The 56,609-nt window shown below is 65.6% G+C and carries 58 protein-coding genes and 1 tRNA gene (2 of these 59 cut by a window edge); 23 read left to right on the top strand and 36 right to left on the bottom strand.

Features of this window, described 5'->3' with window-relative positions:
• Positions 1-850, top strand: the final stretch of a protein-coding gene (locus tag VFZ97_15295; GenBank protein HEX6394800.1) for a M1 family aminopeptidase. It extends 1,709 nt beyond the left edge of the window; 850 of the gene's 2,559 nt are visible here — the last part of the coding sequence; its start codon lies off the left edge, out of view; its stop codon occupies positions 848-850.
• A gap of 117 nt (positions 851-967) precedes the next feature.
• Positions 968-2,227: a metallophosphoesterase gene (locus VFZ97_15290; protein HEX6394799.1), complete on the top strand. Its 1,260-nt coding sequence runs from the start codon at positions 968-970 to the stop codon at positions 2,225-2,227.
• 113 nt (positions 2,228-2,340) lie between these two features.
• Here the strand turns inward: VFZ97_15290 and xseB are convergent, their stop codons facing one another.
• Together xseB and xseA are read right to left on the bottom strand one after the other, a co-directional pair.
• Positions 2,341-2,607 carry an exodeoxyribonuclease VII small subunit gene (xseB, locus tag VFZ97_15285; GenBank protein ID HEX6394798.1) on the bottom strand — a complete coding sequence of 89 codons (267 nt, stop codon included), beginning with the start codon at positions 2,605-2,607 and terminating at the stop codon, positions 2,341-2,343.
• A complete protein-coding gene (gene xseA, locus VFZ97_15280) occupies positions 2,604-3,881 on the bottom strand; it encodes an exodeoxyribonuclease VII large subunit (GenBank protein ID HEX6394797.1) in 1,278 nt (425 codons plus the stop codon). The genes xseB and xseA overlap by 4 nt, the downstream gene beginning before the upstream one ends.
• Before the next feature lie 58 nt (positions 3,882-3,939).
• Between xseA and VFZ97_15275 the strand changes: the two genes are divergently transcribed.
• From VFZ97_15275 to VFZ97_15260, 4 genes are all read left to right on the top strand, one after another.
• Entirely contained in the window at positions 3,940-5,154 is a 1,215-nt protein-coding gene (locus VFZ97_15275; GenBank protein ID HEX6394796.1) for a DEAD/DEAH box helicase, read from the top strand.
• A 27-nt stretch (positions 5,155-5,181) separates the two neighbouring features.
• Entirely contained in the window at positions 5,182-6,249 is a 1,068-nt protein-coding gene (locus VFZ97_15270) for a hypothetical protein (protein ID HEX6394795.1), read from the top strand.
• Between the two features lie 232 nt (positions 6,250-6,481).
• Positions 6,482-7,780, top strand: coding sequence for a UDP-N-acetylglucosamine 1-carboxyvinyltransferase (gene murA / locus VFZ97_15265; protein HEX6394794.1), 1,299 nt, complete (start codon positions 6,482-6,484; stop codon positions 7,778-7,780).
• Between the two features lie 45 nt (positions 7,781-7,825).
• Positions 7,826-8,782 carry a MurR/RpiR family transcriptional regulator gene (locus VFZ97_15260; protein ID HEX6394793.1) on the top strand — a complete coding sequence of 319 codons (957 nt, stop codon included), beginning with the start codon at positions 7,826-7,828 and terminating at the stop codon, positions 8,780-8,782.
• Here the strand turns inward: VFZ97_15260 and VFZ97_15255 are convergent.
• Entirely contained in the window at positions 8,732-12,202 is a 3,471-nt protein-coding gene (locus VFZ97_15255; protein ID HEX6394792.1) for an NAD-glutamate dehydrogenase domain-containing protein, read from the bottom strand. The two genes, VFZ97_15260 and VFZ97_15255, sit on opposite strands and share 51 nt — an antisense overlap.
• Before the next feature lie 28 nt (positions 12,203-12,230).
• A complete protein-coding gene (locus VFZ97_15250; GenBank protein HEX6394791.1) occupies positions 12,231-12,641 on the bottom strand; it encodes a hypothetical protein in 411 nt (136 codons plus the stop codon).
• 170 nt (positions 12,642-12,811) lie between these two features.
• Here VFZ97_15250 and VFZ97_15245 point away from each other — a divergent pair, with 170 nt between their 5' ends.
• Positions 12,812-13,519: a crotonase/enoyl-CoA hydratase family protein gene (locus VFZ97_15245; GenBank protein HEX6394790.1), complete on the top strand. Its 708-nt coding sequence runs from the start codon at positions 12,812-12,814 to the stop codon at positions 13,517-13,519.
• 5 nt (positions 13,520-13,524) lie between these two features.
• Here VFZ97_15245 and VFZ97_15240 read toward each other — a convergent pair whose 3' ends face one another.
• From VFZ97_15240 to VFZ97_15230, 3 genes are read right to left on the bottom strand one after another with little or no spacing between them, the layout of a single operon-like run.
• Positions 13,525-13,980 (bottom strand): flavodoxin, encoded by a 456-nt coding sequence (locus VFZ97_15240; protein ID HEX6394789.1) that lies wholly within the window; start codon positions 13,978-13,980, stop codon positions 13,525-13,527.
• Positions 13,981-14,000: 20 nt separating this feature from the next.
• A complete protein-coding gene (locus VFZ97_15235) occupies positions 14,001-14,648 on the bottom strand; it encodes a hypothetical protein (protein ID HEX6394788.1) in 648 nt (215 codons plus the stop codon).
• Between the two features lie 30 nt (positions 14,649-14,678).
• Positions 14,679-15,392, bottom strand: a complete 714-nt coding sequence (locus VFZ97_15230) for a hypothetical protein (protein ID HEX6394787.1) — start codon at positions 15,390-15,392, stop codon at positions 14,679-14,681.
• Between the two features lie 142 nt (positions 15,393-15,534).
• On the opposite strand from VFZ97_15230, the gene VFZ97_15225 reads away from it, so the two are divergent.
• Both VFZ97_15225 and VFZ97_15220 read left to right on the top strand, forming a co-directional pair.
• Positions 15,535-16,500 (top strand): acyl-CoA desaturase, encoded by a 966-nt coding sequence (locus VFZ97_15225; GenBank protein ID HEX6394786.1) that lies wholly within the window; start codon positions 15,535-15,537, stop codon positions 16,498-16,500.
• A gap of 126 nt (positions 16,501-16,626) precedes the next feature.
• Positions 16,627-17,061: a universal stress protein gene (locus VFZ97_15220; protein HEX6394785.1), complete on the top strand. Its 435-nt coding sequence runs from the start codon at positions 16,627-16,629 to the stop codon at positions 17,059-17,061.
• Here the strand turns inward: VFZ97_15220 and VFZ97_15215 are convergent.
• The 6 genes from VFZ97_15215 to VFZ97_15190 all read right to left on the bottom strand — a co-directional run bounded on the left by VFZ97_15215 (position 17,048) and on the right by VFZ97_15190 (position 23,089).
• Entirely contained in the window at positions 17,048-18,325 is a 1,278-nt protein-coding gene (locus VFZ97_15215) for a cyclopropane-fatty-acyl-phospholipid synthase family protein (protein ID HEX6394784.1), read from the bottom strand. The two genes, VFZ97_15220 and VFZ97_15215, sit on opposite strands and share 14 nt — an antisense overlap.
• A 31-nt stretch (positions 18,326-18,356) precedes the next feature.
• Positions 18,357-19,763 carry an FAD-binding oxidoreductase gene (locus VFZ97_15210; GenBank protein HEX6394783.1) on the bottom strand — a complete coding sequence of 469 codons (1,407 nt, stop codon included), beginning with the start codon at positions 19,761-19,763 and terminating at the stop codon, positions 18,357-18,359.
• A 78-nt stretch (positions 19,764-19,841) separates the two neighbouring features.
• Positions 19,842-20,465 (bottom strand): DedA family protein, encoded by a 624-nt coding sequence (locus VFZ97_15205; GenBank protein ID HEX6394782.1) that lies wholly within the window; start codon positions 20,463-20,465, stop codon positions 19,842-19,844.
• Positions 20,466-20,470: 5 nt separating this feature from the next.
• Positions 20,471-21,610 (bottom strand): nitronate monooxygenase family protein, encoded by a 1,140-nt coding sequence (locus VFZ97_15200; GenBank protein HEX6394781.1) that lies wholly within the window; start codon positions 21,608-21,610, stop codon positions 20,471-20,473.
• Between the two features lie 52 nt (positions 21,611-21,662).
• Positions 21,663-22,757, bottom strand: a complete 1,095-nt coding sequence (locus tag VFZ97_15195; protein ID HEX6394780.1) for a class I SAM-dependent methyltransferase — start codon at positions 22,755-22,757, stop codon at positions 21,663-21,665.
• Between the two features lie 41 nt (positions 22,758-22,798).
• Positions 22,799-23,089 carry an MTH1187 family thiamine-binding protein gene (locus tag VFZ97_15190; GenBank protein ID HEX6394779.1) on the bottom strand — a complete coding sequence of 97 codons (291 nt, stop codon included), beginning with the start codon at positions 23,087-23,089 and terminating at the stop codon, positions 22,799-22,801.
• Here VFZ97_15190 and VFZ97_15185 point away from each other — a divergent pair.
• From VFZ97_15185 to VFZ97_15175, 3 genes are all read left to right on the top strand, one after another.
• Positions 23,088-23,651, top strand: coding sequence for a plasmid pRiA4b ORF-3 family protein (locus tag VFZ97_15185; protein ID HEX6394778.1), 564 nt, complete (start codon positions 23,088-23,090; stop codon positions 23,649-23,651). The two genes, VFZ97_15190 and VFZ97_15185, sit on opposite strands and share 2 nt — an antisense overlap.
• Positions 23,652-23,668: 17 nt before the next feature.
• Positions 23,669-23,992, top strand: a complete 324-nt coding sequence (locus VFZ97_15180; protein ID HEX6394777.1) for an antibiotic biosynthesis monooxygenase — start codon at positions 23,669-23,671, stop codon at positions 23,990-23,992.
• Between the two features lie 61 nt (positions 23,993-24,053).
• Complete coding sequence (locus VFZ97_15175; GenBank protein ID HEX6394776.1) at positions 24,054-25,187, top strand: amidohydrolase family protein; 1,134 nt, start codon at positions 24,054-24,056, stop codon at positions 25,185-25,187.
• Between the two features lie 20 nt (positions 25,188-25,207).
• On the opposite strand, the gene VFZ97_15170 is transcribed toward VFZ97_15175, so the two are convergent.
• Positions 25,208-26,083: a patatin-like phospholipase family protein gene (locus VFZ97_15170; GenBank protein HEX6394775.1), complete on the bottom strand. Its 876-nt coding sequence runs from the start codon at positions 26,081-26,083 to the stop codon at positions 25,208-25,210.
• A gap of 124 nt (positions 26,084-26,207) precedes the next feature.
• On the opposite strand from VFZ97_15170, the gene VFZ97_15165 reads away from it, so the two are divergent.
• Positions 26,208-27,608 (top strand): alkaline phosphatase family protein, encoded by a 1,401-nt coding sequence (locus tag VFZ97_15165; protein HEX6394774.1) that lies wholly within the window; start codon positions 26,208-26,210, stop codon positions 27,606-27,608.
• Positions 27,609-27,633: 25 nt separating this feature from the next.
• Here VFZ97_15165 and VFZ97_15160 read toward each other — a convergent pair whose 3' ends face one another.
• The 3 genes from VFZ97_15160 to VFZ97_15150 all read right to left on the bottom strand — a co-directional run bounded on the left by VFZ97_15160 (position 27,634) and on the right by VFZ97_15150 (position 30,250).
• Positions 27,634-28,287 (bottom strand): iron-containing redox enzyme family protein, encoded by a 654-nt coding sequence (locus VFZ97_15160; GenBank protein HEX6394773.1) that lies wholly within the window; start codon positions 28,285-28,287, stop codon positions 27,634-27,636.
• Between the two features lie 48 nt (positions 28,288-28,335).
• Positions 28,336-29,292 carry a hypothetical protein gene (locus tag VFZ97_15155; GenBank protein HEX6394772.1) on the bottom strand — a complete coding sequence of 319 codons (957 nt, stop codon included), beginning with the start codon at positions 29,290-29,292 and terminating at the stop codon, positions 28,336-28,338.
• 97 nt (positions 29,293-29,389) lie between these two features.
• Positions 29,390-30,250, bottom strand: a complete 861-nt coding sequence (locus VFZ97_15150; GenBank protein HEX6394771.1) for an alpha/beta hydrolase — start codon at positions 30,248-30,250, stop codon at positions 29,390-29,392.
• A gap of 104 nt (positions 30,251-30,354) precedes the next feature.
• Here VFZ97_15150 and VFZ97_15145 point away from each other — a divergent pair, with 104 nt between their 5' ends.
• Entirely contained in the window at positions 30,355-31,527 is a 1,173-nt protein-coding gene (locus VFZ97_15145; GenBank protein HEX6394770.1) for an amidohydrolase family protein, read from the top strand.
• A 17-nt stretch (positions 31,528-31,544) separates the two neighbouring features.
• Here VFZ97_15145 and VFZ97_15140 read toward each other — a convergent pair whose 3' ends face one another.
• The 13 genes from VFZ97_15140 to galU all read right to left on the bottom strand — a co-directional run bounded on the left by VFZ97_15140 (position 31,545) and on the right by galU (position 42,308).
• On the bottom strand, positions 31,545-32,915 hold the full coding sequence (locus tag VFZ97_15140; protein ID HEX6394769.1) for an alpha/beta hydrolase-fold protein: 1,371 nt from the start codon (positions 32,913-32,915) through the stop codon (positions 31,545-31,547).
• Between the two features lie 13 nt (positions 32,916-32,928).
• Positions 32,929-33,588, bottom strand: coding sequence for a YceH family protein (locus VFZ97_15135; GenBank protein HEX6394768.1), 660 nt, complete (start codon positions 33,586-33,588; stop codon positions 32,929-32,931).
• The gene (locus tag VFZ97_15130; protein ID HEX6394767.1) at positions 33,579-34,502 is read right to left on the bottom strand and encodes a metallophosphoesterase; all 924 of its coding nucleotides are present in this window, start codon (positions 34,500-34,502) and stop codon (positions 33,579-33,581) included. The genes VFZ97_15135 and VFZ97_15130 overlap by 10 nt, the downstream gene beginning before the upstream one ends.
• A 72-nt stretch (positions 34,503-34,574) precedes the next feature.
• The gene (locus VFZ97_15125; GenBank protein HEX6394766.1) at positions 34,575-35,099 is read right to left on the bottom strand and encodes a DUF488 domain-containing protein; all 525 of its coding nucleotides are present in this window, start codon (positions 35,097-35,099) and stop codon (positions 34,575-34,577) included.
• Between the two features lie 39 nt (positions 35,100-35,138).
• On the bottom strand, positions 35,139-35,525 hold the full coding sequence (locus VFZ97_15120) for a DUF4440 domain-containing protein (GenBank protein ID HEX6394765.1): 387 nt from the start codon (positions 35,523-35,525) through the stop codon (positions 35,139-35,141).
• 131 nt (positions 35,526-35,656) lie between these two features.
• The gene (locus VFZ97_15115) at positions 35,657-36,796 is read right to left on the bottom strand and encodes a DUF3089 domain-containing protein (protein ID HEX6394764.1); all 1,140 of its coding nucleotides are present in this window, start codon (positions 36,794-36,796) and stop codon (positions 35,657-35,659) included.
• 110 nt (positions 36,797-36,906) lie between these two features.
• Positions 36,907-36,978 (bottom strand) — tRNA-Ala (locus tag VFZ97_15110).
• Positions 36,979-37,015: 37 nt separating this feature from the next.
• Entirely contained in the window at positions 37,016-37,435 is a 420-nt protein-coding gene (locus VFZ97_15105) for a hypothetical protein (GenBank protein ID HEX6394763.1), read from the bottom strand.
• Between the two features lie 247 nt (positions 37,436-37,682).
• Positions 37,683-38,294, bottom strand: coding sequence for a hypothetical protein (locus VFZ97_15100; GenBank protein ID HEX6394762.1), 612 nt, complete (start codon positions 38,292-38,294; stop codon positions 37,683-37,685).
• A 257-nt stretch (positions 38,295-38,551) separates the two neighbouring features.
• Positions 38,552-39,145, bottom strand: coding sequence for a cyclic pyranopterin monophosphate synthase MoaC (gene moaC / locus VFZ97_15095; GenBank protein HEX6394761.1), 594 nt, complete (start codon positions 39,143-39,145; stop codon positions 38,552-38,554).
• A 53-nt stretch (positions 39,146-39,198) separates the two neighbouring features.
• Positions 39,199-40,194: a GTP 3',8-cyclase MoaA gene (gene moaA, locus VFZ97_15090; protein HEX6394760.1), complete on the bottom strand. Its 996-nt coding sequence runs from the start codon at positions 40,192-40,194 to the stop codon at positions 39,199-39,201.
• A gap of 9 nt (positions 40,195-40,203) precedes the next feature.
• The gene (gene glp / locus VFZ97_15085) at positions 40,204-41,421 is read right to left on the bottom strand and encodes a gephyrin-like molybdotransferase Glp (protein ID HEX6394759.1); all 1,218 of its coding nucleotides are present in this window, start codon (positions 41,419-41,421) and stop codon (positions 40,204-40,206) included.
• Positions 41,418-42,308, bottom strand: a complete 891-nt coding sequence (gene galU / locus VFZ97_15080) for a UTP--glucose-1-phosphate uridylyltransferase GalU (GenBank protein ID HEX6394758.1) — start codon at positions 42,306-42,308, stop codon at positions 41,418-41,420. Before galU ends, glp begins: the two co-directional genes overlap by 4 nt.
• A gap of 266 nt (positions 42,309-42,574) precedes the next feature.
• Between galU and VFZ97_15075 the strand changes: the two genes are divergently transcribed.
• The 3 genes from VFZ97_15075 to VFZ97_15065 all read left to right on the top strand — a co-directional run bounded on the left by VFZ97_15075 (position 42,575) and on the right by VFZ97_15065 (position 44,748).
• Positions 42,575-42,925 (top strand): FmdB family zinc ribbon protein, encoded by a 351-nt coding sequence (locus tag VFZ97_15075; protein ID HEX6394757.1) that lies wholly within the window; start codon positions 42,575-42,577, stop codon positions 42,923-42,925.
• Positions 42,926-42,940: 15 nt separating this feature from the next.
• The gene (locus VFZ97_15070) at positions 42,941-43,759 is read left to right on the top strand and encodes an S-methyl-5'-thioadenosine phosphorylase (GenBank protein ID HEX6394756.1); all 819 of its coding nucleotides are present in this window, start codon (positions 42,941-42,943) and stop codon (positions 43,757-43,759) included.
• 128 nt (positions 43,760-43,887) lie between these two features.
• The gene (locus tag VFZ97_15065; GenBank protein ID HEX6394755.1) at positions 43,888-44,748 is read left to right on the top strand and encodes a site-2 protease family protein; all 861 of its coding nucleotides are present in this window, start codon (positions 43,888-43,890) and stop codon (positions 44,746-44,748) included.
• 30 nt (positions 44,749-44,778) lie between these two features.
• Here VFZ97_15065 and VFZ97_15060 read toward each other — a convergent pair whose 3' ends face one another.
• Positions 44,779-45,792 (bottom strand): cytochrome D1 domain-containing protein, encoded by a 1,014-nt coding sequence (locus VFZ97_15060; GenBank protein ID HEX6394754.1) that lies wholly within the window; start codon positions 45,790-45,792, stop codon positions 44,779-44,781.
• A 19-nt stretch (positions 45,793-45,811) separates the two neighbouring features.
• Here VFZ97_15060 and VFZ97_15055 point away from each other — a divergent pair, with 19 nt between their 5' ends.
• Both VFZ97_15055 and VFZ97_15050 read left to right on the top strand, forming a co-directional pair.
• Positions 45,812-46,024 carry a hypothetical protein gene (locus tag VFZ97_15055; protein ID HEX6394753.1) on the top strand — a complete coding sequence of 71 codons (213 nt, stop codon included), beginning with the start codon at positions 45,812-45,814 and terminating at the stop codon, positions 46,022-46,024.
• A 208-nt stretch (positions 46,025-46,232) separates the two neighbouring features.
• Positions 46,233-47,057 (top strand): response regulator, encoded by an 825-nt coding sequence (locus VFZ97_15050; protein ID HEX6394752.1) that lies wholly within the window; start codon positions 46,233-46,235, stop codon positions 47,055-47,057.
• Between the two features lie 5 nt (positions 47,058-47,062).
• On the opposite strand, the gene msrA is transcribed toward VFZ97_15050, so the two are convergent.
• The 3 genes from msrA to VFZ97_15035 all read right to left on the bottom strand — a co-directional run bounded on the left by msrA (position 47,063) and on the right by VFZ97_15035 (position 50,675).
• Positions 47,063-47,584: a peptide-methionine (S)-S-oxide reductase MsrA gene (msrA, locus tag VFZ97_15045; GenBank protein HEX6394751.1), complete on the bottom strand. Its 522-nt coding sequence runs from the start codon at positions 47,582-47,584 to the stop codon at positions 47,063-47,065.
• Between the two features lie 284 nt (positions 47,585-47,868).
• Positions 47,869-49,212 (bottom strand): TldD/PmbA family protein, encoded by a 1,344-nt coding sequence (locus VFZ97_15040; GenBank protein ID HEX6394750.1) that lies wholly within the window; start codon positions 49,210-49,212, stop codon positions 47,869-47,871.
• Positions 49,209-50,675 (bottom strand): TldD/PmbA family protein, encoded by a 1,467-nt coding sequence (locus VFZ97_15035; GenBank protein ID HEX6394749.1) that lies wholly within the window; start codon positions 50,673-50,675, stop codon positions 49,209-49,211. The genes VFZ97_15040 and VFZ97_15035 overlap by 4 nt, the downstream gene beginning before the upstream one ends.
• Positions 50,676-50,713: 38 nt before the next feature.
• Here VFZ97_15035 and VFZ97_15030 point away from each other — a divergent pair, with 38 nt between their 5' ends.
• Complete coding sequence (locus VFZ97_15030; GenBank protein HEX6394748.1) at positions 50,714-51,091, top strand: hotdog domain-containing protein; 378 nt, start codon at positions 50,714-50,716, stop codon at positions 51,089-51,091.
• 142 nt (positions 51,092-51,233) lie between these two features.
• On the opposite strand, the gene VFZ97_15025 is transcribed toward VFZ97_15030, so the two are convergent.
• Positions 51,234-52,046 carry a L,D-transpeptidase family protein gene (locus tag VFZ97_15025; protein HEX6394747.1) on the bottom strand — a complete coding sequence of 271 codons (813 nt, stop codon included), beginning with the start codon at positions 52,044-52,046 and terminating at the stop codon, positions 51,234-51,236.
• Positions 52,047-52,192: 146 nt separating this feature from the next.
• Between VFZ97_15025 and VFZ97_15020 the strand changes: the two genes are divergently transcribed.
• The 3 genes from VFZ97_15020 to dxs all read left to right on the top strand — a co-directional run bounded on the left by VFZ97_15020 (position 52,193) and on the right by dxs (position 56,187).
• Positions 52,193-53,023 carry a phosphatase PAP2 family protein gene (locus VFZ97_15020; GenBank protein HEX6394746.1) on the top strand — a complete coding sequence of 277 codons (831 nt, stop codon included), beginning with the start codon at positions 52,193-52,195 and terminating at the stop codon, positions 53,021-53,023.
• Positions 53,020-54,105, top strand: coding sequence for a polyprenyl synthetase family protein (locus VFZ97_15015; protein ID HEX6394745.1), 1,086 nt, complete (start codon positions 53,020-53,022; stop codon positions 54,103-54,105). Before VFZ97_15020 ends, VFZ97_15015 begins: the two co-directional genes overlap by 4 nt.
• Positions 54,106-54,285: 180 nt before the next feature.
• Positions 54,286-56,187 carry a 1-deoxy-D-xylulose-5-phosphate synthase gene (gene dxs, locus VFZ97_15010; protein ID HEX6394744.1) on the top strand — a complete coding sequence of 634 codons (1,902 nt, stop codon included), beginning with the start codon at positions 54,286-54,288 and terminating at the stop codon, positions 56,185-56,187.
• A 73-nt stretch (positions 56,188-56,260) separates the two neighbouring features.
• Here dxs and VFZ97_15005 read toward each other — a convergent pair whose 3' ends face one another.
• Positions 56,261-56,609, bottom strand: the end of a protein-coding gene (locus VFZ97_15005; GenBank protein HEX6394743.1) for an SOS response-associated peptidase. The gene runs 356 nt beyond the window's last position; only the last 349 of its 705 coding nucleotides appear in the window; the start codon falls outside the window, past its right edge; the stop codon is at positions 56,261-56,263.

Below are 56,609 nucleotides of genomic sequence, written 5' to 3'. Positions count from 1 at the left end.
TGTCGCGGGCATCGCCGACACGCGTGAATGGGCGTCGGTCGCGCGATCAATGCGAGGCGACGACGACCCAGACGTCTGGGCAGCGATCGTGGGAGTTACCGGTCTGCTCAGCGAGATCGGCGGAGATGACGACAAGCAGGCCGTCCAGTCGTTCGTCCGCGAGCTCGCAGAACCCGTATGGCGTGAGCTCGGTTGGGACCCGGGATCGGACGAGACACCGCGGACCGCCACCGCCCGGGGCAGAGTTCTGTCGGCTCTCGGCCTTGTCGGCTCGGACCCGGAAGTGATCGCTGAGGCCACCAGCCGCTTCGACAGGCATCTGGAGGGCGTCGGTGCGCTCTCGCCAGACGTGGTGAGCGCCGCGTTGCGAATAGTCGTCGCCGAAGGCGGCGTGAGAGAGTGGGAGGCGGTCCTCAACCGTTATCGGGAGGTCGACAACCCGCAGGAGAAGCTGCGCTACCTGTATGCACTCGCGGAGACGCGGGATCCGGAGCTGGTTTCGCGAACATTGGACCTGACGCTCGGCACGGAGGTGCGGGCGCAGGACGGCCCGTTCCTCGTAGCGGGCGTGCTCGGCCGTCCCGACAGCGGCGCCCAAGCCTGGGCTTGGGTGGTCCGGCACTGGGACGAACTGACGGTTCGATTCCCGAACCCGTTGCTTCTTCGAGTGTTCGAGTCGCTTGCAGCGCAGGCCGATGCACAAGTTGCCGCGTCGGTCCACGAGTTCTGCTCGACCCATGAGCTTCCGATCGCCGGTCCCCGCCTCGACCAGATCCTCGAACGGCTAGACATCAACGTGGCAATGGCAGCGCGCATGCGGGGAACGTTGCGCGCCGCATTCGCTCCGTGACAGCAGCGTCAGCAGCGCAGAGACCGAAGAAGACGCCCTTGGTGGCGGATTCCACGCCGGGCGGGCGGTCCGTCGCTCCACCCACCCAGCGTGGTACCCGCCACCTTGCGTCTTGTTATGCCCCAGACCGAGCGCGGGTTAACCGGATTCGGGGGATTTTTGCCGCCCACTAGGCGGCCCCTGGAGGTCTTCGCAGTAGAGCACGACAGCATCCAGCTGACGTGGGCGCAGCTGCCGTCCGCTGAAATGTCGGTGGAACTCGACGGTCGGTCGTTCGAGGTAGGCACCCCTGCCCCACCCTGGTTTCGTCTTCAAGGCCGCCGTCGGCTGGGTTCCGGCCGCGCCGGCCCCGGCGCCCTGACCGTACGCGGGTTGTCGCCGGCCACCACCTACGAGGTGCTCCTTTCCGGCGACGGCTACCAGCGCCGGATGGTGGCAAGAGCGAGAACGATGGAGCCTCCGCCGGGGCGGTTGTTGTCACGGTTCGCGACGATCAGCGACTGTCATTTCGGCGAGCGGAGCTTCGCTCCCCTCAAGCTGCTGCACGACCCGCGACCCCGCCCGAGGGGACTCCTGCCTTACACGGTTCGATGCGCTTTGGCGGCGATCTCCGAATCGGAACGTTGGGGCTCGGAGATGATCGTCGCAAAAGGAGACCTGACCCAGAACGCGAAGCGACCCGAGATCGCCACCGCCGTCGAGGTTCTGGACGCGGCCAACGTGCCGGTCGCGATAGCCCTCGGCAATCACGACGTGCGCGGTCCGCTCGACCCAGTCTCCATCCTCAAGGAATCGGGGTTCGAGGCATCGGTCGACGCATCGTTCCGGGATCTCCCGGGTGTCCGGCTCGTTCTCGGCCACAGCCCGATTCCCGAGCGCCACTCGGGTCGCCTTCCCGAACAGCACGTTGCCGAGGTAGCTGCGCTGGCCGGCGCGGACCGAATCGAGGCACGTCCAGTGGTGGTAGTCATGCACCATCCGCTTCGCCGCTGGCCGGTAGAAACGCACTACCCGCCGTCGGTTCGCTGGAGGGACTCGCGCAAGTTCGAGTCAGCAGTGCTCGCGGCGAACCGGTCCGCGATCGTCTTGTCGGGGCACACCCACCGGAACCGCCTCTACCGGGCCGGCGGCCTCTGGATCGCCGAGGTCGGATCGACGAAGGATTATCCGGGCGTGTGGGGCGGCTACTCGGTCTACGAAGGCGGCATCAGGCAGGTCGTCAGGCGGATCGAGCGGCCTGACGCGATCGCGTGGAACGAGATGACCAGGCGAGCGCTCGGCGGGGTATGGGGCTGGTGGAGTCCGGGAAGGCTGGGAGACCGCTGCTGGACGCTCCACTGGCCGGACCGCGTCGTGCGGGCTGTGCCGGCGGTGTAACGGTTAGTGGGAGCGGGATCTCCCGTTCGTCTGTCGGTCTGGTCGTCTGTCGTGTGTCCCACAGAAACCAGTTGTCACGCAAAAAACCCCGCAACGTGAGGGCACCCCGGGGCTTAGCCCTCCGACTTGGACAGCCGTTCGATGCGTTGCTGAACCTGCGCCAGGCGCTCGGTCGCCAGCGCGTGCAGATGCTGGGCACGTTCGTACAGATCGGCTGCCGCCTCGATGCCGAGGTCACCGCCGGCGAGCGTCTCGGTCACCTGCTCCAGCTCCGCCATCAGATCTTCGAACTTGCGGTCGCCGTCGGGGCCGGCGCCGGGACCGCCGCCGGCACTGGCGTCGGAGTCTCCGTCGACACTTTGGCCCGTGGTGCCCGTCACTGCGCCGACTTCACCTGGGTGACGGAGGCGGACAAAGCACCCTCGGCAAGCTCGATCTCGATCCCGTCGCCGGGGGTCACGTCCGTCGCGAAGCGAAGCACTTCCCCGGTCGGACCGCTGACCACGGCGTAACCGCGCTCGAGCGTCCGCCGAGGCGAAAGCGCCTCGAGATGCCGGCCATCCGCCGCGAGGCGCCCCTTCGCCCGACCGATGATCTCGCCGAGGGGGCGGCGCCAGTCGACGCCTGCGAGACGTTGCCGGCACATCCGCAGTTGGCGGGAAGGGTGGCAGTCGCCGATCCGCTGGCCTCCACGCTCGAGGCGTAATTCGGCTCGTTCAATGGTCGCCCCCAAAGCTTGGCCGGGGTCGACCGAACCGGTCCGGCGTTGGGCCTCGCCAAAGCGGGCCGCAAGAGATGCGCCTGCGGAAACAAGGCAGCGATCAAACCGCGCGGCCAGCTCTTCCCGATGAGGCACGACCGCTGCCGCGGCAATCGACGGTGTCCCGCACCTCAGGTCGGCGACCTCATCGCAGAGCGGACGGTCACTCTCATGGCCGATCGCGGAGACCACCGGAACCGGGCAGGCGGCGACAGCTCTGCACACCTCTTCCGTGCTCCATGGGAGCAGTGAGGGTCCGTCGCCTCCGCCGCGGGCCAGGATCACCACGTCGACCCCCGGGACGTCCACGACCGACCGGAGTGCCTCCACGATCGACAACGACGCCCCCGGCCCCGACACCGTCGTCTCCTCGAAGACCACCGGGTAGCCAGGAAAACGAGCAGCCACCACCGACTCGATATCCCTTCTCACCGCGGCGTCGGCCCCGCAGACGACCCCGATCAAAGCCGGAAGGACCGGCACTGGACGCTGTCGAACTCCGAGGAGCCCCTCGGCCTCCAATCGCCGGCGTGTCTCGGCGATCAACTCGGCGACCGCCCCGGCTCCGACGGGCACCACCTCGTCGGCGAGGAGCTGCAACCGGCCCTGCTCGTTCGCCCATTGAAGCTTTCCGGTGACGCAAACGCGCTCGCCGTCGACCGCCCGGCTGCGCTTCGCCGCCGACGAGGGCAGCACCACTTCCATCTGCGCCGCCCGGTCCCGGAGCGTGAAGAAGGTCCAACCTCCTCGTGAAACGCGGGGCCGGTAGACCTCACCCTCGACCGCGATGCGGCCCACCCCGACAAGTGCCCGGGCGATCTCGCCAGCGAGCCGGACGAGCGTCACCCGCCTGGGAGCCTGCCTGTTTTCCTCGTCGAAGAGCTTCAACGTCACTGCACAACCAAGGCTACAGCGGCCGTTACGCCGCAACCCGCTACCATGGGTCACGAGAATGCATAAGGAGCAGGTTTCCAGCACGGAGCCCGCCGGTTCTTTCGCCTCACTCGGATTGGCGCCCGAATTGGTGGAAGCCCTTGCCCGGCAAGGCATCGTTGATCCATTTCCAATCCAGGCGCTGACCATTCGGGACGCGCTGTCCGGCCGCGACGTCTGCGGGAAGGCGAAGACCGGTTCGGGCAAGACGCTCGCCTTCGGGCTTCCGCTGTTGCAGAGAGTCGAGGCCGCCGCCGGCTCGGCTTCCGGTCCCAGGGCTCCCCTCGGACTGGTTCTCGTCCCGACCCGCGAGCTCGCCCGGCAGGTCGCCGATGTCCTCGAGCCGCTCGCCGCCGTAGCCGGTCTCGCTCTTACCGCTTGCTACGGAGGGACAGGGATGGACTCCCAGATCAAGTCCCTCGAGGAAGGCACCGACGTTCTCGTGGCCACGCCCGGCCGGTTGATCGATCTGCGCCAGCGTGGCGCGGCCGACCTCAGCCGTGTCGAGGTACTCGTCGTCGACGAGGCGGATCGAATGGCCGACATGGGGTTCATGCCCCAGGTCGAATGGCTTCTCCGTCATCTGGTGCGCCCCCATCAGACGATGCTGTTCTCCGCGACTCTCGACGGCGACGTTGAGCGCCTCGTGCGCCACGAGCTGACCGACCCGGTGTTCCACGAAGTGCAGTCGGCAAGACCGACCGTCACCGCGATGGTGCATCGCTTTGTTCTCGTCCACCAGATGGACAAGGTCCGGGTCGCTGCGGCGATCTGCGGTACCGCGGAGCGGGCGATTGTCTTCTGCCGGACCAAGCGCGGGGCGGACCGCTTGACCGACGATCTCAGGCGGGAGGGGGTCAACGCCCGGGCGATTCACGGCGATCTGCGACAGCAGGTTCGTGAGCGGGCTTTGCGGAGCTTCGCCGCCGGCCGGCTCCCGGTGCTCGTTGCGACCGACGTCGCGGCGCGCGGAATCGATGTCGACGGCATAGACGTGGTGGTGCATTTCGACCCGCCCGAAGATTCGAAGTCGTATTTGCACCGCTCGGGCCGTACGGCACGCGCAGGGAGGGACGGGCTGGTGGTCACGCTCGTTCTCTGGAACGAGCAGATGGAAATCGAGCGAGTCCAAAAGCGTCTCGGGCTCTCCTCGCCCATCGTCGAGATGTTCTCCAACGACCCGCGCCTTCGAAGCCTGCGCACCTGGGACCCGGCCGAGATCTCGGTCGCCTGACGACAACACCTTAAGACACCGGCCTCCATGCCTCTGCCGCTGCAGGTCTTTGTGTTTGCAGCAGGCGTGTTCCTTGTCGTTACGGCCATCCTGTCGGCGCTGCGCGCAACTATTCTGCCGAGGAGCGCGCAGAGTCGCATCGTCAATTCGTCGGTCCGGGTCACTCGTTTCGCGTTTCGGTTGCGCGCGAAGCGGTTGGAATCGTATGAGGCGCGGGACCGCGCCATGGCGATGCTCGGACCGACGTCATTGCTTGCCGTACTCGCTGTTTGGCTGATCCTCGTGATGTGGGGATTCACGCTGATGTTCTTCGCGATCACGGGAGGATCGTTCAAGTTCGCTGTGGAGCTGTCGGGGTCGTCCGTCTTCACTTTGGGAACTAGCACCGGCCCAGGGGTGTGGACCAAGCTGTTGACGTACACAGAGGCCGCCGTCGGGCTGCTCGTCCTGACGCTTCTGATCACTTACCTTCCGAGCATCTACGCCGCGTTCACCAGAAGGGAGAGCGGGGTGGCGCTTCTCCGGGTGCGACTGGGCGCGCCGCCGAGAGCCGCGACGATGCTGATCAGGTACCACCAGATCGAAGAGCCGCACTATCGCCTCAACCAGGTCTGGCAGGACTGGGAACGGTGGTTCGGGGATGTCGACGAATCGCACTCGACGTTCCCGATCCTTGTGTTCTTTCGCTCACCGCAACCTGACCGGTCGTGGATCACAGTCGCGGGCGCGCTTCTCGACGCGGCGGCGTTCTGGTTGTCAGCGGTGGGTGACCATCCACTCGACCCTGACGCGCAGCTGTGCATACGCGCGGGGTACATAGCGTTCCGTCACATCTCCGAAAACCTCGGGATCAGCTACGACCCGAACCCCGATCCCGACGATCCGATCTCGATTACCAGAGACGAGTGGGAAAAAGAGTTCGAGAGGATGGCGGACGCCGGCATGCCGATGATCGCCGATCGCGAGGCGGCATGGACGGCATGGAAGGGCTGGCGGGTCAACTACGATCGGGTTCTTCTGGAGTTGGCCCGGGTTGTGGAGGCTCCCCTTGCTCCGTGGATTTCGGACCGGAGTCCCGTCGTGTACGGAAAATAAGCCTGGTGGCGGCCACCGCGATCAGGATCGCGGCGAGGCCGAGGATGATGCCGTAGAAGTCCGCCGGGTCGTTGTGAGGTCCGGAAACGTTGCCGGTCGCGTTCGGCCCGCCGGTGATGGTCACAACCCCTCCGGGGAGGGTCGTCGCCGGTGCTGGTGTCGTACCGGTCGGGCCCATCCGCCAAGCATGTCATGACACGGCACGCGAGGTCTTAGCGGGTAGCCTTCATGCGTGTCAGACGCTTGGCTGATTGAACCGGCGGGTCCACTCAGGGGCGAAGTGGAGGTACGAGGGTCCAAGAATGCGGTGACCAAGCACATGGTCGCGGCGATTCTCGGAGAGAGGCCCAGCACCATAACCAATGTGCCCGAGGTCGGCGACGTCGAGATAACCGCGAACATCCTCACCGCGATCGGAGCGAACGTCGAGCGGAGCGGGGATTCGCTGACAGTCAGTCCCCCGAGCGACGTGATCCCGACCGTTCCCTTGTCTTTCAGCGGGCTCAACCGCATTCCGGTCCTTATGCTCGGACCGCTTCTTCACCTGACGGGCGAGGCATTTGTTCCTCGGGTCGGCGGTGACAGCATTGGCGCAAGACCGGTCGACTTTCACGTCGATGTTCTCCGCGCGCTCGGAGCGGAAGTCGAAGTGAACGACGTGGGCATCTCGGCGAGGTGCAACCGGCTGAAGGGCGCGATCATCGAACTTCCGTACCCCAGCGTCGGTGCAACCGAGTCGGCGCTTCTGTCGGCTTCGCTGGCCGAAGGAAAGACAGTGATCCGTGGCGCGGCCACGGAGCCCGAGGTGCTCGAACTGGCGCTTTTTCTTCAGAAGATGGGCGCTCTCATCGAGTTGAAACCCGACCGGGTCATCGTCATCGAAGGCGTGACGCGCTTGCACGGTGCCCGGACGCGATTGCTGGGTGATCGCAATGAGGCGTTCAGCTACCTGGTCGCAGGTCTCTTGACCGGCGGCGAGGTGCGCGTGGTCGGGTGTGGGCAGGACCGACTCGTCACCGCCATCACCACCCTGATGAGGATGGGAGCGCTCGTCGACGTCGACGACCACGGGATGGCCGCTTCGGCACCAGACGGCCTGCGCGCTGCCGCGGTGCAAACCGACGTCCACCCGGGTTTCATGACCGACTGGCAGACGCCGTTGATGGTCCTGTTCACTCAGGCGGAGGGAATGTCCGTGCTGCACGAGACGGTTTACGAAGACCGTTTCGTCTACGTCCCTGCATTGCAGAAGATGGGCGGAGAGATCCAGCTGTTCTCGAGTTGCCTCGGTGGTCCGGCGTGCCGTTTCTACGAGACCAGCAACATGCACTCCGCTCTGGTGCGCGGGGTCTCGAAGCTGCGGGGCGCAGAAGTCGAGATCCCTGACGTCCGGGCCGGCTTCTCGAGCGTGATCGCAGCCGCAGCAGCCGAAGGCTCCTCGTTGCTGAGAGGCGTCCATCACCTCGAGCGGGGATACCACCGTCCGGCGGATCAACTCCGATCCCTGGGCCTCGACCTTCAGACTCAGTAACGCGACCAGTCGCTCGTCCTAAGCTTCTTCGCACTCCTTATGGGCGTGGTCGAGCGCATCATGGCGCACGCTGAAAGGCTCACCTCGACGGAACGAAAGATCGCCGAGGTGCTGGCCGGCGAACCTCAGACTGTCGCGTTCGGCACCGTCGCACAGGTGGCCCGGGTCGCCGGGACCAGCGGACCGTCGGTGGTGAGGCTCGCGGTGAAGCTGGGTTACGAGGGTTTCGTCGACCTGCAGTCAGACGTCCAGTCGGAGCTGGCCAGCCAGCTCGGTCCCGCCCGCGACCGGATCCGCCAGAGGCCACCGACGGATCTGCTGGCAAGAGCACTTACCACCGAGCAGGACAATGTGCTCAGCACCCTCCACGGGTTGAGCGTCGAGACCGTAGATGCGGCAGCGTCGCGCCTGGCGGACCGCCGGCACAGCGTGTGGGTCCTCGCCGGCGAAGTCACCGGCCCGATAGGTCGCGTGCTCGACAGCCAGCTGAGCCAGCTGCGTGACGGCGTCACCCGGCTGGCGGGCTCAGAGGTAGCGATCAGCCGCTCACTGGCGGGCCTGGAAACGGACGACACCGTGATCGCAATAGATGTGAGACGTTACGAGCGTGCGGTTGTGTCGGTAGCTCGCTGGGCGAGGGAACGGGGTGCGATCGTGATCGCGATAACGGACAGCCCCCTGTCACCGCTGGCGGCCGGCGCCGCCCACACCTTCTTCATCTCGGCGCGCGGCGTGGGGCCCTTCGACAGTGTCACAGGCGGGATCGCCCTTGCCAACGTGCTGGTTACCGCGGTGGCGGCACGGCTGCGTCAAAGCGCTCCGGCGCGGCTCGACGCCATAGAAGCAGCCTGGAACGCCTCGGGCGCACTCGTTGCCGAGCCCGGAGGCAACAGCCCTTTGCCTGGAATGGAGATGTTCACCGACTCGGTGCCGGGCGCGTTGAACGGAGCTTCAGACAGCCCTCTGCAACCGGCGGATCGCCAGGACGGCCGAGTCGAGTAACGCCTCACCGGCCCGGGCGGACGAACCGAGCATCTGCGCAGCGCTTCGCAACGCGTCAGCATTGGCCACCTCCCAAGCAGCCAAGGCATCGGTCGGGCTGGTACCCAGCCTGAGCACCCTTGTGGCGGCGTTGCGCCTCCAGTCGGCGAGGTCATCGAGAACCGAGCGGCCGAGCCACACCGTCAAGCGGCGCGGGGGCGGAACAATCGACAACGCGGCAGAAACCGCCGATGCGATTCCCTCAGTACCAGCGGCGCGGTCTACCCCGTCGAGACACTCGAGCGCTTCTAACGCGTTCCTGCCCGTGGCGTCCATGACCGGACGGGCGTCGGCGACGTCTGCGCGGCCCGAGGCGAGAACGTAGCGGGCGGCGATGTCCCGCTCGATCCCCAGGTCCACCAACTGCTCAACGGATGCCTTGACGGCGTCATCTGAGCGCGACGCTCCGATCTGGTCGGCGACCACGCTGTCCGCGGTGATCAAAGCCCCGATGTCAATGACGCCCGGGCGGGCGAGGTACGACCTGGCGAGGCGGATGACCGCCTCGGAGATCTCGGCCTGCAGCGCTGCCTCTGCCTCGGCGGTCAAGGACGCCGCCAGCGCCTCGAGCTCCGACCACAGCGACCCGGCTCCGATGACTTCGCGAGCCGCCCAGAACGCTGCCGCAACCTCGTCGAGCCGCCTGCCCATCTCCGCGGCGGTCTCGTGCGCCCAGACTATGCCGAGCTGGTCGACGAGATCCCCCGCAACGTCGGTAGCCGCCAGTTGGGGATAGAGACGGTGCCTTGGGATCAGGTCCTCGAAATCCCGCCGGATGGCAACCGGGAAGTACGGCACGACCGCCTCGAGATAGGGATGACCCTTTGAGAGGACGGGTCCGATCGACTTCTCGATCTCGGCAACGAGATTCGATCTGGCGTAAGCCAAGAGGACAGCCAGCTCTGGTCTGATAAGCCCGGCTCCCGCTTCGCGCCGGATGCGAAGCTCCTCTGGTTCCGGAAGTGACTCGACCTGCCGGTTGAAGGCTCCCGCTCCTTCGAGAGCGTCGATCAGGGCTGCAAACGCGTCCGGCTCCCTTGCGCTGTGCACGACGGCTCTCTCCAGCGCGGCGACGTTGTGGTCCACCTGGCGCAGAACTTCCGTGGTCACTTCGCCGGTCGACTCGTGCAGGTAACTGTCTCGTTGCGCGGGATCGAGACGCCGTTCCTCGATAGCGAGAGCCAGCAGGATCTTCAGGTTGACCTCGCGGTCCGACGTTGCAACTCCGGCCGCGTTGTCTACGAAGTCCGTGTTGATCCTCCCTCCGCGTCGTGAGTATCGGATCCGGGCCTGCTGGGTAACGCCGAGGTTGGCTCCCTCCGCGATCACTCTCGTCCTGACCCGGTCGGAGGTGATCCGGACCGAGTCGTTGGCGTGGTCGCCAACGTCCGCGTCGGATTCGGCCGGTGCCTTGATGAACGTTCCAATGCCTCCGAAGAACAGCAAATCGACCGGTGCGGCGAGGATGGCCGATATCACCTCCGGGGGGCTGAGGCTCTCGGCTTCGACCCCGAGCGTCCGCCGCACCGCGGGCGCGAGTGGAACCGTCTTCGCGTCGCGGGGCCACACACCGCCGCCTGGCGAGATCACCTCGCCGCGGTAATCCGCCCAGCTGGATGCCGGCAACTCGGCGAGACGCCGGCGTTCCTCAAAAGACCTCTCAGAATCAGGTTCGGGATCCAGGAAGACGTGGCGGTGATCGAACGCGGCAACCAGTCGGATCCTGTCGCTTTGCAACATGCCGTTCCCGAATACATCTCCCGACATATCCCCGACTCCGACGACGCTGATCGACTCTCGCTGAACATCTATGCCGAGTTGGCGGAAATGTCTCCGCACCGCGACCCAGGCGCCTTTAGCCGTGATACCCAGTTTCTTGTGGTCGTACCCCCTCGAGCCGCCGGACGCGAACGCGTCGCCCAGCCAGAAACCGAGCTCCTCGCTGATCGAGTTGGCGAGATCGGAGAACGTGGAGGTGCCCTTGTCCGCCGCAACCACCAGGTACGGGTCGGGCTCGTCACGAGCAACGACTCCGGCGGGGACGATCGTCTTTCCGCCGGACACGTTGTCAGTTATCTCGAGCAGCGAGCGGACGAACGTCGCGTAAGCGGCCTTAACATCCTCGGCCTTGACCGGCACCATGGAGCCGACCAAACGAACGCCCGGTGGGCGCCCGAAGCCTGATGCCAGCCGGCACACGAACCCGCCCTTCGCACCCGTCGGGACAATGATCGCGTTCTTCTTCACCTGAGCGAAGGCGAGGTCCAGTATCTCGGTCCGGAAGTCCGCGGGTCGATCGCTCCAACGAAGTCCCCCGCGCGCGATGAGACCCGCTCGGAGATGGATGCCTTCGATGCTCGGACCGTGCACGAACGCCTCGAATTTCGGGCGCGGGTTGGGCAGCTCGGGCACCAGACCGCTGTCCAGTTTCAGCACCACGACCGGCTTGTTCGAGCCGTCGCCGCCCACCTGAAAGTAGTTGGTGCGAACAGTCGCATCGATCAGGCGCAGATAACCGCGCAGCACCCGATCATCCTCGAGTCTCGGCACGAGGTCGAGGGCAGCGACACAACGCGCCCGTTCCGCAGCCTCTTCCGGGCTGGCCCCCGACGGTTCGCGCTCGAGATCAGGGTCGAATCGACCGTGGAAGTACCCGACCAGTCCGCGGGCCACGTCCGGGAACTCCACCAGCGGGTTGGTCAGATCGACCGCGGTCAGGGGCGTTCCTGCTTGCAGCCGGTAGCGCAGGTAGCAACGCAACAAGGTGACCTGACGCCAGTCGAGCCCAGCCACAGTCACCAGCCGGTTGAGGGAATCGACCTCGGCTTCGCCGCGGGCAACCGCCTCCAGCGCGTCCACCAGCCGTGGACCGTGGATCTCCGGTACGAATCGCAGCGTCTCGATTCCGTCGGCCGTGTCGACCCGGAGCCCAATGTCGTCGATGTGAAATGCGGGACCGCCGGGTTCCGAGGCGGCGATCCGGTGCGGAACCGCATCCACGACGATCAGCCCGAAGCTCTCCAGAACCGGCAGGAAGCTGGTCAGCTCGATCGCCCCTTTCCCGTACCGGCGAAGCCGAAAGGTGCACGCTGGATCCTCCGAAGGACGCACCAGCAAACGGTGATCCCCGCCGAAGACGCCTCCGCCGAGGGCGGTTCCCCCGTTCGCCTGGTGTGGGGGATGCAACTCCGCCAGTTCGGCGAGGTCGAGAGCGGCCTCGGCCGGCGAGGTCTGATCCTTGTAGCTGGCGGGCGCCCGGGCGGCGAAGCTCGCTGCGGCGGATTCTGCGTGCGGGCCCGCTATGTGAGCAGCGAGCTCGCTGGCCCATTCGGATGGCGAGTGCGAGGCGCTTTCACCGCCCGGTGCCGCTTCGCTGCTCACCCTGGCAGCTTCGCGCACGTCGCTGCACTCAGGCGGGAACCTCCTGACCGGCGGAAGGCACCTCTCCGCCAGAGTCGGGGGTCTCCCCGCCGGCGCCCACGGTCCGGTATTGGAGGTCGAGGACCATCAGCATCATCCAGCCTGACTTTTCCTGGAGCTTGTGGCCGACCTGCCGAAGGAGCGCAGCCGGCGCGCTGTCCTGTGGGCGCGTGCCCTCGGGCGCGGTTGCGGTCAGCGAATAGGCGTAACGGTCGAGCGGCGGGTGCCCGTCACGGGAATGGCGATTCTCACTGAGGACGGCACACACGTCCCCGTCCCGGACCAACCAGGTCCCCGGTTGCCCGGGACTGACAGAAAACCCGGTGAGCCCGGCAACGGTCTCGGCGACCGTCTCGAGCGGAACCGGAGTGGCGATGAACAGATCGACCGAACGGGACATGGATCCTCCAAACGCGGAGAGGAACGGAATGGTGCACCAGTTATAGTCTCTTAATGTTTCTCAGTCAATCCTATGTTCATAGGGCAGCGCACCCTTTGGGCCGGTCGGTCGGTTCCCTCCGAGCCACCGGTAGTGGGACCACCCGACCTTTAGCCGTAACATCGGCGGCCATGCCGATCACGTACGAGCTGCGGGACAAAGTGGCGGTTATCAACTTCGACGACGGAAAAGCCAACGTGTACACCCCAGCGGTGCTCGACGGGTTGTCTGGAGCGCTCAATCGAGCTTCCGAGGACCCGTCGGTTACGTCGGTTCTGCTGGCCGGCAGGCCGGGGCGGTTTTCGGCGGGCTTCGACCTCGCGACCATGACCGCGAGCACCGAGGCCATGCGAGCGCTCGTATCCCAGGGAGGTCGGTTCGTCGCCCAGATGTTGCTCCACCCGACTCCGGTTGTCGCCGCGTGCACCGGGCATGCCTTGGCCGCCGGCGCGCTGGTCCTGCTTGCAGCCGACTACAGAATCGGAGCGACCGGCTCGTTCCAGATAGGACTCAACGAGGTCGCTATCGGCATGCCGCTCCCGGTCTGGGCGGTCGAGCTTGCCCGCTACAGGATGCCGCCGTCGCAGTTCGATCGGATTGTCATCGGAGAGGTGAGCGACCCCGAAAGCGCGATTTCAGCCGGATTCCTCGACGAAGTGGTGGAAGGCGACTCCCTCCTTGAACGGGCGAGCGCGGTGGCCTCAAAGCTCTCCGAACGCAGGCGCGGTGCCGTGGACGGCACCAAATCACGTGCCCGCGGCGAGCTGGTACGGCGCATGCTGGACGGGATGGACGAAGATCTCGCCAGCCTGTCGGGCCCCACCCCGGCAACCGCGTAACCGGCTCAGTCGAGCACCAGGCCGGCCGCAACGGCGGCGCCGAGCTCACGGGCGGCGTCGAGCTCGGATGGACTTGGTTCGCCTTTGATGATGAGCGGTGCCTGGGCTTGCCTCCACTGCAGGCCGGACGTGATCGAGTCGAGCGCTCGAAGCGCGCCCGTTGCGTCGTTGTTCGAATGGAGGTAGGCCCCGTAAGGGCGGCGGCGGGTCGCTTCCAGGCACGGGTAGTAGATCTGGTCGAAGAAGTGCTTCATAGCGCCGGCGAGGTAACCGAGGTTGACCGGACTGCCCAACAGGTATCCGTCGGCCTCGATCACCTCGAGTGCGGATGCGGTGAGCGCCGGCCTGGCTATCACCTCGACACCTTCGAGGGCGGGATCCTGCGCGCCTGCCATCACGGCGAGATGAACGGCGTGGGTCGCAGGAGACACAGTGTGGTGAACGACGAGCAGCCGCTTCACTGGATACTTTTTTCCGTGTCTCAGGTGGTGAGCGCGCTCTGGGCGGCGCTGGCGTAGATCTCGACCGCCCGCCAGCAGTACCAGGCAACAACCGAGCGGTACGGCTGGAACGGCTTTCCTAGCACCTCGAGCTCTTTTGGAGCCGGCATGGGTACGCGCCATGCGAGGCTGTAGCCGCGACGCACGCCTAGGTCACCGGTTGGCCAAACGTCGAGACGTCGCATCTGGAACATCAGGAACATCTGAGCGGTCCACTCGCCGATCCCCCGGACGGTCGTAAGCCTGGTCACGATCTCGGCATCCGATTCGCGGCTTAGACCCCGCGGGTCCAGAACGACCGTGCCGTCCAGAACTTTGCCCGCCAGATCCCTCAGCGACGCGGTCTTGTTGGCGGAAAGGCCAGCCGCTCGCATCTGCTCGTCGCTGAGGAGCAAGAGAGCCGCCGGCTCGACAACGCCTTCAAGCGCAGCGACGAGCCGCCCATGGATCGCTGCGGCGGCGGCGCCGGCGAGCTGCTGGTAGACGATCGCGCGGGCCAAAGCGGCGAAGTGACTGTCGACGGGCTTGCGGAGCTTCGGCGGCCCGACCCGCGCCAAGAGCTCTGCCAAGATCTGGTCACGCGCGGCAAGTTCCTGTGCCGCCGCCGCGTAGGACAGCTTTCGACTCACGGGTCGCACGATACGCGGCCAGCGGACCTTTCAGGCGAGCTTCCCGATCGCCGCGCTGAGCGTGGAGGGCAAGTCCCCGTATATCGGGTTGTATCCCGCTGACGCGGCCACCCAGACCACACAGATGACGTCCTGACCGGTCAGAGCGACACCAACCTGCAGCCTCTCAGGACGGCCCGCTGCAGTGAACGACCCTTCGAACTCGCTCGAGGCGTCTCCCAACTGCTGGAGGTTCCCTTCCGTCAACGGCACATGGTCAGAGACGCCTTCGATGATCGCCGAAAAGGTTGGGCACGACCGGAGTGCCGCGGTGACCTGTTGGTACACCCCTGCGGCGGTACCGCCAGGGTACGAACCGACGATTTCGGCGATGAACGGCAGGCCTCCGGCATCCGGACCCACAAGGCCCATCAAAGCGTTCCCGCTCTGGGCTGGAGAGGGGCCGAGACCGGCGAGGCACGGAGCAGACCTGACCAGCGATAGCGCGGACCCGGTGTTCACCCGATAGAAGCCACCAAGATCAGTCGGGCTCAGCATGCCCACAGCAAGCGCCTGTGAGCTCGACCCTGGACCCGCCGGCACCGTGGTCGAACTAGAGGGGGGGATCGAAGACGTCGTCGTCGAAGGCGCAGTCGTCGTAGCGGCAGCCCGATGTGCCGTCGATGTGTGGGTGGCAACCCCGCCCACCCCAGCCCCGATGACAGCCACGCACAGCCCCAGCAGACCGATCTCCAGCCGGTTCACGGGCGGTCAACCTAGCGGCGCATTCCGGCTCTCATGTGGCCGCCGTCACTGCCCGGAAATGTTGTCGCCATCGGTGCGCGACAATATGGTCGCCTGTACCGCCGGCCTATAGAGGCGGCCTCACGCCGAGAGACGAGGTCAATTGACTATCACCGAGGCTGTCCTCGACCGCCCCATCCCGTCCGTACCCGAGCAGACCGAGCCGCTCGATCGGAAGCAGTGGGGCTCGCAGATCACCCTGTTTCTGTTCATCGTTCTCCCGCTATTGGCGTTGATCGCCGCAGTCCCGATGTTCTGGGGATGGGGCCTCACCTGGCGTGACGCCCTGATCGCATTCGTGATGTACGGGCTCACCGGCCACGGGGTGACCATCGGTTTCCATCGACACTTCACCCACCGAGGCTTCAAGGCGAAGCGTTGGGTTCGGGTTTTTCTCGCGGTCGCCGGAAGCATGGCGATACAAGGCCCGGTGATCCAGTGGGTTGCGGACCACCGCAAGCATCACCGCTTCTCCGACAAGGAAGGCGACCCGCATTCACCATGGCGCTATGGGGAGAGCCTGCGGGCGCTGACCAAGGGCTTCTTCTATTCGCATGTTGGCTGGCTGTTCGACTGGGACAAGACCCCGGAGCAGCACTATGCCGGAGAACTCCTGGCGGATCGCGACATTCGCGCCGTTTCCCGGACGTTTCCCTTGTGGGTCGCAGTGTCCCTTCTGCTCCCACCTTTAGCAGGTGGTCTCTGGTCGTGGTCGTGGCAGGGAGCCGTAACCGCGTTCTTCTGGGGGAGCCTCGTCCGGGTGAGCCTGCTGCACCACGTGACGTTCGCCATCAACTCGGTGTGCCACATCCGGGGCCGGCGTCCGTTCAAGACTCGCGACCGAAGCCAGAACGTCTGGTGGCTTGCAATCCTCTCGTTCGGAGAGTCGTGGCACAACTTCCACCACGCTGAGCCGGTTTCAGCACGTCACGGAGTCGACCGCTTCCAGATCGATTCGAGTGCTTTGCTCATCAAGGTGATGGAGAAGCTCCGCTGGATCAGCGATGTTCGGTGGCCCGACGCCGGGGTGATCTCCCGCCGGCGGTTGGCCGCCGGGCCCGCGACCTAGGCGGCAGCACCGAGCGGGTGGGGCCGAGCCCACCCGCCGTGTACGTTCGGACACTTTTTCGATACGTCGACGCGCGCGAAGTTCTAGTTTCTGCGTTGGACCGCCGGAAACTAGGGAGGACGGGTCATGTACAAGTGCGTCGTCGTAGGAACAGACGGCTCGGGGACCGCAGACCGGGCGGTGGAGACAGCGGCCGAACTGGCCCGCCAGTGGGGAGCTCCTCTGCACATCGTCACGGGCTTCAGAGCAGGAGCAGGCGGGATGGCGGCGGCGTCGGGGGCGCCGTTCGTGGAGGCCGCGGCCGATGGTTTCGCGCGTGAAGCCGCCGACCAGGTGACCGAGAACGCGGCGACGGCCTGGGGCGAAGGGCTCCAAATCAGCCGGCACAGTGTCGGCGGGCACCCGGCCGACGCGATTCTCGATGTGGCCGACCAGGTAGGCGGCGACTTGATCGTCGTCGGTTCGAAAGGCATGCACGGTGCCCGCCGTTTTCTCGGCTCGGTCCCGAACTCGGTTGCGCACGGCGCGCAGTGCGCCGTGCTGATCGTCAAGACCGACTGAAATTCGCGGGGGCGCTGAAGTCCAACCGCTCCAGCGGCATGCCCGAAACTCCGTTGACGGTCTTCACCGCGAGTACCTGGTGGAGTTCAATACGACGCTCCACGAAGCCTAAGCGCGATCCTGCAAGGTAAAGGCGCCACACGCGAGCGCGGCCCTCGCCGACTTCGCGAACCGCCTCGTCCCAGTGAGCCTCCAGGTTGGCGCCCCAAGCCGCGCACGTCCGCGCGTAGTGCTCACGGAAGTTCTCTTCGTGACGTACCTCGAAACCGTTGTCCTGTATCGCCCCGATGATCGTTCCCACGGCCTCGAGCTCTCCGTCCGGGAAGACATAGCGATTGATGAATCCACCAGTCCTCGAAGGCTCGTACGTGACGGCCCTGGTGATGCAATGGTTGAGCAGCCGGCCGTGGGGGCGGAGACGACCGGCAAGAAAACTCACATAGCCGGCGAGGTTCTTGGCCCCGATGTGCTCTGTCAGTCCGATGCTGCTGACCGCGTCAAACCCGGTTTCGCTGACACTCCTGTAATCCGCATAACGAATCTCGGCCAGGTCGGTGAGGCCAAGATCTGCGACCGCCTTCTGCCCGTACTCGGCCTGCTGGCGAGAGAGCGTCACGCCCAGTGCGCGCACGCCGTAGTGCTTGGCGGCGTGCAACACCATCGTTCCCCATCCGCAGCCGACGTCGAGTAGCCGCTGCCCAGGTTGCAGGTCCAGTTTGCGGCACACCAGGTCGACCTTCTCTTCCTGCGCCTCCTCGAGAGACGCCCCCTCATGCGGAAACACGGCACACGTGTATGCCATCGAGGGTCCCAGGATCCATTTGTAGAACTTGTTCGACACGTCGTAGTGATGGCTGATCGCACGGGAGTCGCGGCTGAGAGAATGCCGGAGACCCCACCATGGTCCCGGACGAACCTCCTGCGGCGGTGGAGGAATCGGCCGAACGATTTCCGGTCCGAGCTTCCGAAGAACCTCGAGCCTCTTCGTCCACGACAGCGATCCGATCCGATCGCTGGAGAGCATGAGCAGAGTCGAGTACATGTCACCCTCGAGATCGAGATATCCCGACACGTACGCGCGGGCGAGACCCAAGTCGCTGGGTGCCGTGGCGATGTAGTTGAGGGCCCGTGGGTCCTTCACCACGAGGCGGCTGGTTGCGTTGGCCGGCCCTGCCGAGCTTCCGTCGTACGCCTCGATTGCGATAGGGCTTCCTGCTCCTACAACCGACGCCAGCACCGGGGCTATGGGAGAGCGGGGTGCCATGGGTTTCCTCCAGTCCTGTCCGGTGGGCCCGCTACCTCGAGCGGACACACTTGTCATACAGGTCGAGCAGACGTCCTGAGGGGTCGTACTGATCCTTCAGCTTGTCGTAGACCGGTCCGTTGTACAGCTCCCAAAAACGGGATTCGTCGTAGAAGGCAGTCGAGTAAAGCGACTTCCTGCCCCCGAGGCGGTCGACTTCCTCCTCGACCCACCGGTTGTGGTGGGACTGGTCCATTCCCGCGGATAGTGGAACGCTCGACCAGAAACCCACGTTGACGTAAAGCGCGTCCGGATCGAGTTTGTACAGCTCCCAGACCGACGACCGATCGCGGAGGCGCAGCGGGCAAAGCCAGAAAGGAGTGATCGGAACCTCGCGTTGGAAGTCGGCGACGAATTCCGCGAGACGGCCGACCGGGACCTCGACGTCCTGGATCACATTCTCCAGCTTCGGTCGGCCGAGCATTCGATCCATCCTGGCCTTCAGCCCGTAGCGTCCCTCGAAGTCGACGATCTTCCAGTACACGTCGCTGCGGAGGAACCGGGGACCGACGAGGCGGCGGATCCATGGCTTCTGCACCCCGAAGGCGCGCGAGCACCAGAACCAGTCCGTGTCCCAGCGCCACAGATAGTTCCGAATGGTCAACCAGTCCTCGGTGTGCTCCTGGATCGACCGGTAGTAGATCCCCATATAGCTGTAATCGCTAACCGACGGAGCTTCGGAGGCCCAACTCCCCAGTGTCAGATAGCTCTCGTCCCTGGAAAAAACGCATCCGTCGATGAAAGCGACGCCCTCGCCGTCAAATGATCCAGCCGCGCAAACGTCGGCGAGCGTTTCGACCAGTCGGTCGAAGTCGTCGAATCGCACGTGCCGCAGGTGGACATAGGGATGGACGGGTTCGAGTTCGATCCGGGCGCGAAGCGCGTAGCCGAGCGTTCCGTACGAGTTGGGGAACCCGAAGAACAGATCACGGTGCTCGCCGTCTCGCGTAGCCGTCACGACTTCGCCGGCCCCTGTGAGGATGTCCATCTCGAGCACCGACTCGTGCGGCATCCCGTTACGCCACGATGAGCTCTCGATACCAAGACCCGTGATCGCCCCGCCGATGGTGATCGTCTTCAGCTCGGGGACCACCAGGGGCATCAACCCGTGAGCAAGGGTGGCATCGACCAGGTGTTCGTAGGTCGTCATTCCCTGCACATCCGCCGTCAGCGAATCGCTGTCGATGTCGATGACCCCGTCGAACGCGGCGACGTCGAGGCCTGGCCGGGACGAGTTGCCTCTAGGCCGGAAGAGGTTGGAGGTCTTCTTCGCGAGGCGCACGGGTTCGCCCTGCGGTATGCCCTCGAATTCGGTTCGAAGATCTTCCACCCGCTGGTGGTACTGGTTCCGGTTCGCTGACGCGCGTTGGGCAGACCCCGTGGTACCGGCCAGTGTCATGCGAAAAACCTACCCTGCCGAACGGGTGACCCGATCACTGGGGCGACCGTGTGGCAACCCGGCAGACCGGCGGGGCTATCAGACGAGAGGGCCGGGGTAGGCCGCCTCGGCCTTGGCCTCCAGCCGGCGGGCCTGGCGCCTCACGACAAAGATGATCGCGATGATCACGACCGCGGCCACGGCCCCGAGGACGATATTGATCGTGCCGGAGGCCTTCTGAAGGGAGTTGCCCGCCAGATACGAGGCAAACGTGTATATCCCCGACCAGATGATCCCTCCGGCGGCGTTGTAAACGACGAACCGCCGCCAATGCATACGGTTCGTCCCAGCCAGGAACGCGGCATAGGTACGAAGTACGGACACGAATCGTCCGAAGAACACGACCTTTGCTCCGTGACGGTCGAAAACGTATCGCCCTACCTTCAGCTTCGCCTCGTCCAAGCGGACGTAGCGCCCGTAACGCTTGAGAAGCCGGAAGCCGCCCTTGTCGCCGATCCAGTATCCGATGTTGTCCCCGATCACCGCTCCAGCTGAAGCGACGAGGAAGATGAACCACGGGTTCAGATGGTGGTACTTCCCGGCGAACGTGCCTGCAACGATCAACGCGGTTTCGCCCGGGAGAGGTATCCCAAGGCTCTCCAGTCCGACCAGCACGAAGACCGCCCAGTATCCATTCGAGCTGATGAAGTGGTTGACGTTCACTTGCTCTACAGCGAGTTTGTCTCGTCCAGGGTCGAGCCCAATCTCGTAGCGGCATCTATGTACTCCTCGACCATGTCGAGGACGACTTGGCCGGCGGACTTGGGTTTATTCATCTGGCCAACCGCCTGCCCGATGAAATAGTTGATCAGCTCACGGGCGCCATCGTTGGACGCCGCGCTTCGAGCGATCCTCAGCTCCGCCTCGGCGACGAGCGCGCCTTGGAGCGGCATGGGGAGCGGCTTCGGGTTCGCCGGGTCCTCCCACTCGTCCGTCCACGCCGAGCGCAGCTGACGCGCCGGTTTTCCAGTCTTGGCGCGCGAACGGATCGTGTCCGCGGAGGTGGCTTGAAGGAATTTCTCCTTTACCACCGGATGAGTCTCGGCCTCGTCGGTCGTCAGCCAAACCGAGCCGCACCAGACGCCCTCGGCGCCCAAAGCCAGCGCTGCGGCCACCTGGCGCCCGTCAGCAATCCCCCCGGCAGCCAGGACCGGCACCGGGGCCACTGCGTCCACCACCTGCGGGACCAGAACCATGGTCGCGATCTCGCCGGTGTGGCCTCCAGCCTCGTACCCCTGGGCGATGATCATGTCGACGCCGGCCTCCTTCTGGCGCCTGGCGTGCTCCACCTTCCCTACCAGACCGCCGACCACCAGACCACGTTCGTGGGCCTCCTCGACGAGATAGTCGGGCGCAGGGCCGAGGGCGTTGGCGATGAACTTCACTTTGGGGTGGCGCCAAACGACTTCGAGCAGCTCCTTGGTGCTCTCGCGAGAGAACGGCATCCGACGGTCGCCGCCTCCCCCACCCGACTCGGGTAAGCCCGGGACGTGGTACTTCTCGAGGATCTCGTCCACGAACCGACGATGCTCCTCGGGAATCAGGTCTACGGCCTCGCTCGCGGTGAGGCCACCGGCGTCGTCACCGACGTACTTCGCCGGTACGATCACGTCGACTCCGTAGGGGCGGTCCCCGACGTGCTCGTCTATCCAATCGAGGGCGATCTTGAGATGCTCGGGCGAGTATGCAACGGCCCCCAGCACCCCGAATCCGCCCGCCTTGCTTACCGCAGCCACCACGTCCCGGCAGTGGCTGAAGGCGAATATGGGAAACTCCATCCCCAGAAGGGCACAGGCTCTAGTTCGCACGGTCTTACACCCTTCCAGAGTCGCGGCGTCTTTTTCCAGGTACGGAGAAACCCTAAGGCCTAACCTCGTAGTACAGGTTGGCGGGATCCTCAAAATCGTGAACCTTGAATCGCCCGAAGCCCGCCTGGCGGCACATACGTTCCGCGAGCTCGGAGTTGAACCCCAGGGTGCCGAGCCCCGCGCCCCCGGGCTCTGACATCGCCGAGGACATGCACGTGGCCACCGAGGTGGAGCACATCATCGCGAGAAGCGGGTTCCGAAGATTGTCGGACCAGTTCGGCCCGCAGCGGATCTCCTTTATCAGCCAGGTGCCATCCGGGGCGATCGCCCGCCTGATCGCAGCGATCGCCTGATCCGGTCTCGGCATCTCGTGGATGCAGTCGAGCGTCACGATCAGGTCGAACGGCGGCGACGGGGGAAGCTCTTCCGCTTCGGTCACGTGGAACTCGATGTTGTCCAACCCGGCCTCGTCAGCCTTGACCCGTGCCCTCTCTATGGCGTGTCGAGAGATGTCAAAGCCGTCGAACCGCGACGACGGGAACGCCGCCGCCATGGCAAGGAGCGCGACTCCCGCGCCGCAGCCGACGTCCGCCACCCTGGCTCCAGCGCGGAGCCGCCCGCTCACCCCCTCGAGGGCTGGGAGTATCACCGGCACAAGCGCCAGCCGGCTCCAGGGACCGAGCATCCTCTCGACGTGATGCGCCGCAGACGGCCCGAGGTCGTCGTACGACAGGCCAAGGCCCGTCCGGAACGCATCCGCCAGCCGGTCGACCACCTCCGGAGCGGCGGACGACCCGGTGAACGCACCGGCTGCGAACCAGAGACTGCCGTTCTCGTCGGCGAGCACCTCGGCGCCCTCTCCCCTCAGCATGAACGTATCGCCGTCCGGGGTATCGACCAGGCCGGCGGCGGCCTGACCGCGGAGCCACTCGAGCACCCATCTCGGGTGGAGGCCGGAGCGGCCGGCAAGCTCCTCCGCCGACAGCCACCCTGCGCCCGCCATCGCCTTGTACAGACCCAGCCTGTCACCCAGATGGATCATCAGGGAAACCATCTCGCCCTGCTTGTACTGCCACACTCGCAGCGCGAAGAGCGCCCGTGGGTCGGGAGGAACCCTCGCGCCCACAGGCCTGCCGTTGTCACTCATGGCACCCTTTGGTAGCACGATTCGGGTGAGAGTATTTGGGACTATCCGAGGTGGCGGTTCAGCGATTCCAGCTTCTTCGTAATCGCGCCTTCGAATCCGGGGCGATAGTCGATCTTCACCACGACGCTCACTCGTTGGGTGCCTTCCGCGACTTTCTCGACGCAAGCCTTGACCAGATTCATCACCTCGTCCCACTCCCCTTCGACGTTCGTGAACATCGCGTTCGTCTCGTTAGGAAGCCCGCTCTGTCGGACCAGGCGGACTGCCTCAGCGACCTGGGCGCCGACAGACTCGCCAACGCCAAGCGGTGTGATGGAGAATGCAGCGATCATGCAGCAAGCTTTCCCCAGCGTCCACCTTCTTCGCATCACTCTGCTCGACATAACCCCACGCGTCTGGCGGTTGTTGAGGGTGCCGAGCACCACGCCGCTATCGGTGCTTCACCCCATCATGCAGGTGACCATGGGATGGGAGGACCGCCATCTGCACGAGTGGCGGGTAGGTGATCGCACTCTCGGTTCCGCAGAGGAGGAGGACTGGGGCGAGGAGCTCGAGGACGAGAGCGAGTTCGAGCTCGGCGAACTGGCAGACGCCGACTCGGTCATCCATTACGACTACGACCTCGGCGACGGGTGGGAGCACCTGATCGAAGTCGTGTCGGTCGAGCCGTACACCGCATCGGTTCCGCCGGTTGAGGTGCTCGACGGAGCCCGGTCGGCCCCGCCGGAGGACTCGGGAGGTCCGTCCGGGTACGAGCACCTTCTGGACGCGCTGAATGACCCGGACGATCCTGAGCACGACGAGGTGGTGGCATGGCTAGGCGACGCTTTCGACCCGGAGGAATTCGACATCCACGCGGTCAACGGCCGTCTTGAGTGGTTCTGGCGGACCTGAAGTACCTTTTCACCATCATGACGGTCATAAAGATCAACGCCATTACCGTCCCTGAGGGCAGCGGCGACGAGCTTGCCCGGCGGTTCGCCGCCCGGGCGGGGGCGGTCGATAACCAGGAAGGGTTCGAAGGATTCGAGCTGCTGCGCCCGACCGACGGGCGGAACCAGTGGTTGGTGGTCACCCGGTGGCGCGACGAGGACTCGTTCCAGGCGTGGGTTTCGTCGCCGGCGTTCGGCCACGGTCATGCCGGCGCAGACAGACCGGCGCCGCACGGCGGTCCGGTCTCGGTTTCGTCGGAACTTTGGTCGTACGACATCGCCGGGGGCTCGTCGCCGGGCTAACTCCTGCCCGAACACACCCGACAAGCGCACCGGCAACGCGGATGTGCGCAAGACTTGCGTCGTGCAAGGCATCATCGACTCGGACCAGCACCTCTATGAGCCTCGCGGCATGTGGGGCGAGTACATCGACCCGTCTTCACGAGCGGACGCGCTCGACCTGGTGGACGACGAGCTCGGATACACCTGGGTGGTTTGGAAAGACCGGCGGCTAGGTCTGGCAGACGTCCACCGTCCTGGCGACACCGCGTCCTGTGGCGAGCACCGTCAACGCCAGCGATCCGGTTCGCCCCCGAGTTACAGATACGACGAGTCCCTCCCGGACTCTTACTGGGATGTCGCGTCGCGCATCGCCTGGCTCGATTCCGTCGGGCTGGACGGGGCCGTCTGCTTCCCTAACTACGGTTTGCTCTGGGAGCGGCTGCTTTCGGGTTCGCTCCCGGCCGTTACCGCGAACATGCGCGCGTGGAACCGATACTGCGCGGAGGTTCGGGCCGACAGCGCCGGTCGTTTGCATCCGGTGGCTCACTTGAGCCTGCGCGACCCCGAATGGCTTCTGGCGGAGCTGCAGTCACTCTCGGACGCGGGCGTGAAGCTCGCGATGATCTCGGCCGGTCCCGTCGACGGTAGGCAACTTGCTCACCCCGACCACGAACACATCTGGGCCTGGTTCGTCGACCACGGGATTACCCCCGTTTTCCACGTCGCCGACCAAGTGCGCGTATTCGATGACTGCTGGTACGATGAGGACTTCGTCCCAGTGACCGAGTCGGTTTTCCTGTGGGTGCCGCCCGCTCTCGCGCTGATGGACTTGATCATCCACGGTGTCTTCGACCGGCATCCGTCCCTCAACGTCGGAGTCGTGGAGCTCAGCTCCATCTGGGTCCCCCAGTTCCTGCTGATGCTCGACGGCGGGACCGATTTCACCAACCGCCTGAACGGCCGCCCCGTCACGCCTTTGCAGCGACGACCGAGCGAATACTTTCTCGAGCACGTCCGGGTCTCCTCCTTCTCCTACGAGGACCCCCGCCGGTTGACGGCAAGGACGGGTGACGTTTTCATGCTTTGCAGCGACTATCCGCATTCGGAGGGGACCGCGTCTCCAGTCGCTGATTACGAGAGAGCGGGATGCTCTCTTCAGGACCTACCCGGGCTGTACCACGACAACATCGAGAGTTTGCTGGGCATCTCGAACTGACAATTCGGCGGGCGGTGCGGTCAAGCGGAGAAGCCGGCTGGGTGCCTCGGTAGCTCACCGACCGATGCCCGCAGGGAAGCCAAGAACTTTCGGCTGACCTCCCGGCTGTGCTGAATGAGCCTTGCCGTATGGCGGAAGTCGGTGATCGGGACACCAGACGTATCCGCGCCGGGAACCACGATCACCCGCTGCCCAGTCCGCGCGACTGCCGCCGGCTCGGGCAGACGCGCGTAGCGGCTGATCTCGAAGCTTCGAATCAGCACATCGAGCGCGCTGAGACGCCTGACCATGGTCGCGTCGAGTGAAGGTGGCTCTCCGAGGACGAACACAACCGAGGCGTCAAGGTCGACCGCGCGCTGAACCGGGAAGGGCTCGAGGACTCCGCCGTCGACGTGCCGGTGCCCGCCGAGCACGGCCGGCGGAAAGAGCCCGGGGAGGCAGGCGCTCGCGTAGAGGATCTCCGGCGCCGGCCCGGTACCCCACCACCTGGCCACGCCGTTGTCGAGGTCGGTAGTCACAACCTGCAGGCCGACCCTCCCCTCGGCCAGGTCACTGACGGGGCAAAGCCGGGCGATCAGTGAGCGCAGGGCTTGCGGGGTGTACAGGTGGCTTTGCCGGGCGATAAGCCGGCGGACCAGGCCGTAGCCGTTTCGCCCGAACACGTCCGGCTTGGTGAGTCGCCTCCACACGCGATCCAGCGACTCGGCCCTTTCCACCGTGGGTTCCAGCGCCATGTAAGCCGCGTTCAGCGCCCCAACGGAAGAGCCGACCATCAGGTTCGGCACAATCCCGGCTTCGAGCAGGGACCTCAGAATCCCCACCTGCACCGCTCCGCTGCTTCCACCAGCCGGAAACACGAAGGCCACTTCGTTGGACACGCCCGGGCGCGTCAGCACGAATCCAACATAAGTGAGCCCGGTTACCGGCAGGCCTCGGCCGGGGAAACACCAGGTAAAGAATCGGCGCGAATCCCTTCATGGAGCGGGTTCGGCCTCGGTTAGCGGAAGTTAACCGTCCGTCGTGGAGGAACTGCGACTCTCGGGACAAATATCTCTTTACGTGACGCACCGGATCACGCGCCGCGACCTGCTGGCGGGCGCAGCCCTGACAGGAGCCGCTTGGGCAACCGGCGGGCGGGCGCTGGCGAGCACCGGCGCCACGTCTCGGCCCGACGGGCCGGCCGGGAGTGACCGAACGGTTCTCGGTCCCGGCGACCGTCCCTACCCGAATCGTCCTGCAGGAACGGAGTCCTTCCCCCAGATCCAGCACATCGTGGTCCTGATGATGGAGAATCACTCCTTCGACAACCACCTCGGCGCACTGGACCGCCCCGGCGTGGATCGCCTCACATTCCGCGGCGGGCGGGCGGTCAACTCCAACCCCGCTCCGGGCGGTGGCCTCGTGTACGCGACACCGGCCCCGTCGGCATGCCAGGTCGGTTATCGAATCAGCCAAAGCTGGGATGCAAGCCACAAGTCGTGGAACTACGGCCTTAACGACGGATTCGTCGCGCAGTGCGGCCCGCAGTCGATGTTCTATTACACACCGGAGCAGTTCCCTTTCTACTACGCACTCGCGTCGGTGTTCCCACTGTGCGATCGCTACTTCGCCTCAGTAATGGCCCAGACGTACCCGAACCGACGCTTCCTCATGGCGGGTTCCGCGTTCGGCCAGGTCGGCGACCCGTTGCCATCCCCGACGGATCCCGACCCACGGCCGGCGGGCTTCGGAACCGTGTTCGACATGCTCAACGCGTTCGGGATCAGCTGGAAGGACTACTTCAGCGACCTGCCGACATCGGGACTTTTCCCGTACGTCATCGAGCAGAACCCCACGAAGGTGGTGCCCGTCGCAGAGTTCTTCGTCGACTGCGAGGCGGGGACGCTTCCGGGGTTCAGCCTGGTGGAAACGGAGTACCAGGAGGGATCCGAGGAGAACCCGCAGGACGCCCAGGTCGGTGCCTACTTCGCCTACCGGGTCATCGACGCGGTCATGCGCAGCCCGAGCTGGCGGTCCACAGTGCTCATCCTCAACTTCGATGAGCACGGCGGGTACTACGACCACGTGCCACCGCAACCCGCGGTTAGGCCGGACGGGATCGTCCCTGCTGTCGGTTCGGACACGTACGGGGACCTGTACAGCTGGACCGGCTTCCGGGTACCTGCCGTCGTCGTGTCACCCTGGGCGAAGAAGGATTACGTCTCCCACACCCTCTACGACCACACGTCGGTGTTGCGGCTGGTCGAAAGCAAGTGGAACCTGCCCGCGCTTTCCGCGCGCGACGCTAACGCGAACAACATGCTGGACTGCCTGGATTTCGGCCGGCCATTCTTCCTGGTGCCGCCGGCCCTGAAACCTGCTGTGGTACCCGGTGGAGCGCCTGCTTGTATCGCCGCGGACCCGACCGCGGCGATCCCCTGATCGGTTGCTGCTCCAGCTTGTGGGCCTACACGGCGAGGGGTGACTGGTGCGACCGCTCGTCCAGGAATGACCACCATGCCCTAGCGGAGCGGGACGACCACTCGGAAACCGTCAACGGTTCGGCACCCAGACGATCGAGCGCCTCCGTCGTCCAAGCCGCGTGGGCCGCCTCCATCTCCGAATGGACCGCCCAGAACCGGGCCTCTTGGGCGCTCAGCCCGTAATGCTGATCGAGCGAAGCCGCTTTGGTGGCCGCGATGTCGCCGGCCTGGGTTTCGTACGCGGCGATGACCGCCAGTGCCTCGATCGGCCCGGCCTCTGCGGCTTCTCGGTACAGGTCTACGAGCTTCTGGGTGGCGACGGTTGCGACCTTGTCCTCCTCGGATCCGACCGCGGTCGCGAAGGCTTCGAACAGGTCGACGTGCGGCTCAGGACGGGAGCGTTCGTCTTCGACATTGCCGGCCACCAGATCGTGCGCAGGCCCGGCGGGCAGCCGGCTTGCCACCGCCTCGAGCGCCTCAGGCAGAACCCGCTCGAAATGCCGGTACTGCTCGGCGTACTCGGCCAGCTCCCCCCGGGTCAGCAGCCCTTCCTGCCATTGCCGGTAGTACGGATGGTCGAGGAGACGAAGACCTTCTACGGACCGGTCAACGGCGATTGCAACCTGAGATGCGGGCATCGGCGAAGAGTAGCCGAACTGCACCCTTCACCGATGCCCGATCAGGTCCTAGATGGAGCAGCCCAGGCTGGAGTTGTCGAACTCTTCTTGGACGATGTAGGGGTGCGAGTTGATCGTGATGTCCGCGCCGTTCGAGCCAGTCGGACCGTACGTGTAGGCGCACTTATCGCCTATCTCCGCGCCGGAGGCATCGAACCATGCGTTCAGGAGCGGGTCGGTCACCGTCTCCATCAGCTCGTGAGAAGCGATGCTGATCTCGGCGTCGGTGTCAGCGCCGTTCGGGGTTCCGCCGCCGGACTGGATTCCGCACCCGGAGAGATCAGTCCCCGCATAAGGCATCGCCGCGTACAGAACAGTCGACGAGCCGCTGGTGAAGTCCCCGTGATACGCGCAGAAGGTCGAGAACGAACAAGTGCTTCCCGACATGCACTCGTTCTCGCCCTTGGCAAGATAAACGAAGAATTCGCTCCCGACTCCAGTCGCCCAGTTGTTCGCCGTAATGGCCTTGGTCACCTCGTTCTGGATCTGAGTGTCGGACAACGAAGTGGACGGATAGGCCGTCGTGTCGGTCCAGGCTCCGCCGACCGAGGCGGAGTTGACAATGTTCTGATTGCTTCCACCGCTGGTCTGGTAGTACTGATGGGCGACGCCGTAGAGGCTGCTGCCGCCGATATCGCCGAAGAACTGCTGCAGCGTCGTGTTGTAGTTCGGCGCCACGGTGGATCCGGTGGGTTCCCAGAAGATCAGGTAGTTCTTCGAGCCGGACGCCTCGACCGGCCCGCCGTTGTACTGGAGCGGAATCGGCGCGCAGCCCGGACTCAGAGTTCCGAGGCAGCCGGTTCCAACCCCGATGGCTCTCTGCGCCGCCTCCGCCGCCCTGGTCAACAGCAGGTGCACGTGCCCGGCCACGGTGGCCGGCCCCGATGAGGCCGTCGCCTTGGCCCCACCTAACGCCGCGCTCGTCAAAGCCGCGACGCCCATGAACAGAGCCACCACCTTCTTCATACCTTCCCCCTTTTGGGATCACGGCCAAACCGCCAGGTTCGGTGCAAAGCTGCCGAACTCTACACGATTGGGATAAAAGGTTCCGGGGGAGACCGGCTCAACCGATGGCTTCAGCGGCCCATTCGAGGAGTTGGGGTACCAGCAGGGGCCACCCCTCGAACAAGGTGCCGCCCGACTGAACGCTCGACTGCCGTTCGATCCACTCCCCGTCACCCCACGGGGGCTCAACGAGCTTCGCTCCGGGCAGGTTGGCCGCCAGCCTCTCAGAGGTCTCGCGGGTGTGGTGGATGTCGCTGGCACCGCTACGGAACACGAGGATGGGAACCGTCATCTTCGCCGCCTCCTCATCGTCGAGGCCGGGCACCAGCGGGTCTCCACACGCGCAGTACGCGTGCATCCACCGTTGCATGACCTCTCTGAATTCCTCGCGGTCCATGTTGAGGAACCGTTCCCGGTTCCGGGGATTGCGGTCGACGACTTCCTTCCATTCGGGAAGATTGGCGACGTCTTCCATAGTTCCGTTCCAAACCGCCGCGAGCGATCCCCCGCAGTAATGGGTGCCGAGCGTCATGGTCCCGTAGACCCCGCCGCTGATCCACCACATCGCAACAGCGCGCGACACGTCGGGGTTGCACGCGGCCGTCAGAAGCGAAACTCTCGCTCCTCCGGAACCGCCGACGATCACGGTCGGACCGAACTGCAGCTGGCGCAGCAGCTCGGCGAGCGAGTCGGCCTGCATCGCCGACTCGGACGGCCCGCTGAAGCTGACCGACGAGGCCCCGCAATTGAGACGATCGTAAATGAGGACCTTCTTGCCGGCTGCAGCGAGGGCCTCGGCCATCTCACGGATTCCTCCGTAGTCCTTGCTGAAGCGGCCGCCAGGTGTGATCACCCATGGTTCTCCGTCGCCGACGATCTCGTAAGCGATCTCGAGGTCGCCCTGCTGGGCTACGGGCATTCGATCCCCTCCGAACGTTCTCGTTGGACTTATCCGCTCTGGCGTGGTCAAATGTGACACTAGCGTCTGAAAATCAGGTTTGCGCTCGGAGGGGAGGCCCAGAAATGAGCATGGTTGCGGACGATGTCAGGGTCGTCGACGCCGATACGCATCTGACCGAGGCACACGACCTTTGGACGAAGCGCGCCCCTGCGAAGTACAAGGATCGGGTACCCCGTGTCGAGGAAATCGATGGAGAGCCCACCTGGGTGGTCGACGGAACCCCGATCGGCTTCGCCGGAGGGGGCGGCGTCATCGACCGCGAGGGAGAGAAGTTTCCCTTCAGCGAGTCGATGATCGTCTGGGGCATCGATCGCATTCACGAGGCGGCGTACAACCCTGAAGTCCGGCTCAAGGTCATGGACGCGTGCGGCATATATGCGCAGGTTCTGTTCCCTAACTCGATCGGACTTGGCGGCCAGGGGCTAGCCAACGCGGTCCAGGATCCGGAGCTCAGGCGACTGTGCATCCAGATCTACAACGACAACGCCGCTGAAATTCAGCAGGACTCGGGCAACCGTCTACTCCCGATGCCCGTACTGCCGGCGTGGGACGTCGACGAATGCGTGCGTGAAGCTGAACGGGTAGCCGGACTCGGGTTGCGCGGCGTCAACATGACATCCGATCCTCAGGACCTGGGCTCCCCCGACCTGGCCAACCGAGCGTGGGATCCGCTTTGGGAGGTCTGCGCGGAGAAACACCTGCCGGTGCACTTTCACATCGGGGCGAGCCTCACCGCGATGAACTTCTACGGCAACTACTTCTGGCCCTCACAACATGAGTACGTGAAGCCGGCGATCGGCGGGTCGATGCTGTTCATCAATAACGCCCGCGTGATCATCAACACGATCTTCGCCGGCATATTCGACCGGTATCCCAAGCTGAAGATGGTCTCGGTCGAGAGCGGTGTGGGCTGGATCCCGTTCATCCGTGAAACGATGGACTACGAGCTTTGGGAGAACGCTCCTGTGCAGGCGGGCGAGCTCTCGCGTATGCCGTCCGAGTACTTCAAGGACCACTGGTACGCGACATTCTGGTTCGAACGCAACAACGGGGACGTGCAGGGCCTTCTCGACTCGGTCGGCGAGGACAACGTTCTATTCGAGACCGATTTTCCCCACCCGACCTGCCTCTATCCCTCCCCGCTGGACACCATCGCCGAGAAGATGCTCGCCTTGCGCCCGGAAACCCGCCGCAAGGTCCTCGGCGAGAATGCGGCCAAGCTCTATCGGCTTTGACGACTCCCCCTGATTCTTCAGATTGATTGTTGCGGCTGTAGGCCGACGCGCGCCTGACCACCCTTGCCCAAGGGGATCACCACCGTGACCCTGCCGGTCGGCCCGACCTGGCCGGTCTGAGTCGTTTGGCCTGCAGTGCCGTTTACCGTGACGACGACTTTCGAACCGGGTTCGTACTCTGACGGCGTCGTAACGGTCGCTGTCCCCGACCCGCTGAACACGAACCCTGCAGTGGTGCCCTCGCTCAGCGAGCTGAACTCTTGCGGCGCCGCCCGAACGACGCTCACTTGATAGCCCCACTGTGACCACTTCGAGTCGATCGAGGTGTATGAGATTACCGACGGGTTCCGGGGATGAGTGAAGTCGGCCATCATCCTGGGGACGTACTCCCGCAGGTCGCGTGCCCAGTACGCGAATTGATGCGTTCCGTAGACGTAGTTGTCGTAGTAGGCCGGAATCCCCGCAGCGACGAGGTGGCCATAGAAATGCTGGGTCGATTGGTAGGCCGCACCCTCAATGGCCGACGCGAACGGGTTTGGAGTCCGGTCGTACGGACCGTCCAGACCCGTTCCAGTCCACAGGTAAATGCTCATCCCCCGAAGGTTGGTTAGCAGCGTCGCTGGATCGTGGCCTTCCCAGTTGATCTGGTCGACGACCGGATCGCCCAACTCGGAGAACGGGGGCACGTGATCTTCCCCAACCTCGATGGCTTCGATTATCCCAACGGCACCGGCGAACACCTCCGGGTCGCGCTCGATTTCGGGCGCTCCCGAGAACGACGCCAGAGATGCGAACAGGTCGGGATGCCGAGCGGCCATCTCGGCGGATCCGTATCCGCCCTGGGACAGCCCCGCGACCGCACGGCCGGAACGGGTTGGAACTGTCCGCAGGTTCAGGTCGATCCAGGGGATCAGCGAGTCGATCAGGTAGCTCTCGAACTGGGACGGACCGTGGCTGGTGCTGGCGTTGACCCAGTTGGTGAACCAGAAGCCGCCGTCGCCGTCGAACCCCACGTCAGGCATGACCGTGATGAGGGCGTAGGGCGACGTCGTCGCCGCGGCATCCCCCTGGTCGATCCAGTCCGATGCTCGCCCCGACGTCCCGTGAAACAGGTAGAGCACGGGGTAGTGCTCGTCGGGCTGGCTCGAGTATTCGGTTGGCAGCAGGACCCGGACGTTGAGCGGGCGTCCGAGGTACGAAGACAGGACTTCGACGTTGTAGTCGCGCTGGTCAAGCTGCTGCACCGATACGACGTGTATGCCGGCCGAGTCCGAGAAGGTCACCGTCGGTGCTGAAGCGCGCGCCGAAGTGGTCACCGCGCCCGACAGCATGGCCAGCACAACGATCAATCCAAAGCGTCGCCGAGACCTCCTCAGAAGCCGCGCCACGCCCCCGGGGCTCCTACTCTCCGAGCGCTCTGCGCAGCTGGCCGACGCTCTGCTCGAGGGCAGCGACTTCCTGTCGCAGGTAGTCGACGTCGGCTCGCAACGATGCGACTTCATCGCCGAGCGAGGCCCCCTGACGCGGCGAGGGAGTGACCGAGTGGAGAGCAATGGTTTCCTCAGACGGCTCGCCCGTCAACAGTTGGACCCACCGTTCTTCTTTCTGTCCCGGTTGTCGCGTGAGCCGGCTGACAAGAGGCTCCGGCCCCTTGCTCAGGCGCTCCAGTTCCCCTTCAACGGACGCGAGGCTCTCGAAATCGGCCATTCGCTCCGTTCGAACCCTCAGTTCTCCGACAGTTTGCGGACCTCTGAGCAGGAGGACGGCCACGACTGAGAGGCCGCGGTCGTCCAGACCGAACCGTTCGTCGGCAACCTGCCGGTACCGGATCACCGAGCGACCGTGCGACGGATGAACGAATCGCACGAGCCCGGATTCCTTCAGCGACGAAAGCGCAACCTCGACGGTTCCGTCGTCGTATGCAACGACTGGCTCGCGGTTCGATGACTGGTTGCAAGCTAGTACCAGCGCGTTCAGGCTGAGCGGATACTGCTGGGGGGTGGTGAGCTGCTTCTCGGCCAGGCTGCCGATTATTCGGGCCTCGACTGTGTTCAACTCCATTCCGGCGAGCATACGGGGATCTCGAAGCAGCGGTCGCCGTCTGTCCCGAGCGCGTAGGCGGGATACCTGCCACCGAACATCGCACGGCAACGCTCGCTCCAGCTCATGGCTTCGGGGTCGCTGGTTATTCGATGATGGATTTGCTCGATGCGCGCCTCGTAGATGCGGTACTCGGCCCAGGAACCGGGGAAGTCCTTCACGCAGGCCACTTCTACCCACGGGAACGACCCCGTGGGTGCGAACCGGCGAACTTTGTTGCGATGGGTGTGACCCGAGAAGTAGCCGACGATCGACGCACGCCGAGCCGCGACCGATACCAAGCGATCCGTGCTCACCGCGTCGAGACAGTTGGCGCGCGCTGCGACGGGACCGAACAGCCGGTCGATGTCCTCCCCGCCCGCAGGGTGATGGCCGAACACCAGCACCGGTCGATCGGCGCGGGCCGCGACCTCGTCGAGCTCCTCGGCCTGCTCGTCGCTGAGCGCCCCTCCCGCCTGGCCAGGGCGTGCCGTGTCGAGAACTGCGAGGGTCGCTCCCTCGACGTCAAGCACTTGTACGGCCGGCACGTCGGGCACGCCTCCTGATGCTGCCGGCTTGTCGTGGTTACCCAACGTGACGACGAGGCGTTCTCCGAACTCGCTTCGGTACATCGACTCGAACTCGGCGAACTCCGGAGCCGTCCCCGCAGATGTCAGATCGCCCTTTGCCACAACGGCATCCGGGCGTATCGCAGCGATTTCGGCGACCGCCGCACGGTTCATCACCGTCGGGTAAGGATCGGTGCCCGGATCGAAGCGAAGCACCGGCCCAACCTCGAACCCGTCGAGAAGCCCGCACACGGTTTCTCCGAAATGCAGGTCGTTGACGGTCGCGACGGTCGCGAGGAGTTCGCCTGACCCCTGACGCAGTGACATCAAGCGAGAACCTAGTCCCTCGCAGATCAGCGTCGGTTGCGCGCCGTCGGAGAGCCAAATGGGGTGTTCAGCTCAACCGAATAGAGCCGCCTCGCCCGCGTCGTAGACGACCCGGCCGCCGTCGGTCAGCCGGGCTCCCTCGGTCACGCTGTGGGGCACCCGACGCCCGTCTTGCATGAGATGCTCGACCTGTACGTTCCTTGACAGCAACACGGCGTCGGCGACAAGCCGGCGATGGCACCGCCACCACACCGCCTCCGAGCACATGACGGCCGTGGACCGGTCGCGCAATTCGACCACAAGCCGGTCCAGCGCCTCCCAAAACTGATCGGTCTGCATGTAATCGGCGTAACCACGAAACGAGTCGTTCCTGAGGGCGCGATTCGGGGAGTCGGCTCGGGGTTTGCGAAAGCCGCCCAGGGCAGGCTCCCACCGATAGTCGATTCCGCTCGCGGGTACCCACGTCTCCATTTCCAAGCGACGCATGTGCGGAAGCCGGCGGCTCCCCGGTGCTGTGCGTATATCAACCAGCGAGGTGACCGCGGAACTTTCGAGAAGTCGAAGCAGATCATCGGCGGCCAGGGTCCCGTGACCCACGGTCGTCAATGGTCGGGTCGGGTTCAGTGCGACTGCGCTCTAGCTCGGCGGGGAGTTCGAGTTGAAGATGTCGTACAAGATCCTGGTTGACCCGTCCGGCCGAGACTCGTGAACGACTATGTACTTCCCGAGATCGGTCACTGGGGGTGCGCCTTCCGGCTCGAGACCAAGGGCATAATGCCCATATTCGATCGTCATCGTCCCGGCTTCCCGGACGTCGATCGGCTCGAGGTCGAGTGACCGCGCCCCGCCATCAAGAAGCATCTGCATCGTCGACTTGATAGCCGCTCGGCCTTCGCATGTAGGCATGCCCGGTGGCAAGAACCGTGCGTCTTCGTGATAAAGACTGGCGAGTGCGTCGGCGTCTTGGGCCGCCACTCCTTCGTGAAACGCCTTCGCCACGGAATCCACGTCAGCAATCGTCATCTCATCGCTCTCCCCGGTCGGCCACCGGCGTGGTGGCCTCGTGATACGGACAGACCGACGCTACGCCGCGAGCATCGCTGTCGGATGCGTTATATGGTCGTTCGTTCAAGGATCACACCTGATCCGTAGTCCTAGTGTCCGTAGGCTTCTTCGAGGGCACCGATGTCGGACACCAAGTTGCCGAGCGCCAGGTTCACGTCATCCTTGTGGTAACCCCACGTCGGTCCGAGATCGGCCTTGAGGACGGGACGCGGGTCAGCTTGCGTCTTTAGGACGTTGACCTGAAGCCAGGTGGCGCCGTCGGCGCTTTCGCATGAAGCGTCGTACAAACCGGGATAGGTAACCCACGAAGCGGATACCGCTTCAAGGAAGTAGGGACTGAGACCGCCGGTACCGCCTCCGATCGCGGCGGGGTTGACGCACGCCACCTGCTGGCCGGCCGAAATGAACTGGAGCGACAGGAGGCTGACGCCGGTGCCGGGGCGCCCGAACAGAGCCGCAGGCGCCGGCTCAGAGCCGAACGTCGAATAGGCGATCGCGCATCCGGGTGCCGCAAGAGAAGTGCAGAGCGGGATGTTCTTAAAAGTGCCGCCGACGGTCTTGCCTTCCGGCACCTGCAGGTTGCCGCCGGCAAGGATCGCGGCGATCAGCCGGTGTCTGACCGCCTGACTCGGATCGACCTGTTCGGCCAGCAGCCTGATCAGCATCGCGGCTCCCTGGGAGTGACCAATCACGATGATCGGACGGCCGTTGTTCTCATGCGCCAGGTAGTACTGCCAGTCAGATAGGAGGCTTGCGTACGCGGTGTTGATTGCTGGTGCCCCTCCGGTGAACAGGCCGCCGAGGGTCACTTGCCGGTACATGGGAGCCCAAACCCGGCATACCGACGAAAACCGCGACGCCTGCTGCTCCGCAACCGAGACTTCCGGCGGCTGGACAGTCAGGTCGGCGTTCAGGCCCGACTCAGAGCTGACCGTGGGGTATACGTAAAAGCAATCGAAGGACGAGCCCCGGTCCTGCGCGGCGGGCATACGGGTAACCGCACCCGATCCGGTGACGACCTCGGAACTCACATCGACGGCGCACGGGTCGGGCGTGGCTCCCGGCCTGCAAAGCCAAACCGGCTCTCCAGGGTTTACCGAGCCGTTGGACGCGCTCGGGGAGCCAACTGGCTCGATCGACGATGTGGTGGGCTCCGCTCGACCGCCCGCGGAGCTGCAACTCGAAAGAACTATCAGGACGGCTACCGCAAGGAGCGGACGCAGCGCCAACCGTCTCATCCCGACCCCGCGCGACGCACCGCCTGTGTCTACCACCGGGTGCGCAAAGGCGACGCGCCGACGCCGCCGCCTCACGACGAGCGGGGTCAGAAGCGCACGTGTGGACCTGACCGGATTTGAACCGGCGACTTCCTCGATGCGACCGAGGCGCTCTTCCGCTGAGCTACAGGCCCGGCGACATGCTAGTGGCACGAAAGCCGGCGCCCGATCTCACTGGGACGCTCTTCGCTCCAGGGCTTCCTGCAAGCGAACCTGCAGCACGGTCGTGGTGACGTCGCTTCGGGTCCGCTCGAGGACGGCACGCAATGCGTCAGCGGTTCGACGGAGCCCGCCCGTTACCGCATCGGGGTAGTCAACGCTGAGCAGGGCCTCGTAGGCGTCCTCCATGGTCGCGAGGAGCCTCTCAGCGGTCTCGGTTTCACCGGCGCGCAGCCGGTCGAGGAGATGGCGCCGTAACTCCGACGCCGCTTCGGCGAGCCCGTTCAACCAAGCCGGAAGCCCGACGCTCAAATCCGTGTACGCCGGCACTGCGCCCCCCTCGATGAGCACGCGGGTCAGGACGGCCTCGGCGAATTCCTTCTCGGCGTCGTGGAGAAAACCCGCGTAGGCGATGGCCGGGTACGGGGCCAAGACCTGCTGTGCTTCGCGAACTGCGGTCTCGCACTCGGATACCAGTACGGAGTACCGCTCCGGCTGCCGGTGGTGAACCGCCCGGATGGCGCTGCCGGCGGCCCGGATGGTCCGGCGGCAGGCTGCCAGGCCCGCCTCGCGAGCACTGTTCAGCCCGTCCAGGTCCCGGCGGGCCGATTCAACCAGTCCGGCCAGCTCTGGGCGGCCCGAACTACCGGGTTCGGCCGGTGCGGTCGGTTCGTTCAGGTCAGTTGGCGGCGCGACGCAGGTCGAGGTCGCCGTATCCGCTCACGCCCAGGTCGTACGCAGGCCTGGGCCTGGCCGGGCGCGACGCCGGCGGCATGAAGGTCAGCTTCAACTCCCGTTCGGCGGCCAGGTTGCGGAGGCGGATGAGAAGAGTGACGTAGCCGGTGAGCATCAGGTCGAACAGCACCTGAACCGACCACATCGCCGAAACTCCGGACATCATCGCCAAAAGCAGCGACCCGAAAACTCCTGCCGCCAGCGCGAAGAACACGTCCCTGCGCCGCCTCTGCGAGCGCCGGCGCCGGATCACCGACTCGCCCGTGGGACGGCGGGCCGGCACAGGTGCCGGTGCGGTGGCCGTTCGGGCCACTGGGCCGATGCGCTGGCCCCGGATCGTGGCGGACGGCCGGTAGGGCGGGATTGTCGAGCGGCCGGCGACCGGACCGCTGCGCAAGCGGTTGGCCGGGGCGACCGTCGAAGGTGCGGCCCGCTCCAGCACTGAAAGGTGCCGACGAAATGTCCCGACCGAATCGGAGAAGGTGCCCTCGGTCCGTGAGCGAAGCCACGAAACCAGGAGGACCCCCCAGATTATGGCCAGGACCAACAGAACCACCGTAGTCAAGACTCCTTGGCCTACTTTCTGTGTCAGGGACCGTAGGTCATGGCGCGCTGCGGGTGGTGGATACCCAAGCGATGCTCAGACCGTTGGTCCAGCCGGTACGAGAACACAACAGGGTGAACGCTGTTCAGCAAACGTTCAGGAAAGACTAACCGCCAATAGGCAACCCCGCCAGACCGCGGGCAAAGACGGCGGCTGACCTGCCGTTTTTGTCCGTTTTGGCCGTACCAGTGACTCGACCTCTGACCCAATCAGGCGAGCGGGTCGGTTCCCAGGTCCGAGGAATCTCCGATCGGGTCGTCGAAGCCGAAAACCGGGTTGGCCGCGGTGTTGATCAGCGGGTTGCTCAACGGGTCTCTGAGATCGCCGGCAGGACGACGCCAGTGGCCGCTACGGCCGCCGGTCTTCTCCCACAGGGCGAGGTCGCCGATCACCATCGAACGGTCCGCGGACTTGCACATGTCGTAGATGGTCAAGGCGGCGACCGCACAGGCGGTCATCGCCTCCATCTCGACGCCGGTCCGGTCGACGGTTTCTACCTGCGTCTCTACCTCCACGTAGTCGTCACCGAGCGTGAAGTTGATCGTCACCGCTCCGACGAGAAGCGGGTGGCACAGGGGGATCATGTCGGCCGTCCGCTTGGCCGCCTGGATGCCGGCTATGCGGGCGGCCCCGAGCACATCCCCTTTGGTGATCGCGTTGGCAGCGACCTTTCCGGTGGTCTCGGGCTTCATGAAAACTTTGCAGCGCGAGATGGCACGCCGGTGGGTCGGTTCCTTTGGGGTGACGTCGACCATCCGCGCCCGCCCGAGCGGGTCAAGGTGGGTAAGGCCGCGATCGGACATGACGTGAAGTTTACAGACCGGTGGAGCGGGTCGTTTCCGAGCCGGACCCCGGGTCAGCCGCCGATCTGGCTCATGCTTCGGGCCGGACGGATGAAGTGGACCTGGCCGATCGAGTGGCCCGCCCATTTTCTGCCGACTTCGCCTTCGATGGCTGCCGCCAGCTCGTCGTCGGTGCCTCCGCCCCGGAGTATCGACCGCAAGTCGGTCTCCCTCACCGCGAACAGGCAGTTGCGCAGCTGTCCCTCTGCGGTCAGGCGGATCCGGTCGCACGAGCCGCAGAACGGCCTCGTGACGCTGGCGATGACGCCGACCGTTCCGCCGCCGTCGGCGTAGGAGTAGGACTCCGCCGGCGCCGCGTCGCGGGCACCGGATCCATCGGGCGCGACGAGCGGCCATTCGCCGTCGATCGCGGAGATCACCTCCGAGGCTGGGACGACCCGATCTCCGGCCCAGGTGCCTTCCCCATCGAGCGGCATCCACTCGATGAATCTCACCTCGACCCGCCGCTCGCGCCCGAACGCCGCAAAGTCGAGGATCTCGTCGTCATTGACGTCCTTGACGAGGACACAATTAACCTTCACCGGTTCGAGCCCGGCCGCGACGGCAGCGTCGATCCCTTCGAGAACCGAGGCGAGAGCGTCGCGACCGGTTATCTCGGCGAACCGTTCGCGTTTCAGGGAGTCGAGAGAGATGTTGATTCGCTTGAGACCCGCTCTGGCGAGGTCGGCCGCCTGGTGCGAGAGGGTCGCACCGTTCGTCGTGAGGGCCACGTCAACCCCAAGCTCGGACAGGCGGGAAACCAGAACCGGCAGGTGGGCTCGAACGGTTGGCTCCCCTCCCGTGATCCTGACGCTCTCGAAGCCGAACCGCTCGACGCACACCCTGGCGACACGGGACAGCTCCTCGTAGGTCAGGAGGTCCTCGCGCGGGAGCCACTGCATCCCTTCCTGCGGCATGCAATAGGTGCAGCGGAAGTTGCAGCGGTCGGTTATGGAGATGCGCAGGTCGCGGACCGTCCGGTCGTAGGGATCGACGAGCGCGACAACCACGGCCCCAGCCTAGGGGCTCAGGAGAAGCAAGCCGACTTCGTCCCCCTGGGAAACGCCCGCTCCGGGCTCGACGACCGCGAGCGCGTTCGACAACGACATCGCCTTCAGTTGATGCGATCCCTGCCCCCCTGCCGACTTTGCGTGGAGCCGGCCGTCCGGTCCGAACGCTGCTTGAACCCGCACAAAACTCGTCCGCCCGTCGCGAGCCCCGAGGAAGCGGTCATCCGCGAGGCCCATCACGGGGTGCCGGCGGAGATCACCGTCGCTGATCCCGGCTATTCGCCTCAAGCCTGGTCGGGCGAGAACCTCGTAGCTGACCATCGACGAGACCGGATTACCGGGCAGCCCGAACACAGGGACCGATCCGATGGTTCCGAACGCGAACGGCTTCGCCGGGCGGATTGCGACTTGCATCCACTCCATCGAAGCGATCTTGTCGAGTACCGCCTTCACATAATCGAACTCGCCCATGCTCACTCCGCCGCTGGTGAGGATCGCATCGCACCCGTCGGCGGCCGCGGTGAGGCGTTGCCGGATCTCGTCCTCATCGTCGCGTGCGATGCCGAGGTCGACTCCCCGGTACCCGTCCCGGGAAAGCAGTGCAAGCAGCGTCCGGCGGTTCGAGTCCCTGATCTGGCCCGCACGGAGCGGGCCGCTCCCCTCGACCAACTCGTCACCGGTCGACATCACACCGACGACGGGACCCGGAACGGCCTGAACTTTTTCCCGGCCGACGCTGCACAGAACACCGACGTGACCGGCACCGAGAACCGTGCCAGCGCGGAAGACCAACTCCCCGGTCGCGATGTCCTCCCCGGCGCCGCGAATGTGCTCGCCCGCCTTCGCCGGCGCTTCGACGACAACCATCTCGCCGTCGGCGCGGGTGGTCTCGACGATCGCGACGGCATCGGCTCCCTCAGGAAAAATGGCGCCGGTCATGATGCGCAGCGCCTCGCCCGATCCGACCGAGGCGGTCGGAGCGTGTCCGGCCGCGATCGTGCCGATCACCTTCAACCGGACCGGATCGTCCGCACTTGCCGAAGCGACGTCGGCGGCGCGGACGGCGTACCCGTCCATCGCGCTGTTCGCGAACGGAGGAACCGGACCTGGCGCCTCGACGTCCTCGGAAAGAACAAGCCCGAGCGCATCAGACACGTCGATCGAGCGGCCGCCGGCCAATTTGCATCCGGCGAGGACGGTTTGTATTGCCTCGTCGAGAGGAATCAACGCTCGGCGGCGTGCTCGGAGTCGAGCAGCTTCTGCAAATAAGCGCGGAACTCGGGGCCGAGATCGTCTCGTTCGAGCGCGAACTCGACGGTCGCCCTCAGGTAGTCGAGCTTGTTGCCGACGTCGTAGCGACCGTGGGTGAAGACGTAGCCGTATACCGCCTCCCTCGCGAGGAGGTGCTTGATCGCGTCAGTCAGCTGGATCTCGCCGCCCCGCCCCGGTGGGGTCTCCTCGATCGCGTCGAAGATCCCAGGGGTCAGAACGTAGCGGCCCATGACGCCGAGGTCTGACGGCGCATCGTCGGGGGAGGGCTTCTCGACGATGTCGTTCACCTTGACCAGGTTGTCTCCGGCCGGCTCGGCCGCCGCTGAACCGTACAGGGAGATCTCCTCCCTCGACACCTTCTTCAGCGCGAGGACGCTCGCTCCCGTGCGCTCGTACGCGGCAAGCATGCCGGCGAGGATCCCCGACTTCTCGTGCATGATGTCGTCGCCGAGCAGAACGACGAAGGGCTGGCCACCGACGTGCTCGCTCGCCACGGACACGGCATGCCCGAGGCCGAGCGGCTCGCCCTGGCGGACGTAGTGGATGTCCGCCATGTCGGCGATCGCCCGCATCTGAGCGAGCTCTTCCTCCTTGCCGGCCTTCTCGAGGTAGTACTCGAGCTCGAAAGATCGATCGAAGTGGTCCTCCAGCGTCCTCTTGCCGCGCCCGGTTATGACCAGGATGTCGGTGATTCCCGCGGCGACGGCTTCCTCGACCACGTACTGGATCGCCGGCTTGTCGACGAGGGGGAGCATCTCTTTCGGTTGAGCTTTTGAAGCCGGGAGGAAGCGAGTGCCGAGACCTGCTGCAGGAATCACGGCCTTCTTGACAGAGGTCGACATGCGTGGAGTTCTACCACCACACACGGTTTCGACAACACCGACCCGGCTGGGGGCCCTGTCCCCCGGCCGTGACACAACCCGGATGGGGCCCCTGCCCCACGCCCGGCCGTGACACAACCCGGATGGGGCCCCAGCCCCATCCTCCTCCGGAAGCGTGAGGCCCCTGCCCCACGCCCGGCCGTCGCAAAGGAGGTGGCCCTGAGATAAACTTGGCACTCGAGGACGTTGAGTGCTAACGGCCCAGTCGCCATCAGGAGACCTGATAGATGCCTACCTACGAATACAGGTGCAAAGAGTGCGGGGAGCACCTGGAAGTGGTGCAGTCGTTTAAGGACGAGGCATTGACGATGTGCCCCGGCTGCGGAGGTGACCTGCGGAAGGTCTTCGGGAGCATCGGCATAGCGTTCAAGGGCAGCGGCTTCTACAAGACGGACAGCCGCGCCTCTGCTTCTGCTTCCAAGTCGACTAAGCCCGACGCCGCCAAAGCCGAATCGGCTTCGGCGAAGTCCGAGGGCGGCAAATCCGACTCGGGGAGCTCATCGGGTTCGGGAGATTCCTCCTCCAGCTCAGGCACCTCGTCGGGATCCGGCTCCAGCTCCGCTGCGGCCGCCTCCTAACTCCCGCCGGCGCCGGTGCAGCGCGCGGACATAGGCGTCATCGGCGGCTCAGGCTTCTACGAGTTCCTCGACAACTCGGCGGAAGTGCGGATCGAGACCCCGTGGGGAGAGCCCTCAGGCGCCCTGACGGTCGGCTCGGTCGGCGGCCGGTCGGTCGCGTTCCTCCCACGCCACGGGCGCGGCCATCAGATTCCGCCACACCGGATCAACGCCCGCGCCAACCTCTGGGCGCTGCGCGAACTCGGCGTCGAGCGGGTCATCGGGCCTTGTGCGAGCGGATCCCTTCGGGCGGAGATCGGTCCGGGTGAGCTGGTGATTCTCGACCAGCTGGTCGACCGCACCTGGGGCCGGCCCGACAGCTACTTGGAGTCGAGCGTCGTGGAGCACGTGAGCTTTGCGGACCCTTACTGCCCGGAGGTGCGTTCGGCCTTGGCCGCCGCGGCGGGTGCCGGTTGGGAGGAGGCGCGGGTGCACCAGAGGGGAACTGTTGTCGTGGTGCAAGGGCCACGCTTCTCGACCCGTGCCGAGTCGCGTTGGTACGGCGGAGCAGGAATCGACGTCATCAACATGACCCAGTACCCCGAGGCCTACCTCGCCCGGGAATTGGGGATGTGTTACGCGGGGGTCGCGCTCGTGACTGACCGGGATGTGGGCGTGGAGGGCGACCCGTCCGTCGAACCGGTGACGATGGAAGCGGCCATGTCGGTGCTGGCGGCGAACGTCGAGAGGACCCGGTCCCTGCTGGCCGACGCCATCCCGGCGATTCCCCGAGCCGCCTCGTGCGGATGCCGCGAGGGCGGAGCACCAAGCCTCCGGAGGCTCAGATCGGTTTGAGCGACACGGTTGGCGTGCGGTGCGTCTCTTGCCTGACCTGCTAGTTGACCGGGCGCATGGCAGAGTGAACGTCGATGAATCCTGTGCCGTCTTTCGGAGACGATTGGCCACCGCCCGCGACTGAACCGGTGGCGCAGTGGCACGCGCCAGACGGCCCGTGGTCTATCCCTCCTGCCCCTTCTGCGGGACCGGCGGAACAGTGGCCGGCGCCCTCGGGTGACCCCGTAACCCCACGGCAGGCGCGACGTGGCGGACGTATAGGCGCAGGCCTCGCCGCCGCCGGCGCCTTCGTCGCCAAGTACGGAGCGCTGCTCTTCAAGTTCAAGGTCTTCACGGTGATGGCCACGATGTTCGTGTCGATCGCCGCGTACGCGCTGCTGTGGGGTTGGCCCTTCGCGGTCGGTTTCGTCCTGCTGTTGCTGGTGCACGAGACCGGCCACGCCATCGAGATGCGCCGCCAGGGGATTCCAGCCTCGGCGCCGATGTTCATCCCGTTCATAGGCGCGATCATCTCGATGCGGGGACGTCCCATCGACGCGTACCACGAGGCCCGGGTGGGCCTCGCCGGACCCGCGTTCGGATCCGCGGCGTCACTCGTCGTCGCGCTGATGGCCTCCTCTCAACACTCGAGTTTTCTCAAAGCCCTAGCCTTCATCGGTTTCTTCTTGAACCTGATCAACCTCTTCCCGGCCCTTCCACTGGATGGTGGCCGTGCAGTCGGGGCGCTCCATCCGGTGGTGTGGCTAGTCGGGCTTGTCGGCCTGGTTGGTGTCGAGATCTGGCGACCGAGCCCACTCGTGTTCCTGATCATCCTTCTCGGAGGCTCCGAATTGTGGAGGCGCTGGAAGGGTCGGAACACCCTCGCTTCCCGGATCTACTACAACCTGCGCGCTTCACAGCGCGCCGGGATCGGAGTTGCCTACTTGGCACTCGTCGCAGTGTGTGTAGCCGGGATGAATGCGACGTATGTCGCGCGCACTATTCACTGAGTGCGACGGCATTCTGGCCGGGTTATCGCGCTACCGCATGATGCCGGTGTGCCCCAGCGAATAGCGCCCGGGCTGCGGCCACACACATAAACCGTGCGGGCCGGCGCCGACTGGTATCCGCGCCAACAGCTTGCCGGTCGTCGCATCGATTGCGTAGACGACGGAGTTGTAGCGCCCGGTCACCCAAAGCACCTTCCCGTCGGCCGACACGTTCCCCATGTCCGGGCTACCGCCCCCAGGAAGCAACCACTTATGCACGGCCGCGCCGGTCGAGAGGTCGATCAGCGATATCGATCCCTCGTCGCGATTGGTCACGTACAAGAAACGGAAGTCCCGGCTGACGTACAGACCGTGCGCTCCCCTTCCGGTCGCGATGAAGCCGAGGAGACGCATCGTGTCTCCGTCGAGCTTCCATACGCCGTTCGCAATCATGTCGGCGATGTAGAAGACCTTCCCGTCCGGGGAAAGTTTGACATCCTGAGGTTGCCCCCGACCGGGAAGAGAAACCGAGCCGACCACTTGCTGAGATGCCACGTCGACCTTGACCAGACTCGAACCGAACTCGCAGCTGGCCACCAAGTATCTTCCATCGCCGGAGTAGTCGATGTGGTCCACTCCCGGGCACGGGACATGAAGCGAGTGCACCAGCGCCATCGTGTGCGGGTCGCGAAAATCGAGACGCTCCAACGCTTCGGCGACCACGATCGCGAACCGTCCGTCGGGCGTGAAGTACATGTTGTACGGATCCGCCACCGCGACTTGCGTACCGGGTAGGCCCGTGTGCGGGTCGATTGGGGTGAGGCTGTTACCTCTGTCGTTGGTCACCCACAACGTCTTCAAATCCCAGGAAGGAACGACGTGTTGAGGAAGCGCGCCGACCGCGAACGTCCGTACGACTTTGTACGTGCTCGGATCGATCTCGGTCACCGTGTTCGAGAGCCCGTTGGGGACATAGATCATCGGGACGTCCCCGGCCACGGCTGAGCTGAGCCCCTGAGGAGTGTCCGCGGCGTAAACATTGTTGGGGTCTTGGTTCGCAGGCATTCCAGCGAGCGGAGGCTGGGTGGCTGCAGGCCCGGACGGCTGGGGTTGCACGACTGCGCCGGATGCGGCACTCGGGCCGGGCGACGACCTGGACCTGCTCGATGGCAGAAACGTCGCCACGAGGACTGCAACCGCCGCACCTAAAGCGAGCAGCCCGACACCTACGGTCACCCGTCGCCAGAAAAAGGTCCGCGACGAAGCCGTCCGGGGGGTCTGCACCCGGCCCATCTAAGCACCGTCCAGGTTGTGGGCTGATATCAACTACGAGACGCTTCCCGGTCCCGGTGTGATTTAACCTCCTCCGGCGGTGTGAGAAGCATCTTCTTCGGAATCTTTGCGAAAAGCGACCAATTTCTCTAAAACCAGCTGCCTGTAGCATCCGATAAAGGTTGTGGAACGGGCTCACAGCTCATTCCCCGGTGGCGACCGAAGGAGTGCGGATGCCGGAGAACACCTCAGACTTCCCCCGACCTGCCAGGCGGGAGCGACGTCCGTTCCGCCCCGGGGATATGCCACCGCTATTCGGCGACACTGCCGCGACGCTGATCGTGGACGACGATCCTCGGCTCGCCGACGTCCTGCGCCGCCTTCTGAGCAGGGAGGGCTACGAGTGCACCGTCGTCGGCGACGCCGCCGAAGCGCGCGCTCGGCTGGCCCACCAGGAGTTCGCCGTCGCCCTGGTTGACGTCATGATGCCCGAGGAGACGGGGCTCGAACTCGTCGCGGACATGCTCGCCCACCACCGGCACCTCGCCGTCGTGATGGTGACCGCGGTTGACGACCTCACCATCGCAAAACTCGCAATCCAAAGCGGCGTGTACGGATACGTGATCAAGCCCTTCCGCCCGAGCCAGGTACTGATCACCGTTGCCAACGCGAGCGAGCGACGGTGCACCGAGATCGAGCGCGACGCGTACGAAAGGCGCCTCGAGCTTCACCTTGAGGAGCAGGCCGCTGATCTCGACGACGCGCTCCGACAGTTGAAAGATGCCAAGCGCGAGGTTGCGAGTAGTTCTGCCGTCGAGCTCGCCCGCTCAGTCGCGCATGACTTGAACAACTCGCTCGGCGCGATCGTGAACTACGCGTACTTCATCAACGAAGAACTGTCGAGTTCAGTTCAATCCCAGCGACTTCCGGATCGAGGGGCGATCCAACAAGATTCGGATCGAATCCTTCGTGCAGCCGAACAGGCGGTCGATTCGGTCAAGAAGCTGCAAGCGATCCAAACCCCTGTTTCGCCCGCGCAAAGCACCGACGGCTCGTAAGTCCGCTACTGGGTAACCGAGCCAGCCCGGCGTGGCAGCTTCCAGTCCGGGCGGGGGAAGTGGCAGGTATAGCCGTAGGGGTTGCGTTCGAGGTAGTCCTGGTGCTCCGGCTCGGCCTCCCAGAAGGGGCCCGCCGGTGAAACCTCGGTCACCACCTTGCCGGGCCAAAGGCCCGACGCGTCGACGTCGGCGATCGTCTCCTCGGCGATGCGCTTCTGATCGTCGCTCGTGTAGAAGATCGCGGACCGGTAGCTGGGGCCGATGTCGTTGCCCTGGCGGTTCTTGGTCGTCGGGTCGTGGATCTGGAAGAAGAACTCCAGCAGGTCGCGGTAGGACACCTTGCCCGGATCGAAGGTGATCTCGATCGCTTCGGCGTGTGTGCCGTGGTTGCGGTAGGTGGCGTTGGGCACGTCACCGCCGCTGTACCCGACCCTGGTTGAGATAACGCCGGGTTGCTTGCGGATCAGGTCCTGCATGCCCCAGAAGCATCCTCCGGCGAGGATGGCCTTCTCGTACGAGTCGCTCACTGCGACGCTCCTTTCATCGGCGCCAGCCGCGTCCTTGCGCCGGCGCCCACTCATCCAGGGTACGGGGCAGCGGGCGCTATTCGAGACCTGTTCGGGACAGTTCGGAACGCTTCCAGGCGGGTTGGGTGGGGCGTCTCGGTCGACTCTGGGCGTGGAATTCGCGTTTGGGCGTGGGAACGAGCATCGGGTTGCCGATTTCCACTCCCAAACCGAGAACCTCGGTCCCAAACGCCCCGCCGGATCGGCGCTGCGCCCCCGGATGGCGGCGTCCTCGGTGCGGGCCTCTACGCCCCGCTCATCGAAACATCGGCCACCGCGAGGGTGACGCCGGCGGCGTTCGAAGGCAGCCTTTCCAGATCGTCCCCGATCGCGACCACCCCACCGAGCATCCGCTGGATCGTGGACGCGATCGTGAACTCGCGCACCGGGCCGGCGAGCTCTCCGTTCTTGATCAGCATTCCTTCGGCACCGACGGAGAAATCGCCGCTGACGGGGTTGACCCCGGAGTGAACACCGGAGATCGACTGGACCATCAGGCCGTCGCCAACCTTCGAAAGAACCTCCGCCGGCGAGAGGGTGCCCGGGACGAGCGCCAGCGCCCGGGCCCCGGTCCCGGGCGCGCTCTTGAAACCGCCGCGGACGGCGGATGCCGTTGACGCCGTTCCGGCGCGCCGCGCCGAGTAGGTGTTGTACAGGAAACGCTGCAACACGCCCCGCTCGATCAGAACGTTGCGCCGGGTCGCGAGACCTTCGGCGTCGTAGCGCGTCGCCCCGTACGCCTCCGCGTCGGTCGGGTCGTCGACCAGCGTGACCGACGCGACCGACACTTCCTCGCCGAGCCGGTTTGCGAAGAGCGACCTGCCCTTGAGCACCGACTCGCCGTCGAGGGTGCCGGCGAGGATGCCAAGGATGGAAGCGGTGATCCTCGGCTCGAACACGACAGTGAGGTGCGCCGATCGGGGCTTCACTGCGCCCAACAACCGGGTTGCGCGCTCTACCGCGTCGCCGGCGGCTTTTTCCAGGTCCAAGTCTGCGGGGCTGCGCCCGACGCTGTACCCCCCGCCGGTTTGCGTCTCCGACCCCGAACCAGCCACGGCGTACGCCGACAGGTAGCACGACGTGCGGCGCGACGACGCCGCGATCCCGGTGCTCGTCGCGACGGCGGACTCGAGCGCACCGTCGCCCCATTCCGAGGCCTGCACCTGGCGGATGCGGGGATCGCCTGCCCGGACGGCCCGATCGAGCTCAAGGGCGAGCGACACCTTCTCCGACGCCGGGAAGGAAGCCAGATCGTCCCGCCACAGGTTCAGGTCCGCCGCCGGCACACCGTCGGGCGACGCCAGGCCGACGAATTCGTCATCGGTGGCGAAGCCGGCGTTGTCGCGTGCCTCGGCGAGGGTCTCCTCCACCACTTCCGGGTCGAGTGAACCGGCGTAGGCGAAACCCTGACGGGGTCCGTTGATCACCCGGATGCCGATGCCGGCCGACTCGGCCGACGACAACGACTCGACCTCTCCCTCGAACACCACCACCTCGGTGTCGTGGCCCCGCGCGACGTACGCCTCGACCTGCTCTCCGTCGCGAGCCCAACCGGCGACTCGGCTGGCCAGCCCTAGAAGGTCGGTCATCGGGCCGTCCCACCGATGGTGAGGGCGGTCACCCGGAGGGTGGGCTGGCCGTCGCCTACCGGCACGCCCTGGCCCTTCTTGCCGCACGTCCCGGGCGGGCCCATGGCGAAGTCGTTGCCTACGACGTCGATGTTGCGCAGGACCTCGGGACCGTTGCCGATCAGGTTGGCGTCCCGGAGTGGCTCGGTGATCTCACCGTCCTCGATTAGGTACGCCTCGGTCATCCCGAAGACGAAGTCGCCGGTAGCGGTGTTCACCTGACCCCCGCCGAGCTGGGCGACGTAGACGCCGTGGGGGGTCTGGCGGATGATCTCGTCGGGGTCGTCTTCACCGGCGAGGACGTAGGTGTTGGTCATCCTGACCATCGGCAGGTGCTGGTAGCTCTCGCGCCGCCCGTTGCCAGAGCTCCGTCGGCCCTCCTTGCGGGAACGGAGCCAGTCCCACATGTAGTCGGTGAGGACGCCGTTTTCGATGAGGACGTTGCGGCCGGCCGGGTGGCCCTCGTCGTCGATCGCCAGCGCGCCCCACTCCGGTCCCATCGTGCCGTCGTCGACCAATGTGACGAGCGGGCTGGCCACCCTCTCGCCGACCTTGCCGGCGAAAACGGACACCTCCTTCGCAATATGGTCCGCCTCCAACCCGTGCCCGCACGCCTCGTGGAACAGAACCCCTCCGCTCCCCCGCTTGATGACCACGGGAAGGCTGCCCGAGGGCGCCGGCCGGGCCTTCAGCTTGGTAAGCGCGCGGTTGGCGGCCAGGCGTCCGAGCTCGTCGACGTCGACGGTCTTGAACAGCTCGAAACCGACAGTCGATCCGATGCTCTCGCGCCCGGTCTGCATGCCGGCATCCCCGCTGGCGACGCAGCTGACCGCAAAGCGAGTCTTCACCTGATCATCCGAAGCGAGAACTCCCTCGCTGTTGGCAACGAGGATCCGCCGGCGGCTGTCGCCGTAGACCGCGCTGACCTGCCGGATCGCCGCGCCCGCGCCGCGAGCCGATTCGTCGGCCCGCCGCAGAAGGTCGACCTTGTCCGACTTCGGGACGCTCTCCGGCAGAACGTCAACAGAGTTGGGCATCGGGGCTTCGAGTCTTGACAGCGGGGCGATCCGGAGCCCCCCGCCGCCGCCACGGGCTGCGGCCGCCGCCGCTTCCGCTGCGGCCCTCAGGCCCGACTCGCTGAGATCACTGGTGTGGGCGAATCCGGTCGTCTCGCCGGCGACCACACGGATGCCGGCCCCCCGTTCGCGACCCGAAGTGAGCTCTTCGACCCGACCGTCGTCAAGGCGGGCGAGGCTGCCCCGCCGGTCCTCGGCGAAGACCTCCGCGAAATCTCCGCCCGTGCGAAGCGCCGTTGCGATGACACCCTCAACTACCGACTCGTCTATCAAGACATTTCTCCCGTTCAGGACGCCGTTCGGGGCGCCGGTACGAATCGACGCGTCTCCTGGCCGGCGTACCAGCATTGGAACATCCGGAGGCTACCCGCATACCGTTACCATTCGTGGCTCTCAATATCGGGTGCTGCGGGCAGGTCGAACTAGTCGTCTCAGCCGCGGATACTGCAGTCTCACTCGGGACCGGCGATGTGCCGGTCCTGTCCACCCCTCGCATTGTCGAGCTGTGCGAGCAGGCGACCGTGCGGGCGCTTGCGGGTGAGGTAGGTGAGGGTCAGACGTCGGTTGGTTTTCGGATCGAGCTGACCCACGTCGCCCCGATCGGGATCGGGAGCCGAGTGATCGCGGTCGCCACCTTGGACCGCACCGAGGGCAAGAGGCTCGTGTTCAACGTGACCGTCACCGATCAATGCGGCCTGGTGGCCGCCGGGCGGGTGACCCGCGTGCTGGTAGACACGGCCGCCTTCTTGGACAAGGCGCGATAACACGGGCCCGGACGGGGCCCCAACCCGTCCTCCTCCGCAACGTGGGGTCCCCAACCCCACGGCGGCCGTGACACGGCCCGGACGGGCCCCAACCCGTCCTCCTCCGCAACCTGGGGTCCCCAACCCCACGGCGGCCGTCGTTTTAGCTGATGGTTACCGGCGTTCCGAGCGGGAGCATGCCCGCCAGCTGGGTGACCACGCCGTTGTCGAGGCGCACGCATCCGTGGGAGACCGGATGGCCGACCGACCAGGCCTCGTTCTGACCGTGGATCCCGATCTGTGCGTCCCCGCCGTTGAAAACCGAGTACGTGTCGGAGAACTCCGCCAGACCGAAGATGTACGGGCCGTAGGCGCCGTTGGGGTTGTCGGGACGGATCAGCTCCCAAAGGTAGGTGTGGTCGGGTGGCGTCGGAGTCCGGGGGGCGCCGGTCGCGGCGGGAACCGTCATGACAACGTTGTTCCCGTCCATCACGGTCAGGGTGTTCGACGCGAGGCTGACCTTGACGGAGTAGGTGGTCTCGGTCAGGGTCACCGTGGACGCTGACGTCTGGATGTAGCCGAGGCTCCCGTTCGGGCGTACCGGCAGCTCGGCCTGGGCCCACCCGGAGGAGTCGGGCTGGCCGGTCAGGGCGACAACGTTGGGGGCGCCGAACGGGTTGTTGGCGGGCAGTATCCCGACCGGGGGCCCACCCGGCACGTTGCTGTAGGGCGTATCAGCGGACAGGGTCGCAATCAGGGTCGGCGTGACCGATGGCGCCGGCGCCGGCTGGGGGACGGTCGGCGGAGCCGCTCCCGTCACGCCCGCCCCGGAAAACGACGGCTCCGCCGCGACCGCTCGCCCGTACCCGCCCTCACCCGGCCGGTGAGGCGTCAGCATGATCCAGGAACCCGTGCCCAGGGCGATCAGCGCGACTGCTGCGACAAGCGCGACACGCCAACCCCCAGACTTACCCACGCTCCATATGGTGCCACGCAGGGGAGCCATTAGGCTGGCGGGTTACTCGCATGGTCGAAAATCAGCAACATCGTGCCGAACATCAGCTGGCGGACCGCCTAGGACACGACCTGGAACACGGCGGGCCTCACGACGTTCAAGACAACGTGACACTCGACCTGGACCGGGGCCGGCCGGTCATGCGCTCCCACTGGTGGCGGGAGCTGATCATCATCGGCGTGTTCTACGGGCTGTACACCCTCGTCCGCGACATCCGAGGCGACCGCCCGGTGTCGAAGTTCCAGGCCTTCCACAACGCCAAACGGGTCATCGGGTGGGAGAAGGTGCTTGGCATCTTTCACGAGCAGCAGATCCAGCACTGGTTCCTTGGAGACCGTTCGTTCATGAGGTTTTGGGACGATTACTACGGCACCGCGCATTTTGTGGCGGTGATCGCTGTCCTACTCCTCCTGTTCTTCTTTTTCCCGATCCACTACCGCTTGTGGCGCAACACCTTGGCGCTGACCAACGTCCTCGCGCTTCTCGGGTTCTTCTTCTTTCCGCTTATGCCGCCGCGGCTCCTGCCGCACGGCTACCACTTCGTCGACACGCTGCAGTCGTTGGGCGGCTTCTGGAACTTTTCGTCGGGACCGGTGAACGACGTGTCCAATCAGTACGCGGCGATGCCGAGCCTGCACACGGCTTGGGCGCTCTGGTGCGCGCTCGCCCTCGCAGAAGTGATCCGGCCTTGGTGGGGAAAGCTCGTGGTGTTCCTGCACCCGTTGGCGACCATCTTCTGCATCGTCGTCACCGCCAACCACTTCTTCCTCGACGAGGTCGCCGGCGTGGCGGTTCTTGCCGTGGCATACGTACTCGCACGCGTGCTGACCAGGTCGCTCGACCGCTACTACAACCGCAAGGACCTTGCCGCGATGAGATTGCTGCCGCAGCCGGTTATGGCCCAGCCAGAGCGCTGCGGCGGAAGGACCGGCGTTTGACCGCGACGGCAGCGCTGCCGCCGGCGGTGTCGCTGGTGGCTCCACTCGTCGAGAAGCGCCTTACCGAACTGCTGGACCTCGAGATCGGTCGGTGGAGCGTGGTGGACGAAGCGCTGTGCGAACCGCTATCGAGCCTGAGGTCATCCGTCCTGTCAGGCGGAAAAAGGCTCCGCCCGGTGTTCTGCTACTGGTCCTTCATTGGAGCCGGCGGTGACGCGGCGGACCCAGGAGTCGTCGATGCGGGGGCCGCCCTCGAACTTCTGCACACGGCAGCGCTGGTGCACGACGACGTGATCGACGGATCGGCCCGCCGGCACGGCGCGCCCGCGGTCCACGTGGAGCAGGCATCGCTTCACCGGCGGCTCGGCTGGGCGGGGGACTCCGAGCGTTTCGGCAACGGCATCGCTGTTCTCGTCGGCGACCTGGCGCTGGTCTACGGCGACCGCCTCCTCGCCGGCGCGCCACTCGAAGCGGTCGTGGTGTACGACGAGATGCGTCTCGAGGTCAACGTCGGCCAGTACCTCGACGTTCTCGGAGCGGCGGACCGGGCCGGCCTCGCCGGCGAAGAGGGCGTCGATCGTGCAAGGCGCATCTCCCGTTACAAGACCGCCAAGTACACGGTCGAAAGGCCGCTGCATCTTGGAGCCGCCATCGCGGCCCCTGGCCGGTTCGGCGAGCTCGCCCCGAGGCTGTCGGCTTTCGGGCTGCCGCTGGGAGAGGCTTTCCAGTTGCGTGACGACCTGCTCGGCGTCTTCGGCGACCCCGGGCTCACCGGCAAGCCGGTAGGCGACGACCTGCGCGAGGGCAAGCCGACCCTTCTCGCCAGCCTGGCGGCGTCCCGCGCCCGCGGGCCGGCCGGCGACCTGTTCGAAAAGCTCTTCGGCATCGCCGACCTGGACGCAGACGGGGTCCGGGATCTGCAGGAGGTCATCGTGTCCACCGGCGCCCGGGCGGAAGTCGAGGAATCGATTCGCCGGCTACTCGATCAGGCGATGTCGGCCCTGGTCGAACTGCCCCTCGAGGCGCCGGCGATCGACGCGCTGGCCGAGGTCGCGCAGTTCGTCGCCGGCCGCGATCGCTGACCGAATCGCCGGACGAGTTTGGGGGACAGTCTCGCCCGACGAGCGCGCCGGAGGCGCTCCTGAATCATTTAGCCACGCTAAGTGGGTAGTGAAAGGGTTCGTACAGCGCCTTTTCTCTACCCGGCAGGCCGGACCGGCGCCCGGCAAGACCGTCACGCGGAGAGGGGGTACCCTCGGGCGATGCTCCTGGAGTCGATCAACTCGCCGACTGACCTAGGCAAACTTGAGCTCGACGAGTTGAACGCTCTGGCCGCCGAGATACGGTCGTTCATCGTTCAGGCGGTGTCGGTGACCGGGGGGCACCTCGGCTCGAACCTCGGGGCGGTCGAGCTGACCATCGCGTTGCACCGGGTGTTCTCGTCCCCTCGCGACATTCTCCTGTGGGACACCGGCCACCAGGCGTACGTGCACAAGATCCTGACCGGGCGGCGCGACATGTTTGCAACGCTTCGCCAGAGCGGTGGGCTTTCGGGCTACCCGTCGAGGGCCGAGTCGGTCCACGACTGGGTGGAAAACAGCCACGCCTCGACGATCCTCTCCTACGCGCACGGTTTGGCCGCCGCGGTCGCGCGGAGCGGAACCCCCGACCGCAAGATCGTCGCGGTGATCGGCGACGGCTCGATGACCGGCGGGATGGCGTTCGAGGGCTTGAACAACCTGGGGCACAGCGAGAGCCGTGTCGTCGTGGTGTTGAACGACAACGGCCGCTCCTACGCGCCAACCATTTCGCGCCTGTCGGAAAGCCTCACCAAGATCCGGCTGCATCCCGGGATCAGCTCGGTCAGGGCGAGGATCGAGGAAGCGGTGCGGGAGTTGCCCCGTGTTGGCGGCCTCGCCTACTCGAGCCTCCAAGGTCTCTACTCCGCGGTCAGGGAAGTAATAGAGCCGCCCGCGTTCTTCGAATCGCTCGGTGTGCGTTACGTCGGCCCGATCGACGGTCACGACATCGCCGGCCTCGAACAGGCGTTATCGCAAGCGGCCTCCTTCGACGGCCCGATCGTCGTTCATGTCGTGACTCAAAAGGGGCGTGGTTACCCTCCCGCGGAAAACGACGACGAGAAGTGCCTTCACGACGCTCCGGTCTTCGATCCTGAGGTCGGTCCGCCCGAAGGTTGGTCCGCCCCTCGCGGCTACACCCAAGCATTCAACGAAGCGATGCTCTCGATCGGCGAGCGGTACCCGAACGTGGTGGCGATCACCGCGGCCATGCCTGGACCGACCGGGCTGATCCCATTCGCCGACCGTTGGCCCGACCGGTTCTTCGATGTGGGAATCGCTGAGCAGACCGCGGTCACGTCGGCTGCGGGAATGGCGATGGGCGGCCTCCGCCCGGTAGTCGCGGTGTACTCGACCTTCCTGACCCGCGCGTTCGACCAACTGAACCTGGATGTCGGGTTGCACGGGTTGCCGGTTGTTTTCGCGATCGACCGCGCCGGGATAACCGGGCCCGACGGACCGAGCCACCACGGTGTTCTCGACATGGCGCTGTGCCTGAAGGTCCCGGGCATGACCGTGTTCGCCCCTTCCTCTGCTCAGGAAGTGCAGGTGATGCTCGAAACGGCGCTTCAGTTGTCGGGGCCGGCCTCCATCCGCTGGCCGAGAACCGCCGCCCGCCACGTCGCGCCCGATCAGGTGGGCGAAGGTCTTCAGGCCCGACTGGTTCGCAGAGGCGACGCGGATACTCCTGACTCGGTCTGCATCCTGGCGGTCGGCAAGATGCTCGAGGCGTCCGAGGAGGCTGCCGAGATCCTCGCGGCGGACGGCATCGAAGCGACCGTCTGGGACGTGCGGGTGGTTCGCCCGCTCGACCCGCAGATGCTGGCCGACGCCGGCCGTCACAAGATGGTCGTCACCGTCGAGGACGGCATACGGACCGGAGGCGCCGGCGCCTACATCACTGACGCCATGGCCGACCTGTTCGAAACCAGGGCGACGCCTCCGGTGCTCGTGCTCGGGATCCCCGTCGCGTACATACCGCACGGGGAAGCCGACCGGATCCTCGCCCAACTCGGGCTGGACGGCCCCGGCATCGCCGCCGACATAGCGAAGGCGCTTCCGCGTCGCGACGCCGCCGACGGGTAGCGGCCGGAACGCGAACCTGCCTTTTTTCCCGCAGAAACCACTTGTCCCGAAAAACCGGCGCCCCGCTGTCGTTTTAAGGCGGCGGGGGTATGGGGTCGAGGAGTTCGGGGCCGTCGTTGGCGACGTTGTTGACGCGGCTGCTCACGGGGAACACCTCGAACCAATCCGACGGCGCCGGCACGAGCAGCCTCTGGGCCTTCTCTGCCGCGACATGGGGATCGAGCCACTGATCCCAATCCCCCGGATCGAGGACGACCGGCATACGGTCGTGGATCGGAGCCATCAGATCGTTCGCCTCCGTCGTGACGATGGCGCATGTCCGCAACGGGTCGGCATCGGGGTTCTCCGGGTCTCGCCACACCTCCCACAGCCCGGCGAAGGCCATCGGCTGGCCGTCACGCCGGCGTATCGCGTACGGAAGC

The organism is Acidimicrobiales bacterium (assembly GCA_036378675.1).
Taxonomy (GTDB): domain Bacteria; phylum Actinomycetota; class Acidimicrobiia; order Acidimicrobiales; family Palsa-688; genus DASUWA01.
This window is presented reverse-complemented; position numbering and strand designations above follow the sequence as displayed.

What these genes read in the sequence shown, in the direction of transcription:
- VFZ97_15250 (HEX6394791.1), bottom strand. Translation starts at nt 12,641, where the DNA reads ATGTCCCGTTCGGTCGATCTGTTCATCGCCACTCCGGTTCCGCTCGAG.
- VFZ97_15060 (HEX6394754.1), bottom strand. Translation starts at nt 45,792, where the DNA reads ATGCCTGCGAACCAAGACCCCAACAATGTTTACGCCGCGGACACTCCT.
- VFZ97_15290 (HEX6394799.1), top strand. Translation starts at nt 968, where the DNA reads ATGCCCCAGACCGAGCGCGGGTTAACCGGATTCGGGGGATTTTTGCCG.
- VFZ97_15145 (HEX6394770.1), top strand. Translation starts at nt 30,355, where the DNA reads ATGAGCATGGTTGCGGACGATGTCAGGGTCGTCGACGCCGATACGCAT.
- VFZ97_15040 (HEX6394750.1), bottom strand. Translation starts at nt 49,212, where the DNA reads ATGACCGACCTTCTAGGGCTGGCCAGCCGAGTCGCCGGTTGGGCTCGC.
- dxs (HEX6394744.1), top strand. Translation starts at nt 54,286, where the DNA reads ATGCTCCTGGAGTCGATCAACTCGCCGACTGACCTAGGCAAACTTGAG.
- galU (HEX6394758.1), bottom strand. Translation starts at nt 42,308, where the DNA reads ATGTCGACCTCTGTCAAGAAGGCCGTGATTCCTGCAGCAGGTCTCGGC.
- VFZ97_15190 (HEX6394779.1), bottom strand. Translation starts at nt 23,089, where the DNA reads ATGATCGCTGCATTCTCCATCACACCGCTTGGCGTTGGCGAGTCTGTC.
- VFZ97_15220 (HEX6394785.1), top strand. Translation starts at nt 16,627, where the DNA reads ATGTACAAGTGCGTCGTCGTAGGAACAGACGGCTCGGGGACCGCAGAC.
- VFZ97_15270 (HEX6394795.1), top strand. Translation starts at nt 5,182, where the DNA reads ATGCCTCTGCCGCTGCAGGTCTTTGTGTTTGCAGCAGGCGTGTTCCTT.
- VFZ97_15215 (HEX6394784.1), bottom strand. Translation starts at nt 18,325, where the DNA reads ATGGCACCCCGCTCTCCCATAGCCCCGGTGCTGGCGTCGGTTGTAGGA.
- VFZ97_15275 (HEX6394796.1), top strand. Translation starts at nt 3,940, where the DNA reads ATGCATAAGGAGCAGGTTTCCAGCACGGAGCCCGCCGGTTCTTTCGCC.
- VFZ97_15120 (HEX6394765.1), bottom strand. Translation starts at nt 35,525, where the DNA reads ATGACGATTGCTGACGTGGATTCCGTGGCGAAGGCGTTTCACGAAGGA.
- VFZ97_15180 (HEX6394777.1), top strand. Translation starts at nt 23,669, where the DNA reads ATGACGGTCATAAAGATCAACGCCATTACCGTCCCTGAGGGCAGCGGC.
- VFZ97_15185 (HEX6394778.1), top strand. Translation starts at nt 23,088, where the DNA reads ATGCAGCAAGCTTTCCCCAGCGTCCACCTTCTTCGCATCACTCTGCTC.
- VFZ97_15130 (HEX6394767.1), bottom strand. Translation starts at nt 34,502, where the DNA reads ATGTCACTGCGTCAGGGGTCAGGCGAACTCCTCGCGACCGTCGCGACC.
- VFZ97_15245 (HEX6394790.1), top strand. Translation starts at nt 12,812, where the DNA reads ATGCCGATCACGTACGAGCTGCGGGACAAAGTGGCGGTTATCAACTTC.
- moaC (HEX6394761.1), bottom strand. Translation starts at nt 39,145, where the DNA reads ATGTCCGATCGCGGCCTTACCCACCTTGACCCGCTCGGGCGGGCGCGG.
- VFZ97_15210 (HEX6394783.1), bottom strand. Translation starts at nt 19,763, where the DNA reads ATGACACTGGCCGGTACCACGGGGTCTGCCCAACGCGCGTCAGCGAAC.
- VFZ97_15150 (HEX6394771.1), bottom strand. Translation starts at nt 30,250, where the DNA reads ATGCCCGTAGCCCAGCAGGGCGACCTCGAGATCGCTTACGAGATCGTC.
- VFZ97_15155 (HEX6394772.1), bottom strand. Translation starts at nt 29,292, where the DNA reads ATGAAGAAGGTGGTGGCTCTGTTCATGGGCGTCGCGGCTTTGACGAGC.
- VFZ97_15160 (HEX6394773.1), bottom strand. Translation starts at nt 28,287, where the DNA reads ATGCCCGCATCTCAGGTTGCAATCGCCGTTGACCGGTCCGTAGAAGGT.
- VFZ97_15035 (HEX6394749.1), bottom strand. Translation starts at nt 50,675, where the DNA reads ATGCTGGTACGCCGGCCAGGAGACGCGTCGATTCGTACCGGCGCCCCG.
- VFZ97_15195 (HEX6394780.1), bottom strand. Translation starts at nt 22,757, where the DNA reads ATGAGTGACAACGGCAGGCCTGTGGGCGCGAGGGTTCCTCCCGACCCA.
- VFZ97_15050 (HEX6394752.1), top strand. Translation starts at nt 46,233, where the DNA reads ATGCCGGAGAACACCTCAGACTTCCCCCGACCTGCCAGGCGGGAGCGA.
- VFZ97_15135 (HEX6394768.1), bottom strand. Translation starts at nt 33,588, where the DNA reads ATGGAGTTGAACACAGTCGAGGCCCGAATAATCGGCAGCCTGGCCGAG.
- VFZ97_15075 (HEX6394757.1), top strand. Translation starts at nt 42,575, where the DNA reads ATGCCTACCTACGAATACAGGTGCAAAGAGTGCGGGGAGCACCTGGAA.